57 protein-coding genes and 1 pseudogene (2 of these 58 cut by a window edge) are annotated in these 57671 nt (G+C 26.4%); 48 read left to right on the forward strand and 10 right to left on the reverse strand.

Going from position 1 to position 57671, the window contains the following annotated elements; all coding sequences use genetic code 11:
* The 24 genes from sufB to OMES3154_RS02450 all read left to right on the forward strand — a co-directional run.
* A protein-coding gene (gene sufB / locus OMES3154_RS02335; RefSeq protein WP_156683199.1) for a Fe-S cluster assembly protein SufB crosses the window boundary here: on the forward strand, positions 1 to 253 show its end. 1160 nt of this gene lie to the left of the window's left edge; 253 of the gene's 1413 nt are visible here — the last part of the coding sequence; the start codon falls outside the window, past its left edge; it ends in the stop codon at positions 251 to 253.
* On the forward strand, positions 253 to 1302 hold the full coding sequence (locus tag OMES3154_RS02340) for a SufD family Fe-S cluster assembly protein (protein WP_156683200.1): 1050 nt from the start codon (positions 253 to 255) through the stop codon (positions 1300 to 1302). The genes sufB and OMES3154_RS02340 overlap by 1 nt, the downstream gene beginning before the upstream one ends.
* Before the next feature lies 1 nt (position 1303).
* On the forward strand, positions 1304 to 2500 hold the full coding sequence (locus OMES3154_RS02345; protein WP_331458790.1) for a SufS family cysteine desulfurase: 1197 nt from the start codon (positions 1304 to 1306) through the stop codon (positions 2498 to 2500).
* A complete protein-coding gene (gene sufU, locus OMES3154_RS02350; RefSeq protein ID WP_231679252.1) occupies positions 2493 to 2927 on the forward strand; it encodes a Fe-S cluster assembly sulfur transfer protein SufU in 435 nt (144 codons plus the stop codon). The genes OMES3154_RS02345 and sufU overlap by 8 nt, the downstream gene beginning before the upstream one ends.
* Before the next feature lie 94 nt (positions 2928 to 3021).
* Positions 3022 to 4854, forward strand: coding sequence for a BglG family transcription antiterminator (locus tag OMES3154_RS02355; protein ID WP_156683202.1), 1833 nt, complete (start codon positions 3022 to 3024; stop codon positions 4852 to 4854).
* Positions 4844 to 5176 carry a PTS lactose/cellobiose transporter subunit IIA gene (locus OMES3154_RS02360; RefSeq protein ID WP_156683203.1) on the forward strand — a complete coding sequence of 111 codons (333 nt, stop codon included), beginning with the start codon at positions 4844 to 4846 and terminating at the stop codon, positions 5174 to 5176. Before OMES3154_RS02355 ends, OMES3154_RS02360 begins: the two co-directional genes overlap by 11 nt.
* Before the next feature lies 1 nt (position 5177).
* Entirely contained in the window at positions 5178 to 5483 is a 306-nt protein-coding gene (locus OMES3154_RS02365) for a PTS sugar transporter subunit IIB (protein WP_156683204.1), read from the forward strand.
* A 17-nt stretch (positions 5484 to 5500) separates the two neighbouring features.
* The gene (locus OMES3154_RS02370; protein ID WP_197271467.1) at positions 5501 to 6772 is read left to right on the forward strand and encodes a PTS sugar transporter subunit IIC; all 1272 of its coding nucleotides are present in this window, start codon (positions 5501 to 5503) and stop codon (positions 6770 to 6772) included.
* A gap of 68 nt (positions 6773 to 6840) precedes the next feature.
* A complete protein-coding gene (locus OMES3154_RS02375) occupies positions 6841 to 6984 on the forward strand; it encodes a hypothetical protein (protein WP_156683205.1) in 144 nt (47 codons plus the stop codon).
* Entirely contained in the window at positions 6981 to 7403 is a 423-nt protein-coding gene (locus OMES3154_RS02380; RefSeq protein WP_156683206.1) for a DUF3284 domain-containing protein, read from the forward strand. Before OMES3154_RS02375 ends, OMES3154_RS02380 begins: the two co-directional genes overlap by 4 nt.
* Complete coding sequence (locus tag OMES3154_RS02385; protein ID WP_156683207.1) at positions 7396 to 8775, forward strand: glycoside hydrolase family 1 protein; 1380 nt, start codon at positions 7396 to 7398, stop codon at positions 8773 to 8775. The genes OMES3154_RS02380 and OMES3154_RS02385 overlap by 8 nt, the downstream gene beginning before the upstream one ends.
* Position 8776: 1 nt before the next feature.
* On the forward strand, positions 8777 to 9709 hold the full coding sequence (locus tag OMES3154_RS02390) for a type I phosphomannose isomerase catalytic subunit (RefSeq protein ID WP_156683208.1): 933 nt from the start codon (positions 8777 to 8779) through the stop codon (positions 9707 to 9709).
* A 125-nt stretch (positions 9710 to 9834) separates the two neighbouring features.
* Entirely contained in the window at positions 9835 to 11382 is a 1548-nt protein-coding gene (locus OMES3154_RS02395; protein WP_156683209.1) for a hypothetical protein, read from the forward strand.
* A 237-nt stretch (positions 11383 to 11619) separates the two neighbouring features.
* Positions 11620 to 12153, forward strand: coding sequence for a translation initiation factor IF-3 (infC, locus tag OMES3154_RS02400; protein ID WP_197271468.1), 534 nt, complete (start codon positions 11620 to 11622; stop codon positions 12151 to 12153).
* Between the two features lie 14 nt (positions 12154 to 12167).
* A complete protein-coding gene (gene rpmI, locus OMES3154_RS02405; protein WP_156683210.1) occupies positions 12168 to 12374 on the forward strand; it encodes a 50S ribosomal protein L35 in 207 nt (68 codons plus the stop codon).
* Between the two features lie 11 nt (positions 12375 to 12385).
* Positions 12386 to 12736: a 50S ribosomal protein L20 gene (gene rplT, locus OMES3154_RS02410; protein WP_156683211.1), complete on the forward strand. Its 351-nt coding sequence runs from the start codon at positions 12386 to 12388 to the stop codon at positions 12734 to 12736.
* Between the two features lie 27 nt (positions 12737 to 12763).
* A complete protein-coding gene (locus OMES3154_RS02415) occupies positions 12764 to 13003 on the forward strand; it encodes a type B 50S ribosomal protein L31 (protein WP_156683212.1) in 240 nt (79 codons plus the stop codon).
* 55 nt (positions 13004 to 13058) lie between these two features.
* Positions 13059 to 13682 carry a uracil phosphoribosyltransferase gene (upp, locus tag OMES3154_RS02420; protein WP_156683213.1) on the forward strand — a complete coding sequence of 208 codons (624 nt, stop codon included), beginning with the start codon at positions 13059 to 13061 and terminating at the stop codon, positions 13680 to 13682.
* Between the two features lie 9 nt (positions 13683 to 13691).
* On the forward strand, positions 13692 to 14177 hold the full coding sequence (gene tsaE, locus OMES3154_RS02425; protein WP_156683214.1) for a tRNA (adenosine(37)-N6)-threonylcarbamoyltransferase complex ATPase subunit type 1 TsaE: 486 nt from the start codon (positions 13692 to 13694) through the stop codon (positions 14175 to 14177).
* Positions 14146 to 14823 carry a tRNA (adenosine(37)-N6)-threonylcarbamoyltransferase complex dimerization subunit type 1 TsaB gene (gene tsaB, locus OMES3154_RS02430; RefSeq protein WP_156683215.1) on the forward strand — a complete coding sequence of 226 codons (678 nt, stop codon included), beginning with the start codon at positions 14146 to 14148 and terminating at the stop codon, positions 14821 to 14823. Before tsaE ends, tsaB begins: the two co-directional genes overlap by 32 nt.
* On the forward strand, positions 14810 to 15688 hold the full coding sequence (ftsY, locus tag OMES3154_RS02435) for a signal recognition particle-docking protein FtsY (RefSeq protein WP_156683216.1): 879 nt from the start codon (positions 14810 to 14812) through the stop codon (positions 15686 to 15688). Before tsaB ends, ftsY begins: the two co-directional genes overlap by 14 nt.
* 12 nt (positions 15689 to 15700) lie before the next feature.
* Positions 15701 to 16705: a phosphate acetyltransferase gene (gene pta, locus OMES3154_RS02440; protein WP_156683217.1), complete on the forward strand. Its 1005-nt coding sequence runs from the start codon at positions 15701 to 15703 to the stop codon at positions 16703 to 16705.
* Position 16706: 1 nt separating this feature from the next.
* A complete protein-coding gene (locus OMES3154_RS02445) occupies positions 16707 to 17909 on the forward strand; it encodes an acetate/propionate family kinase (RefSeq protein ID WP_156683218.1) in 1203 nt (400 codons plus the stop codon).
* A 1-nt stretch (position 17910) separates the two neighbouring features.
* On the forward strand, positions 17911 to 18600 hold the full coding sequence (locus OMES3154_RS02450) for a TMEM164 family acyltransferase (RefSeq protein ID WP_156683219.1): 690 nt from the start codon (positions 17911 to 17913) through the stop codon (positions 18598 to 18600).
* A 344-nt stretch (positions 18601 to 18944) separates the two neighbouring features.
* Here the strand turns inward: OMES3154_RS02450 and OMES3154_RS02455 are convergent, their stop codons facing one another.
* From OMES3154_RS02455 to OMES3154_RS02470, 4 genes are all read right to left on the reverse strand, one after another.
* Positions 18945 to 19097, reverse strand: a complete 153-nt coding sequence (locus OMES3154_RS02455; protein ID WP_197271470.1) for an AAA family ATPase — start codon at positions 19095 to 19097, stop codon at positions 18945 to 18947.
* Between the two features lie 11 nt (positions 19098 to 19108).
* A complete protein-coding gene (locus tag OMES3154_RS02460) occupies positions 19109 to 19468 on the reverse strand; it encodes a hypothetical protein (RefSeq protein WP_156683221.1) in 360 nt (119 codons plus the stop codon).
* 360 nt (positions 19469 to 19828) lie between these two features.
* The gene (locus OMES3154_RS02465) at positions 19829 to 20515 is read right to left on the reverse strand and encodes a DDE-type integrase/transposase/recombinase (protein WP_197271539.1); all 687 of its coding nucleotides are present in this window, start codon (positions 20513 to 20515) and stop codon (positions 19829 to 19831) included.
* A 27-nt stretch (positions 20516 to 20542) separates the two neighbouring features.
* A complete protein-coding gene (locus OMES3154_RS02470) occupies positions 20543 to 21340 on the reverse strand; it encodes a hypothetical protein (protein WP_156683223.1) in 798 nt (265 codons plus the stop codon).
* 177 nt (positions 21341 to 21517) lie between these two features.
* Here OMES3154_RS02470 and OMES3154_RS02475 point away from each other — a divergent pair, with 177 nt between their 5' ends.
* Positions 21518 to 23551 carry an OmpA family protein gene (locus OMES3154_RS02475; protein ID WP_156683224.1) on the forward strand — a complete coding sequence of 678 codons (2034 nt, stop codon included), beginning with the start codon at positions 21518 to 21520 and terminating at the stop codon, positions 23549 to 23551.
* A 307-nt stretch (positions 23552 to 23858) separates the two neighbouring features.
* Here the strand turns inward: OMES3154_RS02475 and OMES3154_RS02480 are convergent, their stop codons facing one another.
* Positions 23859 to 25436 (reverse strand): DDE-type integrase/transposase/recombinase, encoded by a 1578-nt coding sequence (locus OMES3154_RS02480; RefSeq protein WP_156683225.1) that lies wholly within the window; start codon positions 25434 to 25436, stop codon positions 23859 to 23861.
* 179 nt (positions 25437 to 25615) lie between these two features.
* Here OMES3154_RS02480 and OMES3154_RS02485 point away from each other — a divergent pair, with 179 nt between their 5' ends.
* Positions 25616 to 26818, forward strand: a complete 1203-nt coding sequence (locus OMES3154_RS02485; protein ID WP_156683226.1) for an MFS transporter — start codon at positions 25616 to 25618, stop codon at positions 26816 to 26818.
* Between the two features lie 9 nt (positions 26819 to 26827).
* Entirely contained in the window at positions 26828 to 28003 is a 1176-nt protein-coding gene (locus OMES3154_RS02490; RefSeq protein WP_156683227.1) for an MFS transporter, read from the forward strand.
* Between the two features lie 332 nt (positions 28004 to 28335).
* Here the strand turns inward: OMES3154_RS02490 and OMES3154_RS02495 are convergent, their stop codons facing one another.
* Together OMES3154_RS02495 and OMES3154_RS02500 are read right to left on the reverse strand one after the other, a co-directional pair.
* A complete protein-coding gene (locus tag OMES3154_RS02495; protein WP_197271539.1) occupies positions 28336 to 29022 on the reverse strand; it encodes a DDE-type integrase/transposase/recombinase in 687 nt (228 codons plus the stop codon).
* A 27-nt stretch (positions 29023 to 29049) separates the two neighbouring features.
* Positions 29050 to 29745 carry a hypothetical protein gene (locus OMES3154_RS02500; RefSeq protein WP_156683228.1) on the reverse strand — a complete coding sequence of 232 codons (696 nt, stop codon included), beginning with the start codon at positions 29743 to 29745 and terminating at the stop codon, positions 29050 to 29052.
* A 130-nt stretch (positions 29746 to 29875) separates the two neighbouring features.
* On the opposite strand from OMES3154_RS02500, the gene OMES3154_RS02505 reads away from it, so the two are divergent.
* Genes OMES3154_RS02505 through OMES3154_RS02520 form a run of 4 tightly spaced genes read left to right on the forward strand, consistent with a single transcriptional unit; the run spans position 29876 to position 33680 of the window.
* The gene (locus OMES3154_RS02505) at positions 29876 to 30613 is read left to right on the forward strand and encodes an HAD family hydrolase (RefSeq protein WP_156683229.1); all 738 of its coding nucleotides are present in this window, start codon (positions 29876 to 29878) and stop codon (positions 30611 to 30613) included.
* Positions 30614 to 32206: an ABC-F family ATP-binding cassette domain-containing protein gene (locus OMES3154_RS02510; protein ID WP_156683230.1), complete on the forward strand. Its 1593-nt coding sequence runs from the start codon at positions 30614 to 30616 to the stop codon at positions 32204 to 32206.
* Entirely contained in the window at positions 32207 to 32932 is a 726-nt protein-coding gene (locus tag OMES3154_RS02515) for a queuosine precursor transporter (RefSeq protein WP_156683231.1), read from the forward strand. It begins immediately after the preceding gene.
* Between the two features lies 1 nt (position 32933).
* On the forward strand, positions 32934 to 33680 hold the full coding sequence (locus tag OMES3154_RS02520; RefSeq protein WP_156683232.1) for an exodeoxyribonuclease III: 747 nt from the start codon (positions 32934 to 32936) through the stop codon (positions 33678 to 33680).
* A gap of 30 nt (positions 33681 to 33710) precedes the next feature.
* On the opposite strand, the gene OMES3154_RS02525 is transcribed toward OMES3154_RS02520, so the two are convergent.
* From OMES3154_RS02525 to OMES3154_RS02535, 3 genes are read right to left on the reverse strand one after another with little or no spacing between them, the layout of a single operon-like run.
* Entirely contained in the window at positions 33711 to 34376 is a 666-nt protein-coding gene (locus OMES3154_RS02525) for a hypothetical protein (RefSeq protein WP_156683233.1), read from the reverse strand.
* A complete protein-coding gene (locus tag OMES3154_RS02530; RefSeq protein WP_156683234.1) occupies positions 34369 to 35076 on the reverse strand; it encodes an ABC transporter ATP-binding protein in 708 nt (235 codons plus the stop codon). The genes OMES3154_RS02525 and OMES3154_RS02530 overlap by 8 nt, the downstream gene beginning before the upstream one ends.
* Complete coding sequence (locus OMES3154_RS02535; protein ID WP_197271472.1) at positions 35076 to 35429, reverse strand: GntR family transcriptional regulator; 354 nt, start codon at positions 35427 to 35429, stop codon at positions 35076 to 35078. Before OMES3154_RS02535 ends, OMES3154_RS02530 begins: the two co-directional genes overlap by 1 nt.
* Before the next feature lie 104 nt (positions 35430 to 35533).
* On the opposite strand from OMES3154_RS02535, the gene OMES3154_RS02540 reads away from it, so the two are divergent.
* The 17 genes and pseudogenes from OMES3154_RS02540 to OMES3154_RS02620 form a co-directional block, all read left to right on the forward strand.
* A complete protein-coding gene (locus OMES3154_RS02540) occupies positions 35534 to 37711 on the forward strand; it encodes a helix-hairpin-helix domain-containing protein (protein ID WP_156683236.1) in 2178 nt (725 codons plus the stop codon).
* A 319-nt stretch (positions 37712 to 38030) separates the two neighbouring features.
* Positions 38031 to 39089, forward strand: a complete 1059-nt coding sequence (locus OMES3154_RS02545; RefSeq protein WP_156683237.1) for a hypothetical protein — start codon at positions 38031 to 38033, stop codon at positions 39087 to 39089.
* A gap of 187 nt (positions 39090 to 39276) precedes the next feature.
* Positions 39277 to 39522: a hypothetical protein gene (locus tag OMES3154_RS02550; protein ID WP_156683238.1), complete on the forward strand. Its 246-nt coding sequence runs from the start codon at positions 39277 to 39279 to the stop codon at positions 39520 to 39522.
* A 93-nt stretch (positions 39523 to 39615) separates the two neighbouring features.
* Positions 39616 to 42423, forward strand: a complete 2808-nt coding sequence (gene ileS, locus OMES3154_RS02555) for an isoleucine--tRNA ligase (RefSeq protein WP_156683948.1) — start codon at positions 39616 to 39618, stop codon at positions 42421 to 42423.
* Positions 42401 to 42892: a signal peptidase II gene (gene lspA, locus OMES3154_RS02560; protein ID WP_156683239.1), complete on the forward strand. Its 492-nt coding sequence runs from the start codon at positions 42401 to 42403 to the stop codon at positions 42890 to 42892. The genes ileS and lspA overlap by 23 nt, the downstream gene beginning before the upstream one ends.
* A gap of 5 nt (positions 42893 to 42897) precedes the next feature.
* Positions 42898 to 43776 carry a glycine--tRNA ligase subunit alpha gene (gene glyQ, locus OMES3154_RS02565; RefSeq protein WP_156683240.1) on the forward strand — a complete coding sequence of 293 codons (879 nt, stop codon included), beginning with the start codon at positions 42898 to 42900 and terminating at the stop codon, positions 43774 to 43776.
* Complete coding sequence (gene glyS / locus OMES3154_RS02570) at positions 43776 to 45752, forward strand: glycine--tRNA ligase subunit beta (protein ID WP_156683241.1); 1977 nt, start codon at positions 43776 to 43778, stop codon at positions 45750 to 45752. The genes glyQ and glyS overlap by 1 nt, the downstream gene beginning before the upstream one ends.
* Before the next feature lie 16 nt (positions 45753 to 45768).
* Positions 45769 to 48930, forward strand: coding sequence for a S8 family serine peptidase (locus OMES3154_RS02575; protein ID WP_156683242.1), 3162 nt, complete (start codon positions 45769 to 45771; stop codon positions 48928 to 48930).
* Between the two features lie 57 nt (positions 48931 to 48987).
* Positions 48988 to 49806: a purine-nucleoside phosphorylase gene (locus OMES3154_RS02580; RefSeq protein WP_156683243.1), complete on the forward strand. Its 819-nt coding sequence runs from the start codon at positions 48988 to 48990 to the stop codon at positions 49804 to 49806.
* 59 nt (positions 49807 to 49865) lie between these two features.
* Positions 49866 to 50910, forward strand: a pseudogene (locus OMES3154_RS06615) (RNA-binding domain-containing protein).
* A 319-nt stretch (positions 50911 to 51229) separates the two neighbouring features.
* Entirely contained in the window at positions 51230 to 52240 is a 1011-nt protein-coding gene (nrdF, locus tag OMES3154_RS02590; protein ID WP_156683244.1) for a class 1b ribonucleoside-diphosphate reductase subunit beta, read from the forward strand.
* A gap of 1 nt (position 52241) precedes the next feature.
* The gene (nrdI, locus tag OMES3154_RS02595) at positions 52242 to 52667 is read left to right on the forward strand and encodes a class Ib ribonucleoside-diphosphate reductase assembly flavoprotein NrdI (protein ID WP_269432409.1); all 426 of its coding nucleotides are present in this window, start codon (positions 52242 to 52244) and stop codon (positions 52665 to 52667) included.
* On the forward strand, positions 52668 to 54830 hold the full coding sequence (gene nrdE, locus OMES3154_RS02600) for a class 1b ribonucleoside-diphosphate reductase subunit alpha (protein ID WP_156683246.1): 2163 nt from the start codon (positions 52668 to 52670) through the stop codon (positions 54828 to 54830).
* A 149-nt stretch (positions 54831 to 54979) separates the two neighbouring features.
* Positions 54980 to 55825, forward strand: a complete 846-nt coding sequence (locus OMES3154_RS02605) for a YitT family protein (RefSeq protein ID WP_156683247.1) — start codon at positions 54980 to 54982, stop codon at positions 55823 to 55825.
* Positions 55826 to 55836: 11 nt separating this feature from the next.
* A complete protein-coding gene (locus OMES3154_RS02610) occupies positions 55837 to 56070 on the forward strand; it encodes a DUF1858 domain-containing protein (protein ID WP_156683248.1) in 234 nt (77 codons plus the stop codon).
* Between the two features lie 38 nt (positions 56071 to 56108).
* Positions 56109 to 57476, forward strand: coding sequence for a phosphoglucosamine mutase (gene glmM / locus OMES3154_RS02615; protein WP_156683249.1), 1368 nt, complete (start codon positions 56109 to 56111; stop codon positions 57474 to 57476).
* Positions 57469 to 57671 carry the start of a class I SAM-dependent DNA methyltransferase gene (locus OMES3154_RS02620; RefSeq protein ID WP_156683250.1) on the forward strand. The gene runs 517 nt beyond the window's last position, so only the first 203 of its 720 coding nucleotides appear in the window; the start codon lies at positions 57469 to 57471; its stop codon lies off the right edge, out of view. The genes glmM and OMES3154_RS02620 overlap by 8 nt, the downstream gene beginning before the upstream one ends.

Here is a 57671-nt window from a genome sequence, read left to right on the forward strand (position 1 = left end):
TATGAGTAAATCTGATACTATACCTACAATAGTAGTTAATACAGATGATATAGATATAGGACACGAAGCAAGTATAGGAAGAATAAGCGATGATGCTATATTTTATCTAATGCAAAGAGGTCTTACAGCAGACGAGGCAAAGGCTATGATAATAAGAGGATTTGTTGAACCTATAACAAAAGAACTTCCATTAGAATATGCAGTAGAGCTTAATAGACTTATAGAAATTGAATTAGAGGGGACAATAGGATAATGAAATATATAGATTTAGAAAAACCATATTTTAAAAGATTAGAATACAAGGTTACAGATACAATTAGTTATAAGGATTTTAATACCTCTAATATTAGCTTACAAAATACAAACGAGAATATATCTTTTGTAGATATAGATTTAAATAGACCAGAAAAATATAGAGGTCTAGGGGAATATTTTGAAATTGAAAATAAAGAATTACTAAACCATTCAATAGGTATAAATATAAAAAAAGAAAATGAAAAAATGATAATATTAAAATATGATTTTGATAAATTAAATGATACCTTAATAAATGGGATAAATATAAATTTAGAAGAAAATGCAAAAGCTAAAATTTTAGTGTATTATTATTCAAAAACAGATGAATCTGCCTTTTACCACAATGGATATATTAAAGTAAATGCAGGTAAAAATTCTAATTTAGAGTTAATAACATTACAAAATTTAAATTCTTTATCTAAAAACTTTACAGAAACAGACTTTTTATTAGACGATAATGCTAATGTAGAATATTATGATTTAGAATTAGGAAGTAGTGTAAACTTAGTTGCATCTAAAACAAGATTATTAGGAGATAATGCAACTATGCTATATATACCTGCATATTTAGTAGATAAAGATAAAAAAGCAGACTTTGAATACTCTTTATTATTCCATGGTAAAAAAGGAAAAGGGGATATAGAAGCAAGAGGTACTACAAAAGATTTTGGTACAAAAGTATTTAGAGGAAATATTTACTTTAATAAAGGCTGCAAAGGTAGTACAGCAAGTGAGGGAGAATTTTCAATCTTATTAGATGATACAATAAAAATTCACGCTATACCAGCTATGTTATGTGATGAAGATGATGTAGTAGGAGCGCATGCAGCTTCAGTTGGTAAAGTTGATGAAGAAAGACTATTTTATCTAATGAGTCGTGGTTTTAGTAAAGTAGATGCTAAAAGAATAATAGTTGAGTCTACATTTAGACCAATTTTTGAAAAAATAGAAGATGAAAAAATTAAAGAAGATATGTTTTTAGAAATTAAGAATAGGATGAATTAAAATGAAAAAAGATTTTCCAATTTTTAAAAATAAAGATATGCACTATTTAGATACAGCAGCAACAAGCCAAAAACCAGATGTAGTTATATCTGATTTAAAAAAATATTATGAAAAATCTAATGCAAATGCAGGTAGAGGTAGTCATGAATTATCTATATTATCAAAATCAATAATAGAAGATACAAGAGAAAAAGTAAAAAAATTTGTAAATGCAAGTTCTAATATGGAACTTGTATTTACTAAAAACTGTACTGAAGCTATAAATTTAGTTGCATATTCTTTTGGTTTAAATTTTTTAGATGAAAATTCAGAAATAATTTTAGCAGTATCAAACCATCATGCAAATATAGTTCCTTGGCAATTTGTATCAGAAAAAACAAAGGCAAAGCTAAAATATATATACTTAGATAGTGAAGGTAATTTGGATATAGATGACTATAAAAAAAAGTTAAATAAAAATACTAAATTAGTAGCCATATCAAGTGTAGTAAATACTACTGGAATAATACAGGATTATGAAACTGTAATAAAATTAGCACATGAAAATAACGCATTAGTATTATTAGATGTATCACAAGGAATTACACATTATAAGCAAGATTTTTCTAAATGGAATGCCGATTTTTATACATTTTCAGGTCATAAAATGTTTAGTAGTTTCGGTGTTGGTGCATTAGTAGCTAAAAAAGAATTATTAGATAAAATGCCACCATTTTTATTAGGTGGAGATATGATAGAATATGTAGAAGAACACAAGACTACATATGCTAGTGTACCTACTAAGTTTGAAGGTGGAACAATGGATACAGCTGCTATAAAAAGTTTAGCTACTGCAATTTCATATATAGAGGAAATTTCATATGAAAAAATAAACGAGATTGAAAAAGATTTAGAAAAAATACTATTAGAAGAATTAGCTAAACTAAAATTTGTTGAAACTTATTATACTAATAATAAAAATAGAGTAGCAGTAGTAGCATTTAATGTTAAAAATGTACATTCTCATGATGTTTCATATATATTAGATCAGTATAAGGTGTTTATAAGATCAGGTAAACACTGTACAGATCCACTACATAAGTTTATGAATATAAATTCAAGCTGTCGTGTAAGTTTTGGAGTGTATAATGAAAAAGAAGATATATATAAACTAATTGAAGGTTTAAAAAAAGTTGGGGAGGTGTTTTCACTTGAATAATATAGAAAAACTTTATCAAAAAACAATAATGGACTATAATAATAGAACGGATTTAAAAAAAGAACTTAAAAATCCTACTATGACATCAAGAGGACATAACCCAAGTTGTGGTGATGATATATTCATATTTTTAGATATAGATGAAGAAAAAAATATAATAAAAGATGCAAGCTTTATAGGTTCAGCTTGTGCTATATCAAGTGCATCAACAGCAATGTTAATAGAAAATATTAAAGGAAAATCTATAGATGAAGTAAAAAAAATATTTGATGACTTTTTTAAGATGATAAAAGTTGAGGAATATGAAGGTGACGAAGAAATATTGCAAGATGCTACCATATTAAAATTTGTAGCTAATATGCCAGCACGTGTGAAATGTGGAACATTAGCTTGGCACACAATATCAGAAATGTTAAAAGAAAAATAAATACTCGAATTAAACTTCCATAATGTTATGGAAGTTTTTGTTATGGAAAAAAACTAAAATCAGGATAAAATATTAAAAGAATGGAAGTGAAGATATGTATGAAGATTTAAAAAAAATATATGACATATTAAAAGATAAAAATTATCATACAGCTAATGAGATTTCAGAAATTTTAAATTTTTCAACTAAGACAATAAGGCATAAGATAAAAGAGCTAAAAGAAATTTTAATTGAGTATAATATAACTGTAGAATCAAAAACAAGTTACGGGTATATTCTAAAAGGAGAATTAGTAGATTTTTCTAAGATAAATACTAAGGAAAATAAAAATAACTTAGATACAGTGAAAAAAAGAATTAGTTTTTTAGCAAATTTACTATTAAATACAAAAGAATATATAAAAATAGAAGAAATTGCTAAAAAAATGTATGTTAGTAGTAAAACAGTTTCAGTTGATTTAAAAAGATTAGAAAATCAAATGAGATTAAATAACATAGAAGTTATTAGAAAACCTTATTATGGAATAAAAATAAAAGCAAGTGAGCAAGATATTAGAAACTATTTAATAGAGATATTTGATGATTTAGAAGTTAAAATTGATTTAGGTAAAAAAATATATTCATATCTAAATGACAAGAGTATAACAATTTCAGATATTTCTTTTGAAAACTTACTAATATCTATATATGTTTCAGTTAATAGAATAAAAAAAGCTCATCATATTGAAAATATTGATGTTAAAAAAGATGAGCTATTTTTAGAAAAAAGAAATGTAATAAAAGATTTACTTAAAAAGTTTTTTAAAGATATTTCTTTTAATGAGTATGATATAGACTACATTACAATAAGATTTTTAACGGCAGTTACACTAAATTATAGTAGTGTTAGAAAAGACATAGATGACATAAACGAAATTATAGAAGACATATTATATTACCTAAATTTAACTTTTCAGATAAATTTATATAATAATGAAATGCTATATAAAAATCTATATACTCATTTATTATCACTAACAATAAGATTAAGATATGATATAGCAACATCTAATCCATTATTAGAGGAAATAAAGTTAAATATGCCGTTTGAGTATAAAATCTCAAAATATGTTGCAAAAATATTGGAAGATAAATATGAAAAAAATATAACGGAAGCTGAAATTGGCTATATAGCTGTAATACTTCATGTTGGAATAGAAACTAATAAGGAAAAAAGTAGTAAAAAGAATATATTAATTGTATGCCCAAGTGGTAGAGGAGTATCAAAATTTTTAATATATACTTATCAAAATCTTTTTTCTGAATACGTTTCAAATGTTTTATCTTGTGGAGTTAATGAATTAAGACACAAAAACTTAGAAAATATTGATGTTGTTTTTAGCTTAGTTGATATAGATTTTAAAATAAAAAGGCCAATATACAAGATAAATGCATTTTTAAATAATGAAGATATTAGTAAGATAAAATCAATACTTAGCTCAAATGAAGAAAAAATAGAAAAAGTTATACCAAAATCTTTATTTACCTACCTAGACGAAAAAAAAGAAAAAGAAGAGATAATAAGACTAATGTGTGATAAATTAGCAAAAATAGAAAATATACCAGATAATATGTTAGAGTTAATTTTAGAGCGTGAAAAGTTAGGTATGACAGAGTTAGGGAATGTAATAGCAATACCACATACTATAAAAGTTTTGAATAATTTAAACTATATAGGTGTAGTTGTTAGTAAAGAAAAAATAAAATGGCAAAATAATATGGTTAATTTAATACTATTTTTATTCTTAGATAATGCTAATAATAACGATTATATATACAGAACTATTACAAAACTAATAGATGATAAAGAGGAAATAGAAAATATTTCTAAAAATAACACATATCAAAAATTTATAAATACAATAAAGGGGAAAATATATGACATATGATGAATTAAGCGAATTTGCTATGGAAATTATAGCAAACTCAGGTATGGCAAGATCATGCTATATTGAAGCAGTTAGATTAGCGAAAAATAAAGAATTTGAAAAAGCTAACGAAAAGATAAAAGAGGGTGAGAAATACTATTTTGAAGCTCATGAAGCTCAAAATAAGTTAATATTTGCAGAAGCTAGCGGTGAGGAAAAGATACAAGTAAATATACTAATAGTGCACGCTCAAGATCATTTAACTATGGCACTTATGACAAAAGATAACTCAAAAGAGTTTATCGAACTATATAAAGCTTTATATGAAAAAGGGGGAAATTAGAATGAAAAAGATTTTATTGATTTGTACAGCAGGAATGAGCACAAGTTTTTTAGTTAATAAAATGAAGTCAGAAGCTTCAAATAAAGGTGTTGATGTAGAAATAGAAGCAATACCTGAAGCTAAGGCAAAAGAATTTGTAGGAAATGTTGATGTTGTTTTATTAGGTCCACAAATACAATATTTATTAAATGACATTAAAGAAATATTCAATGATGGTACACCTGTTGATGTAATAAACATGGTTGACTATGGAACAATGAACGGTAAAAAAGTTCTAGAAGATGCGTTAGAAAAACTAAATAAATAAAAATATAAGGAGGAATTATGAACGGTTTTATGACATGGTTACAAACAAAATTTGTACCAAAAGCTGCAAAAGTATCTAATCAAAGACACTTAGTAGCAATTAGAGATAGCTTTATAGCTATGTTACCAATAACAATGGTAGGTTCAATAGCAGTATTATTAAACTTTACTATAGTACCAAAATTACCAGCTGCAATAGCAACACCAATTAGATCAGTAAATGGTGTAGTATGGTGGGGATCACTTGCAATACTTTCAGTAGTATTCGTTATAGCATTAGGATATAACTTAGCAAAAGCATATGGTGTTGATCCATTAGCAGGAGCTTTAATATCATTTGCATCATTTTTAGTATTTATTCCACAAAGTGCTACAGTTGGAGAAGTTAGTCAATGGGGACTTATAAATATTAATTACTTTGGAGCAAATGGAATTTTCCCTGCAATGGTAATAGGTATGATATCAACAATAATTTATTCTAAACTTATGCTAAATAAGGTTACAATTAAATTACCTGATTCAGTACCACCTGCAGTAAATAAAGCATTTGCATCAATCATACCAGGGATTGTTACTATATATATAGCATCAACTATATCATATCTTGTTTCTACTTATACAGGGCAAGCTTTAAATGATTTAATAGTTAAATATATACAACAACCATTATTAGGATTAAGTCAAGGATTAGTATCAGTAATAATAATTACATTCTTTATTCAATTCTTCTGGTTCTTTGGATTACATGGACACAATGTATTAGCTCCAGTTATAGATGGATTATACATGCCAGCTTTACTAGCAAACGTTGAACATATGGCAAAAGGTGGACTTGTTGAAAATTTACCATACTTATGGACAAGAGGATCATTTGATGCATATATTCAAATGGGTGGATCTGGAATTACAATAGCACTAATAATTTCAATATTAATCTTTAGTAAAAGACGTGATCATAGAACAGTTGCTAAATTAGGATTACCTATGGGTATATTTAATATAAATGAACCAATGATATTTGGAATGCCTATAGTATTAAATCCACTATATATAATACCATTTGTATTAATACCAGTAATTGGTGTAGTAATAGGATATCTTGCAACAGCTGCAGGTATAGTACCTCCAGTTTATGTACAAGTACCTTGGATAACACCTCCAGTACTTATGGCATATCTTGCAACAGGTGGAAGTGTAATGGCTGCATTAGTATCACTTATTAACTTAGTAATAGCATTTATAATATGGACACCATTTGTAATAATAGCAAATAATATAAAAGAAAATTAAGATAATGGGGACCTAGGTCCCCTTTAAAAATATAAAATAAAATGTTAGAATAAAAAAGAGGTGAAATTATGAAATCTTGGGGACTATTTTTTATAACTTTAGGAAGTTTAGGAATAATAACATACCCTATACATATGCAAAAAATCAATTTAGTTATGGCAGCTTTTTTTATTCTAATAGGTATTTATGTATATAGAGGAATGAAAAAATGAAGATAGAATATATATTAAAAGTTAGTGATGTAGAATTATACGATTTTTTTGTTAGTAATCTAAAACTTGATATGAATATTAAAGGCGATTTGTATAAGGGAATGATTATTAAGAAAAAAATTGATAAAAATAGAAAAATTAAAATTGAAGTAGTAGAGCTTGATATGAATAAAAAGTATTCGCTAAAATACGATACTAATAGAGGCATAAATATTGTAAGCTATAACATAGAGAAACTAGATGAGTATAAGACAAAATTAATATATGAGGAAAATTATCAAACAGATTCTGTTTTTAATAAGTCTAATTACTATATCTTAGGAATATTCTATTCTTTCTTTTTTAAAAGATCTAGAAAAAAAATATTTAAAGAAATAGAAAAATATATAATATCTAAAAGAGGTGAAAAAAATGATTAAATTTCCAAAAGACTTTTACTTTGGATCTTCTACAAGTGCTGAACAAAGCGAAGGAAGATTTGAAGGTGATAAAAAAGCATTAACAACTTGGGATAAATTTTATGAAGTAGATAAGTATAAGTTTTATGATTTAATAGGGCCTAGTAAGACAAGTTCTGTTTATAGAAGATATAAAGAAGATATAGACTTATACAAAAAAACAGGACATAGTGCATTTAGAACATCAATTTCATGGGCTAGACTAATTCCTGATGAAAGTGGAATTGTAAATGAAAAAGCAGTTGCTTTTTATAAAGACTATTTCACAAGATTAAAAGAAGAAAATATTGAAGTTATGGTTAATTTATTTCACTTTGACATGCCTTTATACTTAGAAGAAAAATATGGAGGATTTGTAAGTAAAGAAGTTGTGTATAAGTATGTAGAATATGCAAAAACTTGCTTTAGCCTATTTTCTGATATAGTTAAAATTTGGTTTACCTTTAATGAGCCCATTGTAAGTGTTGAGTGTGGATATTTACTACAATATCATTATCCTATGGAAGTAGATGCTAAAAAAGCAACACAAGTTGCATATAACATGCAATTAGCAAGTTCAATGGCAACAAAAGAATTTCATAAAATAGTAAAAGACGGTAAAATAGGAATTATACTAAATTTAACACCAGCATACCCTAGATCAAATAATAAGTATGATATAAAAGCAGCTAATATTGCAGAACTATTTGCAAGTAAATCATTTTTAGATCCAAGCGTTTTAGGTAAGTATCCAGATGAACTTATAAATATATGCAAAAAACATGATATTTTGCCAGAATATACAAATGATGAGTTAGAGATTATAGAAAATAATACAGTAGATATTTTAGGTATAAACTATTATCAACCATTAAGAGTATCAGCTAAAGCTAATATGCCAAATCCTGAAGCAGAATTTATGCCAAGCTACTATTATGACCCATATATTATGCCAGGTAGAAGAATAAATAAATATCGTGGTTGGGAAATATATCCAGAAGGAATATATGATATAGCTATGAATATTAAGAAAAACTATAATAATATTCCATATATAATAAGTGAAAATGGTATGGGTGTAGAAGACGAAAAAAGATTTAAAAAAGATGGTATAATACAAGATGATTATAGAATTGAATTTTTCAAAGAACATTTAGAATACTTACACAAGGGTATTAAAGAAGGAAGTAATTGTTTTGGATATCTAGTTTGGACTGGAATAGATTGTTGGTCATGGCTTAATTCATATAAAAATAGATATGGATTAATCGAATTGGATTTAGAAACTTCTAATAGAATTATTAAAAAATCAGGATACTGGTTTAATGAATTAAATAAGAATAAAGGATTTTAAGATGAGTAATAAGTTAATATTTTTAACACCTTTTATGAGAGAAATAATATGGGGTGGAGATAAGATAAAAAAAGAGTTTATGTATGAAACAAAAAGCGATAAAATAGGAGAAGCCTGGATAGTTAGTGCAAATGAAAATGGTATGAGTTATGTTAAAGATGGAGAGTTTAAAGGTTTAAGCTTAAAAGAACTTTATGAAAAAAACAAAAACCTATTTGGAAACACTACTACAAAAGATTTCCCATTATTAGTTAAGTATATAGATGCTAAAGATGATTTAAGCGTTCAAGTACACCCTGATGATAATTATGCAAGAAAAGTTGAAGGGCCTACATTTAATGGTAAAAGTGAGGCTTGGTATATATTAGAAACAGAAAAAGATACACAAATTGAAATTGGGCATAACGCTAAATCAAAAGAAGAATTAAGAAAATTAGTGGAAGAAAAAAAATGGGACGAGTTACTATCATTTAGAGATGTTAAAAAAGGAGATTTTTTTGATATAGCTCCAGGTACTGTACATGCTATAAAAAAAGGAACTCTTTTATTAGAAGTACAACAAAATAGTGATATTACATATAGATTTTATGATTATGACAGAATGCAAAATGGTAAATTAAGAGAACTTCATATAGATAAAAGTATAGATGTTACAAATTGCCCTCATGTTGAAGATAATAGTACGAGAAAAAAATATGAAGATTATGAACTACTAGTAGATAATCCATATTTTAAAATGAAAAAATATGAAGTAAATGATAAAGTAAGAATAGAAAATACTGAAAACTTTGTAATAATAGCAGTATTAAGTGGAGAAGGTAAAATAAATGAAACTATCATAAAAAAAGGAGATAACTTCATTATTCCATATGGTTATAAAGATATTGAATTTACTGGAAAATTAGAGTTCATGTATATAGTTTCAAATAAGTAAAAAAATGATTGACAAAGTAAAACAAAAGTTGTAAAATCTCTTAAAAATAGAAACACATAAAAACGGTAACATAAAATAAAAAATAAAGGAAAGGAGAGTATGATATATATCATACAAGTAAAATTATGAAAAAATTAAAAAATATAGCATTGATTTTAGCTCTTATGTTCTCAGTAGTTCAAGTGAGTGTGGCGGAGGCGCAAGAAGGCCTCCCTGTAAAAACTGAATGGAAAGAAACTTTAACAAAAAAACAAATAGAAGAATTTAGCAAATTGTATGAAATATCTAAAAAAACTTTTGAGGAATTTGAACCTGATATAAAAGAAACAATAGCTGCAACAAAGAAGCTAAAAGTTTTGTTGGAAAAAATTAAAGGGTATAAGCAAAATGCAATTGATAAATCAAAAGTGAGTGGTTGGGAGCAAGATAAAAATACATTTAATGAAGAATATGCTGAAACAAGTGCTTCTAAAATATTAGAAAAAATTACGGAGTTAGAGACTAAATATGATAATGTTAGAGCATATACTGATTATGAAACAAAAGTTCAAGAAAAAATTGATAAAATCAAGGACATGAATAAAATTTTAGACGAACTAAGAAAAAAATTTATTACTAATGTAGATATTACTGACTTTAAAGACGACAAAAAGACAAATGAAAAATTAAAAGAACTAGATATGCTGATAGAAAAAATTAAGCCGATAGATGAATTGGCAAAAAATATTTATGAGATTGTGGGACATAAAAATTATAATAGCATAGAGGAAAAAAAGAGGGGACGACTAGAGGAATATTTAACTTCCTTAGAAGATATGGGATTACAAAATATTAGAAATGCTAAATATTTAATACCAATAACTGAATTAGTAAAAGAATTAAATGATATACTTGGAATACCAAATAAAGAAAAGAATGATGAACTAAAAGAGGAAACTAAAAAAGTAATAGATGTAGAGGCTATATTAAATGATGCTAAGGTTATATACGTAGATGACATGCAAATTAGTAAGTATTTAGATAAGAATATACATCTTGAATTTTCAGTAAGTCAAGCAGATATTAAGAAGGTAAAAGATGCATACAAAGTGTTTTCTCAATTTGAATTAGCTTATACACAAAATTTACCAAAAGAATTTAAGCTAGGAGCATTTGGTGGATATTCAATATTTGATGGTGCATATTATGCAGGGCTTGTTGGTTCATGGAAGGATTTACAACTAGGTATTAGATATAGAGGTGTAAATTTAAATGAAAAATATACTAATATAGTAGAGGCTAAAGCAAAATATGTACATAAATTTAAAGTATCAGAAATGGTAAATGTTTCTGTATTTGGTAGTGGATTAGTTAGACATAACTTTAAAACAAAATATGATAATAACTTATACTTAAAAGCAAATACAAGTGGACAAGTAAAAGCAGGAGCTAATTTAGGTGTTCTAATTAAAAATGTAGAATTAGATGTAAATAATGATATAGCATGGAATATAAATAATAAAGCAACAATAACAAATGATAAAGTTGAAAAATCAAAAGACTTTTCTAAATTTGTTTACACATTTGGCTTAGGTGCTAAATACAATTTAAAAGGATTTGTAGTATCAGCTTCAGTTAATATTAAATCTAATTTAGATTACAATGCTAGTTTAGGATTAGGTTATAAATTTTAATTAAAAAAAGTGTATGCCAAATAATTTGTTTGGCATACGCTAAAAAAAGTTTGACAAAATACTTGATATAGTGTAAAATTACATTGTATTTGTGAAGAAGAAATTTTGATTTCTCACCTTTCCATTTTAAATGAGTCAGGTTTTATTATAATTGCAAGGCGAAAGCTTAATTTTTTTTGTGATGTAATAATTTGAGAAACAAGATTAATGTCTTGTTTTTTTTAATAGTAATAGGAGGTGTTCTGTATAAAAGCAGTAAACAAGTCTGACAATGTCAGAATAAATGAACAAATAAGATCGAAAGAGGTAAGAGTAATACTAGATGATGGTGAAGCATTAGGTCTTATGAGTATTAAAGAAGCTTTAGAAGTTGCAAATGAAAAGGGATTAGATTTAGTTGAAGTATCACCTAATGCTAAGCCACCAGTTTGTAAGGTAATGAATTATAGTAAATATAAATATGAAAAAGCTAAAAAAGAAAAAGAAAATAAAAAGAAACAAAAAAATGTGGTAATTAAAGAAATAAGAATTAAGCCACATATTGACACTAATGATATGGAAACTAAGAAAAAACAAATAACTAAGTTTTTAGAAAAAGAAAATAAGGTTAAAATTAGTTTAAGATTATCAGGACGTGAGAAGTTACATATAGAATCTGCTATTAAAGTTTTAGATGACATCGCAAGCTATTTTGAAGAAGCAGCGCTTGTTGAGAAAAAATATGGAAAAGAACAAATGCAAAAATATATAATGATAACACCTAAAAAATAAAGGAGGAAACAATTATGCCAAAAATGAAAACACATAAAGGTGCAAAGAAAAGAATTAAAGTAACTGGATCAGGAAAGTTCGCTATTAGACATTCAGGTAAAAGTCATATCTTAACTAAAAAGACTCATAAGAGAAAGAAACACTTAGGTGAAGATTACATACTAAGAGATGGACAAGCTAAAAAAGTTGCAAAACTATTAGTTGTTAGTCAAGGAAGATAGGAGGATAGAATATGGCAAGAGTAAAAACTGGAATAGTTAGAAGAAAAAGACATAAAAAAGTATTAAAAGAAGCTAAAGGATATAAAGGAACAAGAAAAACTAACTTTAAAAAGGCTAATGAAGCAGTTAGAAGAGCAATGGCGTTCTCTACTGAACATAGAAAATTAAAGAAAAGAACAATGAGAGAGTTATGGATAATAAGAATAAATGCTGCATCTAGAGCAAATGGATTATCTTACTCTAAATTCATGAATGGATTAAAGAAATTAGAAATAGAATTAGACAGAAAAGTATTAGCTGATTTAGCAGTTAACAACTCAGTAGAATTTAAAGCATTAGTAGATAAAGTTAAGGCTTTATAATTACGGTATAATAGAAAGGAGCCTAGAATGAAAAAAGGAATACACCCTAACTACAGATTAGTAGTTGTAGAAGACTTAAGTAACGGAGAAAAGTTTTTAACAAAATCAACTAAACAAACAAAAGAAACTACTGTATATGAAGGAGTTGAATACCCAGTAATTAAAGTTGCTATTACTTCAACATCTCACCCATTTTATACAGGTAAATCTAAATTTGTTGATGAAACAGGTAGAGTTGATAAATTTAAGAAAAAATATAATTTATAGTATAATGCAGAGGTTTATTTTTCTCTGCTTTTTTTAAAATATTAAAGGAGGAACTATGCAAATATTTGAATTTAATCACCCGCTAATACAACATAAGCTATCTATTTTAAGAAATGAAAATACAGATACAAAGTTATTTAGAGAAAGTTTAACAGAAATAACATCGCTTATGATTTATGAAGCAACAAAGGATTTAAAATTAAAGCTTATAGAAACTAAAACACCTATTACAATTGCTAAGACAAAGGTTTTAGACGAACCAGTAACTATTGTCCCTATATTAAGAGCAGGTCTTGGTATGGTTGATGCTATGTTAGATGTAATACCAACAGCAAAAGTTGGGCATTTAGGTGTATATAGAGATGAAAAAACATTTAAGCCTCATTATTATTATGCAAAAATGCCTACAAATGTAGCTGAAAGTAAAGTAATAATAACTGATCCAATGTTAGCAACTGGCGGATCTATAATATATACTATAGATTATCTAAAAAAATTAGGTGTTAAAAATATAACAGTAATGTGTATAATAGCTGCACCAGAAGGTATAAAAAATATTGAAGAAAAACATTCAGATATTTCTTTATACGTTGCATCAATTGATGAAAAATTAAATGATCATAAATACATAGTTCCAGGTCTAGGAGACGCAGGAGACAGAATTTTTGGTACAAAATAAGGAAAAAGTATGCTTTTAAATAAAACAGAATTAAGCTTTGAAAAATTTAATGAATTAGTAGAAAATTTTTCAAAAAGAATTTTAGAAAATAAAAAAAATAGTATATGTATTGGCTTAATAGGGGACTTAGGTACTGGTAAAACAGCTTTTTCTAAAAAGCTTTTATCATCATTAGGAGTTACAGAATATGTAAAAAGTCCTACTTTTACTTATTTAATTGAATATAACATAGATGGTATAGACATATACCATTTTGATGTTTACCGTATTTCAAATGAAGATGAGCTATATAACATAGGATTTTATGACTATATAGATAATAATAATTCATTGGTACTAGTAGAGTGGGCTAACTTAATATTAGATGAAATGCCAAAAAATACAATATACTTTGAAATAGAACATAGTAAAGAAAATACAAGAATATATAGTAGCTATATAATTGATAAAGGAGAAAAAATATATGTTGATGTTTACAATTACAAGTTCGACTAAGTTAGCTAGTTTAAGTTTATTTGATGAAAATAATATGTTAGCTAATATAAATGTTAATGTAAGAAAAACACATTCAACTAATATATTAGATGAATTAGAAAAACTTTATGAATGGAGTGATACTAAAATATCAGATACAACTGACGTAATAATTTCAGTAGGGCCAGGTTCTTTTACTGGAGTTAGAATTGCGATGAGTTTAATTAAAGGCTTATTTACATTAGATAAAAGTGTAAATATATATACAGTATCTGATTTAGATGCACTAGTATTTAATAATAGAGATAGAGCTAGTATTATAGTAGCTGGAATTGATTCTAGAAAAGGCAAAATATATGCAAGTGTTACTAAAAATAACGAAAAATTATTAGCTGACGGTGTATATAATATAGATGAAGTAATAGAATATGTAAATAAATATGATGATACCGTCTTATTTACAGGAGATATATATGTAAATTACAGAGAAAAAATAGCTCACAAGAATTTAGTAGTATTAGATGAAACTTGCAGCTATATTGATTCCAAGGTATACTATAATATGTACAAAAAAGGCTTACTAATAAAGGGGAATATAGATAAAATAGTGCCTGATTATTTAGAAAAATCTCAGGCAGAAAAGGAATATAATAATGGCAATTCTTAAAGCAAAAGAAGGTTTTTTTAAAAAATTAAAACATTTTTTTATATCAAAACCAATAGACGATGACTTATATGAAGAATTAGAAGAACTTTTAATAAGTTCTGATATGGGAGTAGAGTTAAGTGTTGAGATTATAGAAGAACTAGAATCTAGAAAATATAAAAATAGTCAAGATGTATATGATGCATTAGAAGAAATTTTAATATCAAAACTAGAAAGCGTTGAAAATAATTTGTTACACATAGAGAAAAACAAGCTTAATATCATATTTGTAATTGGAGTAAATGGAGTAGGAAAAACTACTTCTATTGGAAAGATTGCAAATCAATTAAAAAATGAAGGATATAAGCTTGTATTAGGTGCAGCAGATACATTTCGTGCAGCAGCAATTGATCAATTAAATGAATGGGCAAATAGAGTAAATTGTAAAATGATTAGCCATAATAAAGGGACAGACCCTGCAGCTGTTGTATATGATACAATATCATATGCTACAAAAGAAAATGTAGATATAGCTATAATTGATACGGCAGGAAGATTACAAAATAAGAAAAATCTTATGGAAGAATTAAGAAAAATTAGTAGTATTATTGAGGAAAAAGCAAAAGATGCAAATAAGGAAACTTTACTTGTAATTGATGCTACTACTGGACAAAATGGGTTAAATCAAGCTAAAATATTTAATGAGATAACAAAAATTGATGGAATTATTTTAACTAAGTATGATGGTACAGCAAAAGGTGGAATAATTTTCCCAATTATATCTGAACTAAAAAAACCTATAAAATATATAGGTGTAGGGGAAGGTATAAATGATTTAAAACCTTTTTGTGCAAAATCATTTGTTAAAGAAATTTTTGAAAAATAGGAGTGGATTGAAGTGTCTAGAGATTTAATTAAAGAATTTAAACAAGAGTTATTAAAAAATGTAAAAAAAGTAGTTTTACCAGAAACACAAGATGAAAGAGTATTAAGAGCAGCTGCTCAAATACAAAAAGAAAAGTTTGCAAAGGTAATTTTAGTAGGTAATGTTGATAAAATAACTAAAGATGCAAATAAGTTTGGAATAGATATTAGTGAAGCTGAAATAATAGATCCTATGACTTATGAAAAAACAGAAGAATTTGCACAAATTTTTGCAAAAATGAGAGAGAAAAAAGGTTTAACTTATGAAAAGGCATTAGAAATAATGAGAACAGATGAAAGATATTTTGGAGCTATGTTAGTTAAACAAGGTATAGCTAGTGGAATGGTAGCTGGTAGTATATCACCAACAGCTTGGGTATTAAGAGCAGCTATACAAGTAATAGGACCAAAACCAGGACTTAAAACAGTATCAAGTTCATTCATTATGATTCTAAAAAATGAGGATTTAGGTGAAAATGGTGTAATGGTATTCTCTGATTCAGCAGTTATACCAGACCCAACTCCAGAACAATTAGCTGATATTGCAATAGAAGCAGTTAATAAGGCTAAAACAATAGCTAAGATAAAAGAACCAAAAGTTGCTTTATTAAGTTATTCAACTAAAGGTAGTGCTGGAGGAATGTGTGTAGATAAAATTACAGAAGCAAAAAGAATTCTAGATGAAAGACAAGTAGATTTCCTTTATGATGGAGAATTACAATTAGACGCTGCAATAGTTCCAAGTGTAGCTGAGTTAAAAGCAAAAGACTCAAAAGTAGCAGGATCAGCTAATGTACTTATCTTCCCTAACCTAAGTGCTGGTAATATTGGGTATAAATTAGTTCAAAGATTTGCAGGAGCAACTGCACTAGGACCATTTATTCAAGGATTAGCAAAACCAGTTCATGATTTATCTCGTGGATGTAGTGTAGAAGATATAGTATCAATAGTAGCAGTTACTGCAATAGAAGGAGAATAGAATGAAAATATTAGTTATAAATAGTGGAAGTTCATCATTAAAATTTGAAGTGATAGATACATCTACAAAACAAACATTAGTAAATGGTATATGTGAACGTATAGGAATATCAGATCAATTATTTACATATAAGAACAAGGTTAATTCTTATGTTGAAAAAGAAACAAAAGTTAGTATGCCTACACATAAAGATGCAATAGATCATTTATTAAAAGTATTAACAGATGAAAAAATTGGTGTAATAAAAAGCATAGAAGAATTAGATGCAATAGGACATAGAGTAGTTCAAGGTGGAGAATACTTTGATGATGCTGTAATAGTAGATGAAGATGTAATAGCTAAAATTGAAGAATTAGCAAGTTTAGCACCACTTCATAATCCTGCAAATGTTATGGGTATAAAATTAATGAGAGAGTTATTACCAAATACTCCAAATGTAGCAGTATTTGACACAGCTTTCCATAGAACTATGCCAGATTACGCATTTAGATATCCTTTACCTCATGAAGACTATAAAAAGTATAAGGTAAGAAAATATGGAGCACATGGAACAAGTCATAAATATGTAAGTTCTTATGTAAAAGATTTATTAAATAAAGAAGATAGTAAAATAATAGTGTGTCATTTAGGAAATGGAGCTAGTATATCAGCAGTAAGAGATGGAAAAGTTGTAGATACTTCAATGGGCTTAACTCCATTAGGTGGTATAATGATGGGAACTCGTTGTGGTGATATGGATCCAGCAGTTGCGTTATACTTAATGCAAAAAAGAGAATTAACTGCTTCTGAGATGGATACAAGATTAAATAAGACATCTGGATTAAAAGCAATATTTGAAAAAAGTTCAGACTTTAGAGATATCTTAAAGGGTATGGAAGAAAATGACGAAAAAGCTTTCTTAGCATTTAATATGTTCTGTTACAGAGTCAGAAACTTTATAGGTTCATACATATTAGCATTAAATGGTATTGATGCTATCGTATTTACTGGTGGAATAGGTGAAAATGTTGCTAAGGTAAGAAGAAAAGTTTGTGAAAACTTAGAATTCTTAGGAATAAAAATGGATACTGAAAAAAATGAAATAAGAGTAGATGGAACAGCTGATTATACAGCAGCTGACTCAAAAGTTAAAATATTAAAAGTTGAAACTAAAGAAGAATTAATGATAGCCCTTGATACAGAAAGATTAGTTAAGGGGGAATAACTTGGAAAAAGTATACTATATGGCGAGCTTTAACTCAAATCATATAAATTCTATGTTAACAGCTTGGATTATAACACTATTTCTATTAGTTTTAGCAATAGTATTTAACAAAAGAAAATATGCTACATTCTTAGGATATTTTATACTGTTATCAAAAATAGCTGATATAGTAATAAGAGTATTTTTAGAAAAAATTAAGGTAGATGGAGTGTATTCGCAAGCAGTGGATGCACTACCATTTCACATGTGTAATATATTAATAATATTATCTGGTATTTATTTAATAACAAAGAATAAATATTTATACGGTATAATTGTAACTTGGATTTTTGCTCCAATATTAGTTATGTTCATACCATCTAATTTTACATATATAACATGGTATTATCCAATAGTATTTTATCTAACACATACTATGATAATAATGACAGCAATATACGGTTTTGTATATTTTAAACAAAGACTATCTTTTAAAATGTATTTAGTATCAGTTGTTGTATTGTTATTAGCATTTACAAACGCATATTTTGTAAATAATAAGTTGAAAACAAACTTTTTCTTTACACATGATTATGTAATGCCGGTAATATCAAAATACTTATCATTAAAAGTATATAGAATAGCATATATTATAGCAAATATAATAGGAGTAACAGCTACATATTCATTAGCAAGAAAATTAAGAAAATAACACAGCTACTTAGTTGTGTTTTTTTAATTCTAATACTAAAAAAGTGTTAAGGTCTATTTGATATAGCTTTAAGCTTTTGATATAACATAGTTTTAAAATAATAATGTAGTTGTGAAAAGGTAATTTATGAATATTAATTTAGAATTAAAACAAATGAAATAAAAAAAGAAGTTATTGCTTTTGCTATCTATAAGGGATTCGATAAAACCTGATGTTAAAGTTAATATAGAAAATGTAGATGTTAAGAGGTACAATGCGACCTTATTTCATTGCAGAAAATACTGAATTTTTAGTAAGTTCTGTAACTCCAGCTAATACTGCAAAATGTAAATTTCTATTCCCTTTTAATGCTCTACCAAAAATGTTCTATAAAATGAAATAACTTTATCAATATCTTCATGATTTAACATTTCTAAAACAAAGCTATCATATTCATCTATTAAAACAATAGGTTCTATTTTGTAGGTATAATAGTATAAGTCTATGAAATATGACAATAGATCTTGAACTATATTAGCTGTTGGTTCATCTTTTTAATATCTAATAATTCTTTTTTTGTAATATCATCTATATTAGAGTTTAATAAAAAACTACGAATTTCCCTCCTGAAAATCTTTACAACACTTCTTAGCATAGAATTAAAATCAGTAACACTAGGATTTTTAAAATCCAAATATATGATAGGTCTTGTGATTAGTACAACTTCTTTTTCTCTAATTCCATTCTTATCTATTAACTCATCAATTATCATTGTTTTATCTATATAGAAAGTGTCATTATAAATCTTTTGTATATGCATACCAGTTTTAAAACTTATATCTATCACCCTAACTAATTCCTCTCTACCATATTTTAATATATTATACAATAAAAATTTTTTTAGTCATATATATTTATTGTGTATACCTTTTATTGTATTTTGGTAAAACAATAATTATTTTTCTTTATAAAAATTAAGTATATAATTTAAAAAAATGTTTGTTTAAATTTATTGCTATTTTTTTTTTGACAAATTTGTTAATCGATGTAAAATATAAAGCAAGATAGAATTTTTTAATTAAGGGGTAATGGAAAGTAGTGAATGAAAAAATCATGAAAATTTACGAAAGAAAGCCCATTACAAAAAAAATATTTACTTAAATCTAAATAGAGTAACAATTTAGAAAAAAGTAAATACTACAAAAAGACCAATTTTCAAATTGGGAATAGGACAATTAAAATAAAATATTTAAGAACTTAATTTAAGTCTAATATGGTCAAAAACTAAAGCATATCTAGAAGGCATATTTAGATTACTGATATTAGTTTTAATATCTAAAAAATCTAGGCTATTTCTAAACTCACCGTTTTTACGACGCATATAGTTAAAGTAGAACATCCAAAGTTCAAAGGAATGTCTAGCACCACTGATATTGAAATATCCAGTTGTGATACGGTAAGATTCTTTGTAAACTCTATTAAGTCTTTCAATTTTTTGTTTAGCAATACGAGTTTTACTATCTTCACCATCATGTATTTCTAAACCTTTAACAGCTGTATGGCGAATGGTAATTCCTAACTCTTTTTGAATAAATTGAAGAGCCATAGGATAAGCAGTAAATTTATCAGACATAACAAAAAGTTCTTTTGGTTTTTCTTTGTATTTTTCAATAAGTTTAAGAAAAACAACAGCACAAGCATTAAAATCTCTTTTTTCATAGATATGGTAAGATACTATGTTTTCATATTTTAAATCATATAATATCCAAACATAATGCTTTTTACCTTTGATTTTGATATAAGTTTCATCGCCAACTATTTGATTAGAAATATTGTTTGTAGGCATTTGGTTAATAGAATAAATCAAAGAAGAAGCCATTTTACAGTAGGTATTAACTGTTGTATGTGTAATATCTATACCATATAAATCTTTAATAGCAGCTGCTGTATCTCTATTAGAAAGTTAAAAGATTTTAGAATTAAAATTTCTAAATATAAAATTTCTTTTAGGTATATCAGTTTTACTAGAATCAATAAATTTAAAAACATCATTTATTGAAGTTTTAATATCACGATAAATATACGAGATTTTATCTTGATTCTTTAATGAACCGTGAGTTTTAATGATTTCTTCTTTAGCTTTAATTCTAAAAGGGCATTTTTTGTTTTTACAACAATATACATCGAATGCAGACCTAGATACTCTAAAACTAAGAGTTTTATAGCAGTAAGGACACGCAAAAACTAGGTTTTGGTCATCTGATAAATCAGATATTTTAATCTTTTGAGATTCGCTAAAGATAAAAGTTTTAAGACATAACTTACATCTTTTTTGAGTTTTGGTATGTAAATAGTGCCATTCTTTAGTAGAAGAACAGTTAGGACATATTTGGTCAGGATTAGGGAAATTAGGCTTTAAATAAGCCTTAGAATGCTTAAATTTACCATTAGCAAGTATCTCTTTGTAATTAAGAGATGGAGTGCTAACAATAGGAGTTTTAATAGCTTCTTTATCAACTTTAAAGTATTCGTAAACAGGAGATCTAGAAGTTTCATCAGTAGGTTCAACATAAGTACCATTTAATTTTTTAATTTGATTAGATAATTTAATAGATGTTACTTTATCTTCTAGTTCTTTAATAAGATTTGTTTTATGCATAACAATATCTTTTAATGAATTAATTTGATTATTTAGATTTAAAATAATATTTGAATAAATAAGTTCTTGAATATTGTTAGTAAAATTTACTCTAATTGACACGTGATATCACCCTTTCTTGGTTGTTTTTAGCGATTCAATTATACAGGAAAATGGGAGGTATAACAATTTTTTTTAAAAGTGGTATAACCCAATGAAATCAATATATAAATTAAAATATATACATATAAAAAGTACTGTATACTTTACAGTACCTTTTAAAAAAAAGAGGTGGAAGTTATGAAACAAAAAAATTTTTTATTTTATTTTATTGCTATTTTATTTGCAGTACAACAAATAGGATATAGCAAAAATTTAGAAAACAAGGCAACTGGAATAAGTGCTTTACTTATTAATGGAGAGGATATAGAGAACACTGAAAAAGAATTTAAAAGTGAAGCTACAGGTGCTGGAAGTGTTGCAGTTGGTTCTTATAATAAAGCAACAGCAAAAAATGCTTCAGCACTAGGTTATTTTAATAAAGCAACAGCAAAAAGTTCAAGTGCTGTTGGTAGTGTCAATACAGTAGCAAAGAAATTCTCTACTGCAGTGGGTGCATTTAATATTGTTGAAGGAATAAAGAGTCAAACAGTTGGGTATCTTAATTATAGTAGTGGTTATGGTAGTATAGTTTATGGAAATCAAAATAATAGAGAATTCAAAAAAAATTACGGAATTAATGGAGAAATTAAAACTGGTGATTTTAGTATGGCTTTTGGTATAGGTAATAATAATGCTGGTGAAGACTCTTTAACATTAGGTCATGGAAATTATGCTATGGGATTTAAATCTTTAGCAATAGGGTACAGCTCAATTTCTGAAGGTCAGGGTAGTACAGTAATAGGAGAAAGAGCATATATTTTGGAAGATACAAATGATGCAATAGCCTTTGGGAATTACTCAAAGACAGCTGTGAATGATGGCGTAGCAATTGGAAGTTATTCATTAGCAGAAACAGATAAGAATACATATGGATATAATCCTAAATTAGGAAGAGTAATGAATGATTCAGATTTATCCCAAAAAGGAGAATATGAAAAAAAATATAAAGCAGAGAAAAATGCAAAAAATGATAGTGATAAGGCAGCTATAGCTGCAGAGAAAAAATTATTAGAATATAAAACTGAAAAATGGACGACTAAAGAAGAAGGGGAAAAAATTATTGGTGAATATGTAAAGTTAAATAATGAGGCTTTAGAAAAAATAAAAATTTGGAAAAAAGATAGAAAAGAATTAAGTGATGTAAGCGGGCCTTGGAAATCTACAGCTGGTGCATTTTCAGTTGGTAATTCTGAACTTGGAATAATACGTCAAATTACAGGAGTTTCAGCAGGTACAAAACTTACTGATGCAGTTAATTTGGCTCAACTTAAAGCTTGGAGTCCAACTTTCTATAATAATGGTAGAGCAAGTAATGGGAATTTATCAGGTGATGAAATTACAGGACTTGATGATTTTGGTAAACTTGGAATATATTTTGGTGAGGGGTTAAAAGCTGAAAATGTAGGAAAAGGCTTATTAATAAGTCTAGATGAGAATTCAGGTCGTATAAGTAAAAAAAATATTGATGATAGTGTAAAAAAACTTTCATCAGGGATAGCAAGTTCTTATGCTATTGCAACAATACCTCAAGTTACTTATGATAGGTTGTTTAGTATAGGGGCAGGAACAGGTTTATATAATGGAAAAGGTGCTTTTGCTATAGGGATATCAGGTCAAAATAGGGATAGAAACTTTGTATATAAGGCTAGTGTTTCAATTGGAGAAAAAGCTAATATTGGAATAGCTGCAGGTATTAATTTATCATTAGGTAAAATAAAAAAAGAAGAAACTAAAGTAGTTGAAGTAGTAAAAGAAAATCCAATTAATAATAAACTTATTGAAAGAATAGAAGCGCTAGAAAAAGAAGTTTTAAAACTTAAAGAAAAAGAAAGTATAAGTTATACAATAGATAACTTTGTTTTAGATAGTGATAAAATAACAGGAGAACAAACTGTAAAGTTAAAAGAAATTGTAGAAGTAGTTAATAGTAAATTTACTAATAAGACAATTGTAATAATAGGATATACAGATATTAGACATAATGAAGAGTATAATTTAGATTTGGGTATGAGAAGAGCAAGAGAAGCTAAAAAAGCCTTGATTGAATTAGGACTATCAAATGATGTTAATATTATACTAAAATCTTATGGATATAATGAAAGAGTTGAAGGAGACTATGGAAAACAAAGAAGAGTTGAAATTTTAATAAATGATATTAATTCGTATAGATAATTATTTGATAGAGAGAGTCTATAATTTTAAAAATAAAGATTATAGGCTTTTTTTAGTTTTTTTTGTTAAAATAACTAAAAAAAAAATAAATTTTTTATTGATAAAATTCTTTTTCGGCATATAACATATTGAAAACTATTTTGGTAATGGAAAGTAGTGAATGAAAAAATTATGAAAATTTACGAAAGAAAGCCCATTACAAAAAAAATATTTACTTAAATCTAAATAGATTAACAATTTAGAAAAAAGTAAATACTACAAAAAGACAAATTTTCAAATTGGGAATAGTACAATTAAAATAAAATATTTAAGAACTTAATTTAAGTCTAATATGGTCAAAAACTAAAGCATATCTAGAAGGCATATTTAGATTACTGATATTAGTTTTAATATCTAAAAAATCTAGGCTATTTCTAAACTCACCGTTTTTACGACGCATATAGTTAAAGTAGAACATCCAAAGTTCAAAGGAATGTCTAGCACCACTGATATTGAAATATCCAGTTGTGATACGGTAAGATTCTTTGTAAACTCTATTAAGTCTTTCAATTTTTTGTTTAGCAATACGAGTTTTACTATCTTCACCATCATGTATTTCTAAACCTTTAACAGCTGTATGGCGAATGGTAATTCCTAACTCTTTTTGAATAAATTGAAGAGCCATAGGATAAGCAGTAAATTTATCAGACATAACAAAAAGTTCTTTTGGTTTTTCTTTGTATTTTTCAATAAGTTTAAGAAAAACAACAGCACAAGCATTAAAATCTCTTTTTTCAGAGATATGGTAAGATACTATGTTTTCATATTTTAAATCATATAATATCCAAACATAATGCTTTTTACCTTTGATTTTGATATAAGTTTCATCACCAACAATTTGATTAGAAATATTGTTTGTAGGCATTTGGTTAATAGAATAAATCAAAGAAGAAGCCATTTTACAGTAGGTATTAACTGTTTTATGTGTAATATCTATACCATATAAATCTTTCATAGCAGCTGCTGTATCTCTATTAGAAAGTTTTAGATTAACTTTAAAGTAAATTACTTTAGAAAAGATTTTAGAATTAAAATTTCTAAATATAAAATTTCTTTTAGGTATATCAGTTTTACTAGAATCAATAAATTTAAAAACATCATTTATTGAAGTTTTAATATCACGATAAATATACGAGATTTTATCTTGATTCTTTAATGAACCGTGAGTTTTAATGATTTCTTCTTTAGCTTTAATTCTAAAAGGGCATTTTTTGTTTTTACAACAATATACATCGAATGCAGACCTAGATACTCTAAAACTAAGAGTTTTATAGCAGTAAGGACACGCAAAAACTAGGTTTTGGTCATCTGATAAATCAGATATTTTAATCTTTTGAGATTCGCTAAAGATAAAAGTTTTAAGACATAACTTACATCTTTTTTGAGTTTTGGTATGTAAATAGTGCCATTCTTTAGTAGAAGAACAGTTAGGACATATTTGGTCAGGATTAGGGAAATTAGGCTTTAAATAAGCCTTAGAATGCTTAAATTTACCATTAGCAAGTATCTCTTTGTAATTAAGAGATGGAGTGCTAACAATAGGAGTTTTAATAGCTTCTTTATCAACTTTAAAGTATTCGTAAACAGGAGATCTAGAAGTTTCATCAGTAGGTTCAACATAAGTACCATTTAGTTTTTTAATTTGATTAGATAATTCTTTATTTTTTCTTTTTTGATAATTTAAAGATTTTTTAATAGATGTTACTTTATCTTCTAGTTCTTTAATAAGATTTGTTTTATGCATAACAATATCTTTTAATGAATTAATTTGATTATTTAGATTTAAAATAGAATTTGAATAAATAAGGTCTTGAATATTGTTAGTAAAATTTGCTATAATTGACACGTGATATCACCCTTTCTTGGTTGTGTTTTGCGATTCAATTATACAGGAAAATGGGAGGTATCACAATTTTTTTTGAAAAAAAGTGATATAGCCCAATAAAATCAATATATAAATTAAAATATATAAATAAAAAAGGACTGTATAGTTTACAGTACCCTATATAAAAAAGGAGACGAACAATGGAATTTTTAAATAAAAATTATATCTTATTATTACTAAGTCAGTTACTTAATACATTTTCAGGTTTATTTTTTAATGTTGTAATAATTATCTTAGTATATAATAAGACAAATTCTGTAAGTAATTCAACGCTTGTTCTTATTATAACTACCATAGCTGCAATAATTAGTGGAATATTTAATAGTTTTTATATAGATGATATTTCGTACAAAAAAATAATGTTTTTTGCAAATTTAATTAATGGAATTTCATTACTCTTATTTATGTTATTTATAAAATATAACGGTATAAATTTAATGTATATATATTTATTAACCTTTATTTTAAGTTTTGTTAATGGAGCATATAGTCCTAGTAGATTAGCAACAGTAGCACTTATAGTAAAAAAAGATTTATTAGTTAAAGCAAATGGTATTTTTGTTTCTATAATTCAAATAATGCAAACTACCGGTTGGATTATTGCCTTTCCAATAACAGATTTATTAGGAGTAGATTATTCCATATTATTTGTATCTATTTGCTATATTCTATCATCTTTTTCTATTTTAGGGATGAATATGCAAAAGAGTAAAAATATAAATAAGAAAAATGTATTTAGTATAAAAAAAATAACTGATGGAATAGAACCGTTTTTTGAACATAAACTTCTAAAATCAATTACTATTATGGATATTATAGAAAATTTTGCAAATGTAATATGGATGCCAACATTTTTATTAGCTTTTACAACAAAAATTTTAAATGCTAGTGAAAATTGGTGGGGTTATCAAGGGTCAGCATTTTTTTTAGGTTTAATATTAGGAGGAATATTAGTATCTAAATATTCTTATATAGTAGATAATTCTACAAGAAAATCTCTTATTTATTCATCATTTTTAGTATTTTGTATAACTTTAGTATATGTATTCAATAAAAATGTTTATTATGCTACTTTTTTATCTTTTTTAATAGGAATACCAGCTCAACTTAGAAATGTTTTACAAGAAAGCCTAATTCAAAAATCAACAGATAGTAAAGTAATAGCAAGAGTATTTTCTTTTAGAGACATTTTATTACAGGTGACTTACTTAATTTCTCTTTTTATAGCTAGTAGAATAGCAGATAAATATGGGATTAAGAGTGTATTTATTTATGGAACAATAGTATATTTAATTACAACTTTGTTCGCAACTATATCGCCAAGTATAAGAAAATATAGGTAAGGAGAAGAAATGAAAGAAAAATTAAATAAAAATATTTATAGAAACTATATTTTTTGGTTTTTAATAAATTTTAGTTTAACTCATGCTGTTTGGGTTTTATATTTAACATCAAAAGGTTTTTCTTTGTTTCAAATAGGAATAATGGAAACAATATATCATATAACATCGTTTACTATGGAGATCCCAACAGGAGCTATTGCTGATATATATGGAAGAAAAACATCAAGAACTTTAGGAAGAGTATTAAATTTAGTAAGCTTACTTTTAATGTTATTTAGTAATAATATTTTAGTTATAGCTATAAGTTTTGTTTTTAGTGCATTAGGTAATAACTTAGAATCAGGAGCTGGAGAAGCTTTAGTCTATGATAGTTTAAAAGAATTAAAAAAAGAAGCAGAGTATATTAAAATACAATCAAATAGTGAAATGATACTGCAAGTTACAAGAGCAGTATCGCTACTATTAGGAGGGTATTTGGCAAATATTTCATATAATTTAACTTATAAAATAGCAGCATTTGTAACCTTAATATCAATTTTACAGAGTATGACATTTACAGAACCTAGTATAGGAAAAGTAGATAGAGAAATTAACATCTATAAAACTTTTAAAAAGCAATTTATAGATAGTGTTAGTGTAGTTAAAAATGATACAAGAATTAGCGTAATAATAATTTGTATAGAATTAGTTGCCTCATTTGCAATAACAAGTTTTTACTATAGTCAAAATCTGCTAAAATTTGAAGGATATAATAATTTCGAAATAGGAATAGTTCTAGCAGCTATAGGCGTTTTAACAGGTATTTTAGTAGTATTTACATCTAAATTAGAAGAAAAATTTGGAATAAGAAATTTATTATTATTCTTACCATTTATAAATGTAATAGGATTTATTCTAATATCTATAAGTAGTCTAACAATTTTAGGAATGTTTATAGTAAATATTAATGAAAGCGCAATGTTTGTAGTATCGAGTAATTACTTAAATACACTAATACCTAGTAAGCAAAGAGCAACTGTTCTATCTTTTCAAAGTATGTTTTTTAGTTTAGCAATGATTATATTTTTCCCAGTAGTAGGAAAAATTGGAGATATATTTAGCTTAAATATTTCATATCAATTCTTAGCATTAGTAGCATTTGTAATACAAATACTATTTATTAATTTAATAAAGAAAAAAATTTAAAATAGTTGTACATGAAGAAGGCAAGGTAAAACTTGTTTTTTTTTATATATTTAAAAAGTATATGATATATTTTAAACTAAAATTTATAAATATTTTAGAATCAAATTTCCTTAATTATTTGGAAAAAGTTGTAATGGAAAAAATTTAAAATGAAGATACAATTATATCGGTAATGGAAAGTAGTGAATGAAAAAATCATGAAAATTTACGAAAGAAAGCCCAATACAAAAAAATATTTACTTAAATCTAAATAGATTAACAATTTAGAAAAAAGTAAATACTACAAAAAGACCAATTTTCAAATTGGGAATAGGACAATTAAAATAAAATATTTAAGAACTTAATTTAAGTCTAATATGGTCAAAAACTAAAGCATATCTAGAAGGCATATTTAGATTACTGATATTAGTTTTAATATCTAAAAAATCTAGGCTATTTCTAAACTCACCGTTTTTACGACGCATATAGTTAAAGTAGAACATCCAAAGTTCAAAGGAATGTCTAGCACCACTGATATTGAAATATCCAGTTGTGATACGGTAAGATTCTTTGTAAACTCTATTAAGTCTTTCAATTTTTTGTTTAGCAATACGAGTTTTACTATCTTCACCATCATGTATTTCTAAACCTTTAACAGCTGTATGGCGAATGGTAATTCCTAACTCTTTTTGAATAAATTGAAGAGCCATAGGATAAGCAGTAAATTTATCAGACATAACAAAAAGTTCTTTTGGTTTTTCTTTGTATTTTTCAATAAGTTTAAGAAAAACAACAGCACAAGCATTAAAATCTCTTTTTTCATAGATATGGTAAGATACTATGTTTTCATATTTTAAATCATATAATATCCAAACATAATGCTTTTTACCTTTGATTTTGATATAAGTTTCATCGCCAACTATTTGATTAGAAATATTGTTTGTAGGCATTTGGTTAATAGAATAAATCAAAGAAGAAGCCATTTTACAGTAGGTATTAACTGTTGTATGTGTAATATCTATACCATATAAATCTTTAATAGCAGCTGCTGTATCTCTATTAGAAAGTTAAAAGATTTTAGAATTAAAATTTCTAAATATAAAATTTCTTTTAGGTATATCAGTTTTACTAGAATCAATAAATTTAAAAACATCATTTATTGAAGTTTTAATATCACGATAAATATACGAGATTTTATCTTGATTCTTTAATGAACCGTGAGTTTTAATGATTTCTTCTTTAGCTTTAATTCTAAAAGGGCATTTTTTGTTTTTACAACAATATACATCGAATGCAGACCTAGATACTCTAAAACTAAGAGTTTTATAGCAGTAAGGACACGCAAAAACTAGGTTTTGGTCATCTGATAAATCAGATATTTTAATCTTTTGAGATTCGCTAAAGATAAAAGTTTTAAGACATAACTTACATCTTTTTTGAGTTTTGGTATGTAAATAGTGCCATTCTTTAGTAGAAGAACAGTTAGGACATATTTGGTCAGGATTAGGGAAATTAGGCTTTAAATAAGCCTTAGAATGCTTAAATTTACCATTAGCAAGTATCTCTTTGTAATTAAGAGATGGAGTGCTAACAATAGGAGTTTTAATAGCTTCTTTATCAACTTTAAAGTATTCGTAAACAGGAGATCTAGAAGTTTCATCAGTAGGTTCAACATAAGTACCATTTAATTTTTTAATTTGATTAGATAATTTAATAGATGTTACTTTATCTTCTAGTTCTTTAATAAGATTTGTTTTATGCATAACAATATCTTTTAATGAATTAATTTGATTATTTAGATTTAAAATAATATTTGAATAAATAAGTACAGGTATGCATTTCCACCCTTTATTTTTACCACCATATATGCTAAAATATTTTGAGGTGATTTTTATGGCGAATATTGCTGCGTTTTTTGATATAGATGGAACAATTTTTAGAAATTCATTACTTATTGAACATTTTAAAATGTTAATTACATATAAGTTCATAAAATATGAAGCATTTAGTGGCTCAGTCGAAGAAAAATTTAATAAATGGGCTAAAAGAGAAGGTGACTATGATGATTATCTAGAACCACTTACAAAGCATTATGTAAATGGATTAATGGAATTAGATGAGGCAGATGTAAACTATGTAGCTCAAAGAGTAATTGATTTAAAATGGGAAAATCAGTATAGATATGCTAAAAAAATGCTTAAGTTTCATAAAGACAGAAATGATAAAATTGTCATAATATCAGGGAGTCCTGACTTTTTAGTCTCAAAAATGGCAGAAAAATTAGGAATAGAATATTTTTATGCTAGTGAATATGTAGTAGAAAATAATAAATATACTGGCGAAGTTATTCCTATGTGGGATAGTAAAAGTAAACAAGAAGCAATTAAAAATTTCTGTGAAAAATACGATATAGATTTAAGTAATTCATATGCTTATGGTGACACAAAAGGAGACTACTCTATGTTTAAATTAGTAGGGCATCCTATTGCATTAAATCCTGCTAAAAATTTAATTGATAAAATAGTAGAAGATAAGGATTTAATGGAAAAAATACAAATTAAAGTAGAAAGAAAAAATGTCATATACACCTTAAAAGCAAGTGAATTAGAATATAATAAAGGAGAGGATTAGATGATACAAACAAGTAATTTATCAGTACAGTTTGGAGGTAGAAAATTATTTGAAGATGTAAATGTTAAGTTTACAAGTGGTAATTGCTACGGAATAATAGGTGCAAACGGTGCTGGGAAATCAACATTTCTAAAAGTTCTAACTAAAGAAATAGAATCAACTACTGGTGAAGTAATTATTGATAAGAAAAAAAGATTATCTTTTTTAAAACAAAACCACTTTGCTCATGAAAATGATGTAGTTTTAGATGTTGTAATAATGGGGCATAAAAGACTTTATGAAGTAATTAAAGAAAGAGAAACTCTATATGCTAAATCAGAATTTACTGAAGAAGATGGAATGTTAGCAGCTGAATTAGAAGGTGAATTTGCTGAATTAGATGGTTGGGACGCTGAAACTAATGCTGAAAAAATATTATTAGGTTTAGGAATAGAAGTAGAAAAACATACAAAACTAATGAGTGATTTAATAGAAGCAGACAAGGTTAAGGTTTTATTAGCTCAAGCTTTATTTGGGAATCCAGATATCTTACTATTAGACGAGCCCACAAATGGACTTGATTTAAATGCCACAACTTGGCTTGAAAATTTTTTAATGGATTTAGAAGATACAACAGTATTAGTAGTATCACATGATAGACACTTTTTAAATAAGGTGTGTACACATATAGCAGATATTGATTATGGTAAGATTAAAATTTATGTAGGAAACTATAATTTCTGGTATGAATCAAGTCAACTGATGCAAGAATTAATGAGAAACCAAAATAAAAAAATAGAGCAAAAAAGAAAAGAGTTACAAGACTTTATAGCTAGATTTAGTGCAAATGCAAGTAAATCAAAACAAGCAACAAGTAGAAAAAAACAATTAGAAAAATTACAATTAGAAGATTTAGAAGTATCTAATAGAAAATATCCTTGGATAGACTTTAAACCAGACAGAGAAGCAGGGAATAACTTATTATCTGTTTCTAATATATCTAAAACTATAAATGGTAAAAAAGTATTAAATGATGTTAGTTTTACTATAAACACAAATGATAAGGTAATATTTATTAGTGAAAACGACTTAGCTATAACAACGCTATTTAAAATTTTAAGTGGTGAGTTAGAGCCTGATTCAGGGTCATATACATTTGGAGTAACAACTAGTACTTCATATTTTCCAAAAGATAATTCTGAATACTTTGAAGGAGTTGACTTAAATTTAATTGATTGGTTAAGACAATATTCAAAAGATGAACATGAAGAATACATACGTTCATATTTAGGAAGAATGCTATTTTCAGGAGAAGAAGCTAAGAAAATGGCAAATGTTTTAAGTGGTGGAGAAAAAGTTAGATGTATGTTATCTAAGATGATGTTAAGTGGAGCTAATGTATTAATTATGGATAATCCAACAGATCATTTGGATCTAGAGTCAATAACATCACTAAATAAGGCATTAATGAGATTTAATGGAACAATTCTATTTACAACAAAAGATCATGAGTTTAATGAAACAGTGTCTAATAAAATAATAGATATTAAAGAAGACAGAGTAATAGAAAAATTATCTACATACGATGAGTACATTTTTGGGGAGGATAAATAGATGAAAGATATATTTTTTAGAAATGAGTTTATTTGGTTAGCATATGTATTAGTGAACTACATATTTATATTATTAGCATACAAAAGATGGGGGAAATTAGGACTTATGATATTTGTTCCATTGTCAGTAGTAATAGCAAATATTCAAGTTAATAAACTAATAGTGTTATTTGGAATAGAAGCAACTATGGGGAATATAGCATATGCAAGTATATCAACAATAGAAGATATATTATCAGAAAACTATGGTAAAAAATATGCTAAAACGGTAGTTTCTATTGGATTTGTAACAATGATATTTACAACTTTAGTTATGAATATTGCAATTTTAATGAATCCTGCAAGTTTTGATACAATACAACCAGCATTAAAAGCATTATTTACACCATTATTTAGACTTACTATAGCTTCACTTACAGCTTATGTTGCATCAACATACTTAGATATTTATTTATACCAAGCTATAAGAAAAGTATTTCCTAGTTTTAAAAACATATGGATAAGAAACAACCTAAGTACATTTTTAAGTCAATTATTAGATAGTATAGTATTTACAACTATTGCATTTTTAGGTGTATTTGACATGAGTACTTTAATTCAAATAGTTATATCAACTTACTTAATTAAGGTAATAGTTTCTGTTTTAGATACTCCATTTGTATATATAGCAGCATGGTGGAAAAAACAAGGTAAAATAAGAGAAATAGACGAAATACAGGAGGGATAGTATGAAATTAATATCCTGGAATGTAAATGGATTAAGAGCTGTAATGAAAAAAGGATTTGAAGATTTTTTAAATGAACAAGATCCAGATATAATAGGGTTACAAGAAATTAAGTTAAGTGAGGGTCAACTAGATTTTAATCCTGAGGGCTACCATATGTACTATAACTATGCTGAAAAAAAAGGTTATTCAGGAACAGCAGTATTTAGTAAAATTAAGCCAATAAATGTAAGTTATGGGATAGGTATTCCTGAACATGATACTGAAGGTAGAGTAATATGTTTAGAGTTTGAAAACTTTTACTTTATAACGGTATATACACCAAACTCTAAAGCTGAACTTGAAAGATTAGACTATAGACAAGTATGGGAAGATGAATTTAGAAAGTATTTACTAGATTTAAAAGAAAAAAAAGAAGTAATAGTTTGTGGAGATTTAAATGTAGCTCATAATGAGATAGATCTTAAAAATCCTAAAACTAATACAAGAAGTGCTGGATTTACAATTGAAGAAAGAAATAAGTTTACTAAACTTTTAGAAAGTGGATTTGTAGATACATTTAGATATATGTATCCTGAGAAAATAAAGTATTCTTGGTGGTCTTATAGAGCAAATGCTAGAGCTAGAAATACAGGCTGGAGAATAGACTATTTTGTAGTAAGTCCAAATTTAGTAAAAGAAATTAAAAATGCTGATATATTAGATCAAGTATTAGGGTCTGATCATGCACCAGTATTATTAGAAATATAGATGAAAAATAAGTGGCTTTTGCCACTTATTTTACATAGTAAATTTTTTATCAAACACTTTAGATATTAAGTAAATTGCAACTACAGCACATATATCTAATGATATCGCTATAATATTAAGTATTGAAAATATATTTTCAAAACTAGCAAAATTTACAATTAGACTAGTGTAAAAATATGTAAATATTGATAAACATATAGCTGTTAAAATATATGTTAATAATTTTGAATTAAATAATATCTTAAATATTATTATAAATACATACCCAATTGTCATGTATATAAAGATATTTGATACAAAGACAAATAGGGATAATAGATTATTAACATTAATATTTATTGGATATCTATAGTAAACTAAATCTATAATTACTGGTATAGAACTATTAACTATTAAAAATGATACACCTAGTAATATTTTACTGACTATAATATTTATCGGTTTTATTGGGAGAGTGAATATAAAATAGCCTTGAGTAGTAAATAAATCCTTAATAAATATATTTGAAAGTACAATAATAAATAACGAAAAAGTTGTTAATGCTAATATAAGTAAAAGTAGATAATGAATACCCATAAAAGAAGTATATATACGGTATAAGTTCAACATATAAAATGTTTGTAAAACTAGTAAAACTTGTTCAAGTACCATTAGTGGTAAGTTTTTCTTTAGGATGTAATTAAAATATCTAAACATTTTTTATACCTCCAAATTCTTTTATATATAAATCTTCAACTGAAATACTATCATCTAAACGAATCGATTCTACATCATATTTATTAGATAATTTACCGTCTTTAATAAATACAACTTGGTCAAATATTTGTTCAATATCTTTTATTAAATGTGTAGTTATTATTACAGATGATTTTTCGTCTATATTTTCAATTATTAAGTTTAATATTTGTTTTCTAGTTATTACATCAACCCCAGCTATTGGTTCATCTAGTATATATAGTTTAGCAACTCTACTTAAAATTAGTATTAAATTTAGTTTTTCTATCATACCTTTAGATAAGTTTTTAATTTTTGCATTTTTATCTATTTCAAGTTCTAATAAAAGCTTATTTGCTTTTTCTTCATTAAAGTTATCTTTATAAAAATACTTAAATTGTTCTATTGCAGAGCTAACTTTTATTGAATCATCTAAAAAATTAACATCTGGTAAATAGCTAATATCCTTATTTGATAATATTGATATATCTTTACCATCTAATTTTATTTCACCGGAATTATAACTATTTAAGTGAACTAGTATTTTCATAAGGCTTGTTTTACCACTACCATTAGGACCTAGTAAGCCAAGTATTACACCTTCTTCTAATTCTAGCTTAACATTATCTAGTATCTGTTTTGATTTTATCTTTTTATTAAGATTTTTAATTTCTAATAACATTATTCATACTCCTTTTCTATGAGTTCAATTATTTCATCTTTAGTAAACCCAGCTACACTCATGTCTTTTATAAAGTTTTTAATAGAAGTTTTTACTTTTTCTTTTTTTAGGCTAGATATTTTTTTACTATCCTCAGTTAAGAAATACCCGATACCCCTTCTATTTTCAATAATACCTAGTAACTCTAATTCCTTTAGGCATTTCATTGCAGTATTTTGATTTATAGTGTATTTTACAGCTAAATCTCTAATACTTATCATCTTTTCTCCTGCTACATACTTTTTTTTAATTATGTCATCTATAATCTCATCTACTATTTGAATATATATAGGACTTTTATTATTAAATTCCAAATTAATCAACCCCTTATACTGTTATAGTTGCATAGTACAGCAAATTATGGAAATTGTCAAGTATTTATGATATAATCTAGAAAATACAATTTTAGGAGGACAAAGTGGAACATAACTATATATTCCTATCGAGTGAGTTAGGTCTTGAAAAATCACAAATTGAAAATACATATAACTTGTATAAAGAAGGTGCAACCATAGCTTTTATTGCACGTTATAGAAAAGAGTTAACAAAAGGACTTGATGAGGATACAATAAGAAATATTATAGATAGATTAAACTATCTAGAAAACTTAGATAAAAGAAAAGAAGAAGTAATTAGATTAATAGAAGAGCAAGGGAAACTAACAGAAGAACTAAAAAAAGATATAGAAAGTTCAACAGTATTACAAAGGGTAGAAGATCTATACTTGCCATACAAAAAAAAGAAAAAAACTAAAGCAGATATAGCAAAAGAACAAGGATTAGAAGAATTATCTAAAAAAATATTAGAAGGTATAACAAAAGATGAATTAGAAATACTAGCTAAAGACTTTATTACAGACTTAGTAGTAGACCAAAAAGATGCAATAGAAAAAGCCTCGCTAATAATAGCTCAAGATATATCTGAGGATATTAAGGTAAGAGAATACTTAAGAGAACAAATTTTAGAAAAAGCTAATATATCAGCAAGTTTAATTGAGAAAAATAAGCAGTTAGATGAGAATTTAGTGTATAAAGACTACTACGAATTTACTAGCTCAATTAAAAATGTTAAAACACATAATGTACTAGCTCTAAACCGTGCTGAAAAAGAAAAGATATTAAAAGTTAGTATATCTTTTGATGATATAACACAAGATAAGGTATATAAGAATATATTAAATAAGACATTTAAGAAAAAAGATAAATCACAAGAAGAACTTTATCTAAGTATAGTAGTAGACGCATACACAAGACTTTTATTCCCATCAATAGAAAATGAAGTTAGAAATATATTAACTACTAATTCAGATGAAGATGCTATAAAAGTATTTAGTAAAAACTTAGAATCATTATTATTACAACCACCTTTATACAAAAAAACTATACTAGGTTTAGATCCTGGTATTAGAACAGGTTGTAAGTTAGCAATAATTTCAAGTGAAGGTTTTTATGTAGCTTCAGATGTAATATACCCAGTTGATTATGCACACAGTGAAAAACAATTAGAATTATCTAGAAAAAAATTAAAAGAGTATATACAAAAGTATAAGGTAGATATAATAGCTATAGGGAATGGTACAGCTTCAAGAGAAACTGAAAAGTTTGTAGCAGAAAATATTAAAGGATTAGATGTTAAATATGTAATAGTAAATGAAGCAGGAGCTTCTGTATACTCAGCATCAAAATTAGCAGCAGAAGAGTTTCCAAAATTAGATGTAACAGTTCGAGGTACAATTTCAATAGCTAGAAGAATACAAGATCCATTATCAGAATTAGTTAAAATAGATCCAAAATCAATTGGTGTTGGAATGTATCAACATGATGTTAATCAAAAAGAATTAAATAATAGCCTAGAAGAAACAATAGTAAAAATTGTAAATAGAGTTGGAGTAAATTTAAATACAGCATCATATGCTCTACTTAGTTTTGTATCTGGAGTTAAGAAAAATATTGCTAAAAATATAGTGGATTATAGAAAAGAAAATGGAGACTTTAAAGATAGACAGTCCTTATTAAAAGTAAAAGGACTAGGAGCAAAAGCATATGAACAAATGGCTGGATTTATTGTAATACCAGAATCTAAAAATCCATTTGATAATACAATAATTCACCCAGAATCATATGAACTAGCACAAAAAATACTTGAATTAGTTTCTGAAAGTAAGGAAAGTCTATATAGTGATTATAAGGCAGTAAGAGAAAAATTAAGTAAATTAAAAGAAAAAGATGTAATAGAAAAAATGAAAAAAGATTATGGTGTAGAAACTATAAAAGATGTATATAATGCACTTTTATTAGATAGAAGAGACCCAAGAGATAGCTACCCACAACCAATGTTAAAATCAGATATATTAAATATAGAGGATTTAAAAGAAGGTATGGAACTAGAAGCAGTTGTTAGAAATGTAGCTAAATTTGGAGCATTTGTAGATATTGGTCTAAAAAATGATGCCATGATACACATATCTGAACTATCAGATAAATTTGTAAAAGATCCAAGCGATATATTAAGCGTAGGAGATATTATTAAAGTTAGAGTACTTAACATAGACAAAGAAAGAAAAAGAGTAGCTCTTAGTAGAAAGAATATGAAGTAAAAAGAACTAACTTAAAAATTAATGAAAAATAAAAAATTCACATATTGGAACAATTGTTGGAACAAGAAAAAAAAATTAAAATTTAAAATTTTAAAAAAATTAAAGTTTTATCCCTAAATTTACTATATTTTGTTAGTGGTATACACCAAAAATTACAACAAATAAAAAAAATAATCAAAATAATAATTTTAAGATAGAATTTTTTTTACTTTATTAGTGATTTTTTTATAAAAAAAATTTGATTTTTGCTTTATTTTGTGATATAAATATACTGAAGTTTACGAATAGTAAATATATTATAATTATGGTGGAGAAAATTATGAAAAAGACAATTTTATTATCATCATTAATCGCAGCAACTACATTATTTGCTAATGGTTTTGATGTTAAAGCTGGAGCAGAATACTCTTATGCTACATTAAATGGAAAAAGAGCTCACGTTGTTGGAATGTTCGTTGAAGGTGAATACAGTCACGAAGTATACCAAATTAACGATAAATTAGCTGTAGAAGTTGCAGGAGGAGCAGATTTAGGTGTTAAATTTGGTAGAATTACATTAGATAATAAAGAATTTGTAACTATAGCAGAAAATAATGCTAAGTTATTAAAGAATTTCTATGAAGCAAATAAAGATAAGGAAAAAGCTGCAGTAAAGGCAGAATTAGATAAAAAAGAAAATGCGGCTGTTAAAAAATTAGTTAAAAAATTATTAGGAGCTGAGGAAGATAAATATACTATTGAAAATATTAAAAAAGAAGCTGATAAAGAACCAGCTAAATATAAAGGTGACAAAAATCAAAGCGTTTTTGTATTCTCTGCTGACGCATTTGCATTACCAAAACTTGTTTATACTATAAACCAAGATATAAAAGTATCTGGTGGAGTTAAATTAGGATTAGGTTATGAAATGGAAAGATTTTTTGGAAAAGAAATTTCTGATCTTAAAGTTGACGTTAGAGAAAAATTAACAACTAAATATAAAGTAGAAGATGCTAAAAAAGACGAAGAAAAAACTAGAAAAGATGCTGCTGATGAATTAAATAAATTAAATGAAGCTTACCTTGTAGATAAAAATAAAAAATTAGATAAAGATGATTTTGAAGTAGAAGATATAGACGGTGACCAAGCTCATAAAAATCTAGTGTTAAAAGATACAGTACTTAGTGGAAATGCAGCTAAATTAAATCAAGAAATGCCATTCAAACTTGAAGCAGTTACTACACACAGCTTAAGAGTTCCATTTGCAGCTGTAATAGGTGTTAACTACAAGAATATCTTAGGAACAGTTGAATTTGGTGGAGTTTACAAATACGGATTCAAAGGTGCTAAGAGTGGTGTAGATGCAACAGTTAAATTAGGTGCAGGTTACGCATTTTAATAGAATAAATATTTTCTAAAATATGTATAATAAATTAAAGAGGCTATATGGCCTCTTTTTTTGGTATGTTTACTATCTAATAAGGTATAATTTAACTAGGAGGAAATGTGGAGAGAAATAAGGAACTAATAGTAAAAGGTAAAACAACACCTATTTTTGGTATTGAGAGTTAACAGTAATTAAGCTTATGAGTAGTAAAACAAATAGAACTCACTTTTACAATATATACGATTCTCACATAGATTTAGTATTTATGTATTATCCATATAATTATAAGGCAAAAAATCAAACACTAATTGCAGTATTTAAGTTACTAAAAGTTTATGGTGAAACTTTGGATAATAAGGACAAGGGTAAAAATTTATTACACAAGTTATTGTTAGAAAATAGGATTAAATTTTTAGAAGTAAATGAGTATGGTATAGTTAATTAAGTATCACAATCTGCAAATTTCTTATTACATAATTCTTTGATTTGTGGTAAAATATATACAAAAAAGTATAAAAAAGAAAGGGCATATAAGAATATGAGAAAAATTGATTATGCAAAAACACTTAATCTACCAAATACGAGCTTTAAAATGAAAGCAAACCTTCCACAAAAAGAAGGCTTAATGTTAAGAGATTGGGAGAAGAATAAAATATATCAAAAAAGTATAGAAGATACAACTAAACCTGTATTTTTCTTACATGATGGACCGCCATACGCAAATGGAGATATACATATAGGGCATTCTATAAACAAAATATTAAAGGATATAATATTAAAATATAAAAGGCTAAGAGGCTTTTATGCACCATATATACCAGGTTGGGATACACATGGATTACCTATTGAATGGAAAATAATAGAGCAAAAAGGTGATAAAATAGCTAATATGTCAGCCATAGAACTACGTCAAGAATGTAAAAAATATGCATTAAAAGAAGTAGAAAAACAAAAGAAAGACTTTATAAGACTTGGTGTATTAGGAGATTTTGCTAATCCATATATTACATTAAATAAAGAATTTGAAGCTGAAGAATTACAAGTATTCAAAGAAATATATGAAAATGGATATATATATAAAGGCTTAAAACCAGTTTATTGGTCACCAACAACTGAAACAGCACTAGCAGAAGCAGAAATAGAATATAAAGATGTTACATCGTCTACTATTTATGTTAAAATGGATTTAGTAGAAGATGCTTTATCTAAATTAGATATCGATTCTGCTTCTATAATAATATGGACAACAACTCCATGGACATTACCAGCTAACTTAGGAATAGCATTAAATAAAGACTTAGAATATGGAGTATATGAAACTAATAAAGGAAACATGATAGTTGCTACTAGCTTAAGTAATACTGCATTTTCTAAAATGAACTTAGAATTTAAGTTAATAAAAACATTTAAAGGTGATTTACTAGAAAATACTCATTATAATCATCCATTATTTGATAGACAAGGTTTAGTAATATTAGCGGATCACGTTACAGATGAAGCAGGTACAGGTTGTGTACATACTGCACCAGGACACGGGGTAGATGACTTTATAGCAGGAAACAAATATAATTTAGGTGTGTTAAGTCCAGTAGATGATAAAGGACATCTAACTTATGAAGCAGGTAAATATGAAGGATTATTCTATTTAAAAGCTAATAAAGTAATAATAGAAGATTTAGAAAACAGTGGATATTTATTAAATATGACTGAAATTAAACACTCATATCCTCATGACTGGAGAAGTAAAAAACCAGTAATATTTAGAGCAACAGAACAATGGTTTATAAACATAGCTGAAAGTGATATAAGAGAAAATGCCCTAGAAGCATTAAAATCTGTTAAGTTCTATCCAGATTGGGGAAGAAATAGAATAAATTCAATGATGGAAAATAGACCAGATTGGACAATTTCTCGTCAAAGAGTTTGGGGAGTACCTATTCCAATTTTCTATAACAAACAAAATGAAGTTGTATATTACCCAGAAATAATGGATAGAGTTATAGAACTTGTAAAAAAAGAAGGAACTGATATTTGGTTTAAATATAGTGCAAGTGAAATTATAGGACAAGAATTACTAGATAAATATAACTTAAATGGTGAAGAATTAAGAAAAGAAAAAAGTATATTAGATGTATGGTTTGATTCAGGTGTAACTCATAGAGCAGTAGTTAAAACTCGTGGATTTGATAGACCAGTAGATCTATACTTAGAAGGATCTGACCAACATAGAGGATGGTTCCAATCATCATTATTAACATCTATAGCATCAACAAAAGATGCGCCATATAAAAAGATATTAACTCATGGATTTGTTAATGATGCTACAGGTAGAAAAATGAGTAAATCAATAGGAAATGTAATTGTTCCAAATGAAGTTATAGAAAAATATGGAGCAGATATATTAAGACTTTGGGCATCATCAGTTGATTATCGTGAAGATGTTAGATTATCATCTAATATATTAGATAGAATGTCAGATTCATATAGAAAAATTAGAAATACAAGTAGATACTTACTAGGAAATATTTATGACTTTGATTATGAAAAAGATAAAGTAAATTATGAAGATATGCTAGAAATTGATAAATGGGCATTAAATAAACTAGAAAGATTAAAAATAAAAGTAGAAAAACTTTATGAATCATATGAGTTTTATAGTTTATTCCAAGAAATATTAAATTTCTGTATTATAGATATGTCATCATTTTATTTAGATATAATAAAAGATAGATTATACTGTGATTATAGAGCATCTGTTGAAAGAAGATCAGCACAAACTGTAATGAGTGAAGTTCTAAAAGTATTAGTTAGAATAATATCTCCAGTTTTATCATTTACTGCAGAAGAAATCTGGGCTAAATTACCAGAAAATATGAAAGATACAGAAAGTGTACATTTAAGTAAGTGGATAGAAATAGATGAAAAATATGTAGATGATAAATTAGAGAAAAAATGGCAAAAATTACATACATTAAGAAAAGAAGTAAATAAAAAAATAGAAGAAAAAAGAAATGAAAAAGAAATAGGATTATCACTTGATGCAAAAGTATTACTTAACATTAAAAATTCTGAATTTGAATTTGTAAAAGAATATAACGAATTAGAAATTTCTGATATTCTATTAGTATCTCAAGTTGAATTTGTAGATGAAGTATTAGAAGAAACAGAAATTGAAAATATATCTGTTAAGATAGTAAGAGCATTAGGTGAAAAATGTGAAAGATGCTGGAAATATAGCGAAAAAACAGGAGATCCTATTTATGGACAGGTTACACCAAGAGATGCTATGGTACTAAAAATTATGGATGAAAATGGTGAACTAGATGACAAGTATAAAGAAGAATAGTATTTCAATTTATATAATATTTATTACTTTACTAGTATGTATAGATCAATTAACAAAACAAGCTATATATAATTTATCAAATGGAAGACTTTTATACTCAAAATCAATAATAGGGGATTTTTTTAGAATTACATATATAGAAAATCATGGTGGTATTTTTGGACTTGCACAAGGTCATATAATATGGTTTACAATAATAAGTACTGCAATGATAATATATATCTATTTAACAGAGCTTAAAAACTTTAGAAGCTATAGTATGATAAATAAAATAGCAGTGAGCTTTATAATCTCAGGAGCTATTGGAAATATGTTAGATAGATATATTCGTGGTTATGTTATAGATATGCTAGATTTTAGAGCAATTTGGTCTTTTATATTCAATGTAGCTGATGTATATATAAATATAGGAATATATATTTTAATTATTGCATATATTTTAAAATATCTTAAAGAAAAAAAGGGGTAAATGAAATGACTTTTCAAAAGATAATTCAAACATTACAAAAATATTGGGAAGAAAAAGGAGCGCTTTTATCAAATCCATATGATGTTGAAACAGGAGCAGGTACATTTAATCCTGATACATTTTTAATGTCATTAGGACCTGAACCATTTAAGGTTTGTTATGTAGAACCTTCTAGAAGACCAAAAGATGGTAGATATGGAGAAAATCCAAATAGAGTATATCAACATCACCAATTTCAAGTAATAATGAAACCATCACCAGATAATATACAAGAACTTTATTTAAAGAGTTTAGAAGCACTAGGAATAAACCTAGAAGAACATGATATTAGATTTGTCGAAGATAACTGGGAATCACCAACATTAGGAGCTTGGGGTCTTGGTTGGGAAGTATGGTTAGATGGAATGGAAATAACACAATTTACATATTTCCAACAAGTAGGAGGACTTGAGGTTGAAATAACACCAGCGGAAATTACATACGGACTTGAAAGAATAGCATTATACTTACAAAATAAAGATGATATATATGATCTTGATTGGTCTGAAACTGTGAAATACGGTGATAGAAGAAAACAATATGAATATGAAATGAGTAAATACAGCTTTGAAGTTAGTGACAGTGAAATGAACTTTAAACTATTTGATATGTATGAAAAAGAAGCGAATAACTGTATAAATCATAAATTAGTATTACCAGCATATGACTATGTATTAAAATGTTCTCATACATTTAATAACTTAGATGCTAGAGGTAGTATTAGTACAACAGAGCGTATGTCATACATTTTAAGAGTAAGAGATTTAGCTAAAAAATGTGCAGAGTTATTTGTTAAAAACAGAGAAGAATTAGGATATCCATTACTTAAAAAGGAGGCTAAATAATGAAACTATTATTTGAGCTTGGGGTAGAAGAATTACCTTCAAGATATATTAAAAAATCAGAAGAAGCATTATTAAATAATGTAGTAGAAGCCTTAGAAAAAAATAGAGTAGAAGTTTTTAATAAAAAATCATTTAGTACACCTAGAAGATTATCATTTATAATCGAATTATCAGATGTAAAAAAAGGTTTAAATGAAAAAAAACTAGGACCAAGTGTTAGTGCAGCATTTAAAGATGGTGTTGCTACAAAAGCATTACTAGGATTTTTAAAATCTAATAACTTAGATGAAAATGATTACAAAGTAGTAAATACTGAAAAAGGTGAATATATACAAATTACTAAATTTGAAAAAGAAAGTTCATCAAAAGATATATTAGCTGAAATAATAAAAGAAGCAGTTTTAAAATTAGAATTTGAAAAAAGTATGAAATGGGGATCATCTAGTTTTAGATTTGTAAGACCTATAAAATGGATATTAGCTTTAGTTGATAATAAGGTTTTAGATATTGAAATTTCTAATGTGAAATCATCGAATTTAACAAGAGGGCTTCGTGTATTTGCTAGTCAAGAAATAGTGATTGATGATATAGATTCTTATGAAAAAATATTATTAGATAACTATGTAGTTGCAAATAGAGATAAAAGACAAGAAATGATATTAAATAATCTTCCAGAAAATACAGAAGTAGATAAAGCCTTATTAGAAGAAGTTACAGATTTAGTAGAATATCCGCATATAATAATAGGGGAATTTAATAAAAAATATTTAGATTTACCAGAAGATTTAATTACAATAACAATGAAAACTCATCAAAGATATTTCCCAATTAGATTAGAAAATAAAAAACTGTCTAATAAATTTGTTGTTGTAAGAAACGCTCCAACTTATTCAGAACAAGTTAAAAAAGGAAATGAGAAGGTAATTGAACCAAGATTATCGGATTCTAAATTTTTCTTTGATGAAGATTTAAAACTAGATTTGGATAAATGTGTAGATAAATTAAAAGAAGTAATGTTCCAAAAAGACATGGGAACAATCTATGAAAAGATGTTAAGATCTAAAAAAATTGCTAGCAAATTAAATGCAGATGAAAATATTTTAAGAGCTATACATCTAATGAAGTTTGATTTAGTATCAAATGTAATAAATGAAAAAGAATTTACATCATTACAAGGTATGATGGGATCTATTTATGCAGAGCACAAAGGTGAAAATGAAATAGTTTCAAAAGCAATTTTTGAACACTATATGCCAAGATTCCAAGCAGATAGCCTGCCTAGTAATTATGAATCAAGTATAGTTGCAATTTCAGATAAATTAGATACAGCAATGGGTGCATTTTGTGTAGGTTTAAAACCAACAAGTTCAAAAGATCCATATGCAATAAAAAGAGCTATGCAAGGTATTGCATACATTGCATTAAATATTAAATTAGATAAGTCATATATAGATTTAAGTGAAATTGCATATGATATATTTAGTGAAGATAAAAAAGTCTTATACCCTAAGGCAAAAGAAGAGTTTATAGCTTTCTTTAAATCTAGAATAGAAGCTAGTTTAGCTGAAAAATACAGTCGTGATTTAATTTCTTATGTAATAAATATAGAAACTAACTTTAAAAACATGGTAGAAAAATTAGATAAACTAGAAATTTTATCTAAAACATCAGATTTTTCTGATTTAGTAAATCTATTAAAAAGAATGAAAAATATGGTTAAAGAAAATGATAGTAAAGAGCTTAACATAAGTTTAATAGAAGACATTAACGAAAAAAATATGCTAGAGTTAATAGAAAAATTAAATAAAAAAGAAGACTTTTCTAATACTGTAGATATTTTAGTAGAGAATAAGAATGTAATAAATGATTTCTTTGATAATGTAATGATAAATACAGATGATGAAAAAATTACAAACAATAGATACGCTATTTTAAATAATATCCTAGAGGATATAAAGGGAATAATTGAGATATAGAAAAGGGAAAAGTAGTATGAAAAGAATAGGAATAATAATATATACTGTAATATTTATTATTTCTTGTAGTAGTACAGAGATAAGTACAGTAACTAATTTCCATAGTAATAGCAATAGTAGTACTACCTACACAAATAGAGAAATAAAATGGAAACATAAAGAAGAAAAAGCAGTAGAGAATGCAGATAAGGATTATAAGAATCCATATAAAAATCATACTTTCTATAATGTAGATATTACTTCAGAATATGTTGATGGAAAAGAAAGCAAAATAAAAGAAGATAATACATCACAATTCATATATTCACCAAGTACAAATGATGTGTATATATATGAAGCGGTATTTGAAAGTGATTATCGTGAGATAATTGATAAAAGTCAAGAAAAGATGGGTAAATTTGATATAAAAGAAATTATAGAAAATAAAAAAACTAGTTCAAAGTCTAGTGTGGATAATATTGAAACTATAAGAGCCCCTTTTCACGCAAGACATGTTTATTTTAATTTTTCTAATAATAATATAGCTAGTCCATATTATTCTAGTAAAAACGACAATACCAAAACTAGTGTTTCTGGATTATACTCAATTACAAATAACGGGAATTCTTTATACAGTAGAGTTGGAATAATAAATATGAGTTTTACTGATGGTAGAATAGACTACTCTATTTTAAATAAATATAATAAATATAAAAATCAATATTTATATAATGAAAAAAATAAAATCATAAATAGATATATGTCTAATTTAGTATTTGATAAAAAATATAAGAATAATCTTCAATTGAAAATATTTGCATTAGGTAATACATATCCTGATGATTTAACTCCACAACATATGATAACTAGTATATACTCAATAATGAGTCCTGAAATGCAAAAAATGAGTAGAAGTGAGGTAATAGTTACTAAAGCAGCAATTTCTTATGATGTAGTGAATGATAAAAAAAATGCAAAATACTATACTCCATTATTTGATGATAAAAAGACTCTTTTACCTTCTCCAAATAGAATTATTTATGAAGTTGATGATAAAAAATATTATGCTCAAGACTTTTCAAATCAAATGGATAGTCAAGTAATATATTTAAGGTCAAATACAATTGCAGCTAGTCCTTTAATCTTTATAGAGAAAGACATTTATAGTATAGCAGGTGTAGAATGTGAAAATAGCAAAGGACTTTGCGACTATATTAACCAATATGATATAGGCTCAAGCTTTGCAGCCCCAAAAGTAACAAGAGTTGCATATGAGATAAAGAAAAAGTATCCATTTTTAACATATCATCAAGTAAAACAAGTAATTTTAACTACTGCTAAAAGAGATAAAACAGGCTATTTAAGCAATAATGTAGGTTGGGGTATACTTGACTATGCCAAGGCAATAAATGGACCTAGTAACTTTAATGCTGGACTTATTGATGAACAAAAATTTTTCTTAGGAATGCCAGATAGAATATTTGATAAAGAAGGTAATAGATACTTTTATGTAGATATACCAAGTGGAGAATATACATTTTCAAATGACATAACAACAGGTTTAGCTGGAGATGCATATAGTAGTGAAGTTGAAGAGTTTTATGTTGGAAAAGATGAAAAAGAAGGTAAAAAGCTTCAAATACCTAAAGTATTAGATAGTGAAAAATTATTTTATAGAAATTACCAAAAAGCAGGTCTTAGAAAAGATGGTAATGGTACTTTAATATTAACAGGACTACAAGATTATGATACAAAAACACAAGTATTAGGTGGTAAATTAATACTTAAAAATGACTCTAGATCAAAATACGAAGTATTTCCAGAATCTATTTTAGAAATAGATAAAGAAAATATAAATATAGTAAATGGGATAAAAAGTACTGGTACAGTAGATTTTAAAACTAATACAAATGTATCACAATACTTATCAAAAGGGAAAACAATATTGCATACAGGTAAGATTGTAAATGCAAATTTATTTAAAACTGATGGTAAAATACAGGTAAATAAAGCTGATATTAGCTTAGAAGAGTTAAAAAATGGGTTTAATTTAGTTAAATCAAAAAACATTTCAATTTCTAAGTTAGAAAATACATTTTTAAAACCAGTTATTAATAATAATTCACTATATGGTGTTATAGATACAAAAAATAAGAAACTAGCAGAATTAAGTGAAAGTGAATTAAGAAATATACCAAGTTATAGTATAAATGAAGGGAGATTTTTTTCACAGTTTGATAAGATAGTTAAAGAAGAAAATCCAAAAGCATTGAGTTTAGCAAGTAATATAATAAATATTAAAAGTGACAAGAAAGAGATTTTCTCGCCAATATACAATGATTATGTAAGTAGTATATTTGAAATAAAAGATGACATAAGTTCAAATGTTGAATTAAATGACTTATCAGGTATGATAAAAGATAATAAAGTATCGTTTAGATATTTAATAGCAAATAATATATTTGAAGGAGATAAATACACTAAGTTTAGCTCACTTACAAATGGAGTATATCTAGATTATAGTAAGAAGTTACCAAACCTTATCATTAATCCATATTTAGCATACTACTATTCTAAATATGAATTTAAAGGTGATACAGATATAAATTCTAAAAACTACAAATTAGGATTAATGCTAAATATGTATTTAAATAAAGCAATAATTTCAAATAATTTAGGATTTAGCATAATAGATACTAACTTAAAAAGAAGATTAGATGAAGAAATTTTAAAAGTTAGAAATATTTCATATATGATATCGGATAAAATTAAGTTAGCGTATAACTTTGAAATTGGTAAATTTAATATAAAACCATTTGTTGGATACAATTTAGATTTGCTTAAATTAAGTGATGTAAAAGAAGAATCAAAACTTGGATTAAATTTAGTTAATAATAAATTAATAAAGCATAGTTTAGAAATAGGAGTTAATTCAAGTTATAGGGTAAATAGCACATTTAATTTAAATACGGGAATATCATATATAGAGTATATAAATAATGATGTTAAATTGAATGTTAATTTATTAGGAATGAATGAAAATATTCAATTTGTAGGTAGAGATATATTAAAAAGAAACTTAAAATTTAATTTTGGATTTGAAAAAGAATTGATAAAAAAATTAAGGTTTAAAATTGATAATGAGTTTGATACAAATAAAAAATATAGATTAAATCTAGAAGTGAATTATAGTTTTTAAAATTGAGGCTAATATAGATTAAGATATATTAGCCTTAATTAGTATAAAGGAGGTAAAATGTTTTACAACAGAGTTTTAGAAAGTAAAGAGTATATAAGAAATATAATAAAAGAGGAAAAAATTGACTTAGCAATAATATTAGGAAGTGGTCTTGGTAAAATTACAGATATTTTTGAAAATAAGGTAGTTATACCATATAAAGATATACCGGGCTTTCCACAAATTACAGTTAAAGGTCATGAAGGTAATTTAGTTTTTGGTAATATTGGAAATAAAAAAGTTATGGCAGTTTCTGGTAGATTTCACTACTATGAAGGATTTACTATGAAAGAAGTTGCGTATCCAGTATTTTTAATGAAATTATTGGATATTAAAACTATGATAGTAAGTAATGCTTGTGGAGGAATAAACCCTAATTTTAAACCAGGAGATATTATGATAATAACTGACTTTATAAACTCAATATCAAATAATCCTTTAATTGGTGCAAATGATGAGAGATTTGGAGTAAGATTTCCAGATATGAGTGAGCCTTTTTCTAATGAATTGATAGAAAAAACAGAGTTAGAAGGTAAAAAATTAGGATTAGATTTAAAAAAAGGTGTTTATACATTTTTCCAAGGACCTTACTATGAAACAAAGGCAGAAATTAGAATGTATAAGCTACTAGGAAGTGATGCAATTGGAATGTCAACAGTACCAGAAGTAATAGCTTCAAATTATTTAGGAATTAAAACTGTAGGTTTATCTTGTATTACAAACATGGCAACTGGCTTAAGAGATGGAAAACACTCTCATGAAGAAGTCTTAGAAATCGCTAAAAAGACAAGTGAAAATTTATGTAAGCTTGTAGAAAATTTAGTTATGTCTATGTAGAAAAAAGTGTATTATAGTGGTATAATTTTAATATATAAAATAAATAAAGGTGGTGAAAAATGACTATAGAGGAAATAAAAAAGATAATAAAAAATGGAGAAAAGATAGATGTCGAATTTAAAGAATCTAAAAATTCTTTAACAAAAGATATATTTGATACAGTTTGTTCTTTTAATAATAGAAATGGTGGTCATATTTTACTTGGAGTAAATGATAAAAAAGATATAGTTGGTATAAGTGATGATAAAATAGATAAAATTATCAAAGATTTTACAACATCTATCAATAATTCAGAAAAAATTTATCCTCCACTTTATTTAGTTCCAGAAGTCTTAGAAATTGATGGAAAAAAATAATTTATATAAGAGTACCTGAAGGCTATCAAGTTGAAATATTTGATAGAACATAAACATAAAACAGATGCGATATTTAGAGTTGAAAATAAGGATAGGTATGATGATAGAGATGTTGTAATAGCTAATTTTATTGATAGTTATTATAGGCTAATATTATTTGGACAAAAACATTTAAATGATTTATTTGTTTTAGACGGTATTTTAAATATAAATGCAAGAGATCAAATATTAAGAGAAATTATATCAAATACACTAGCTCATAGAGATTATTCTAGTGGTTATCCAGCAAAAATGATAATAGATGATGAAAAAATTTGAACCATTTCCTAAAAATCCAGCTATTTCAAAAGTGTTTAGAGAAATAGGACTTGCTGATGAACTAGGTTCAGGTATGAGAAACACATATAAATATACTAGGTTATATTCTGGTGTTGATCCATTATTTGAGGAGGGAAATATATTTAGAACTATTATTCCTTTAAAGAAAATAGCGACTAAAAAAGTTGGTGTGGTTTCAGAAAAAATTAATGTCGCTCAACCTGTCGCTCAACCTGTCGCTCAAAATAAGCTTGTAATTATAGAGCATATAAAAGAAAAGATAAGAGAAAATAATAAAATAACAAGAAAAGAAATGGCAAATAGTATAGGTGTAAGTGTGAAGAGTATTGAAAGAGCTATTAAAGAAATAGATAATCTAAAGTATATTGGTAGTGGTAAAAATGGTTATTGGGAACTTAAAGAGAATTAAATATAGGGCTAGTTTTTGTAAAGACTAGCTTTTTACTTTATTTGGTTAAAATACACTTTTTGATAAGCTTTTAAAAAATTCAAAGTATATAAGTGCTTGTTGTAAGTAAAATACTAAATACTGTGTGCCTTTTTAAATTTCACACTAAATATTGTGTTTTGTTTCATAATTTGAAATAAAATCCTATTTATATACCAATCTAAATAAAATTTTAATGGGTTTATTAGCTTTATAACTTATTGAAATTTTTTTTATTTCACATTTTATCTGGTATATAAGATAATATTAGTGTAAGAATTAAAGAAATGAGGAAGATATTATGTCAAACTATTATAATAATTCAGTTTCGCCTTTAGAATATGCTATAAGTAAGACAAAGCTAAATATGAGGTCAGTTAACTGGAATAAAATTGATGATGAAAAAGACTTAGAGGTTTGGAATAGAGCAGTACAAAACTTTTGGTTACCAGAAAAAATACCAGTATCAAATGACTTATCATCATGGAATACTTTAGATGAAAAATGGCAACAGTTAATAACTAGAACATTTACAGGACTAACTTTATTAGACACAATTCAAGCTACAATAGGAGATTTAGCTCAAGTACCTAACTCTCAAACCGATCATGAACAGGTTATATACGCAAACTTTTCTTTTATGGTTGCAGTACATGCAAGATCATATGGAACTATATTTTCAACACTTTGTTCATCTAGTCAAATTGAAGAGGCACATGAGTGGGTAGTATCAAATGAAGCACTTCAAAAAAGAGCTAAATTTTTAATACCATACTATACGGGAGATGACCCTTTAAAATCTAAAGTAGCAGCAGCACTAATGCCTGGATTTTTACTATATGGAGGATTTTACCTACCATTTTATTTATCATCAAGAGCAAAATTACCTAATACATCAGATATAGTAAGATTAATATTAAGAGATAAGGTTATCCATAATTATTACAGTGGATACAAATACCAAAGAAAAGTTGAAAAATTATCTGTAGAAAAACAAAAGGAAATGAAAGATTTTGTATTTGATACTCTATATACTCTAATAGAACTTGAAAAAGACTATTTAAATGAACTGTATGGTGAATTTGGGCTAGCAGAAGATGCTATAAAATTTAGTATATATAACGCGGGGAAATTTTTACAAAATTTAGGTTATGATAGTCCTTTTACAGAAGAAGAAACTATGATAAAACCAGAAGTATTTGCACAATTATCTGCAAGAGCAGATGAAAATCACGACTTTTTCTCAGGTAATGGTTCTTCATATATAATGGGAGTAAATGAAGAAACAGAAGATGAGGACTGGGAGTTTTAGTATGGATAAAAAACCAAAAGCTGAGATAAATATTGTGTATTTTTCATCAAAATCTAATAATACACATAGATTTATAGAAAAACTAAAATTTAAAAATGTTAAAAGAATACCAGTAGATTTAAATGAAAAATTAAGTGTAACTGAAAATTATGTATTGATAATTCCAACATATAGCGGAGGAAATGGGGATACAAAGGGTGCAGTTGTAAAGCAAGTTATACAGTTTTTAAATGATGAGAATAATAGAAAAAAATGTTGTGGAGTAATAGCAAGTGGAAATACTAATTTTGGTGATACTTATTGTTTAGCGGGCTTAATTATTTCAAAAAAATTAAATATACCACTTTTATATCAATTTGAACTACTAGGCAACTCTAGTGACGTTAAAAATGTAGAAAATATATTAGAAAAACTTTGGGAGAAATAAATGGAAGAAAATTCAAAAATATCAAAAGAGTTAGAAATGCAAAGTAAATATCTAGCACTTAATGCAACATCTAAATTATTAGTATGTGGTAAAACTGATTATACCGCAGATAAAAAAGCAGCAATAGAATATATGAATGTACATGTAATACCTAATACAAAAGTATTTAATAGTGTAAAAGAAAGAATAGATTATTTAGTTGAAAATAACTATTATGAAAAAGAATTGATTGAAAAATTTAAAATAGAAGAAATTGAAAAGTTACATGAAATAGCTTATTCATATAATCATAAATTTCCTACTTTAATGGGGGCTATGAAATTCTATAACTCATATTGTCTAACAAGTTTTGATAAAAAAACATACTTAGAAGACTATGAACAAAGAGTAGTTGCTAACGCAATTTTATTATCAAATGGTGATTTTACATTTGCAAAAAATTTAGTTCATTTACTTATGAAAAAAGTATTTCAACCAGCAACACCTACTTTTTTAAATGCTTTAAAGAAAAATCGTGGGGAATATGTTTCTTGTTATTTATTAAGAACTGAAGATAATATGGAATCAATAGCAAGATCAATTTCAACATCTCTTCAATTATCAAAAAGAGGTGGAGGAGTTTCAGTATGTCTTACTAATTTAAGAGAATATGGTTCTAGCATAAAAGGAATTAAAAATGTAGCAACAGGAGTAATTCCAGTTATGAAGTTATTAGAAGATACATTTTCTTATGCCAATCAACTAGGTCAAAGACAAGGAGCAGGTGCAGTTTACCTAAACGTACATCACCCTGATATATTAAGATTTTTAGATACAAAAAGAGAAAATGCAGATGAAAAAATTAGAATAAAATCATTATCACTAGGTGTTGTAATTCCAGATATTACATTTTTACTAGCTAAAGAAAATAAGGAGATGGCTCTATTTTCACCGCAAGATATAGAGAAAGAATATAACTTAGCTATGTCTGATATATCAATTACTGAAGAATACGATAATTTAATTAAAAATGATAAAATAAAAAAAACATATATAAATGCAAGAAAACTATTTCAAACAATAGCAGAACTACATTTTGAATCAGGATATCCATACATTTTATTTGATGATACAGTAAATAGAAATAATGCGCACCCTAACGGAAGAATAGTTATGTCAAATTTATGTTCTGAAATTGCTCAAGTAAATACTAAAAGTACCTATGAAGAAGATTTATCTTTTTTAGAAATTGGACAAGATGTATCATGTAACCTAGGTTCTATAAATATATCCGAAATGATGTTAGATGGTGAAAATTTTGGAGAAAATATATATAACTCAATAAAAGCACTAGATTTTGTATCAAGAAATGCAAATTTAAAATCAGCTAAAAGTATAGAAAATGGTAATAATAAAAATCATGCATTAGGTTTAGGTGCTATGAATCTACATGGATTTTTAGCAACAAACAAGATATTTTATGATAGTCCTGAAGCATTAGATTTTACAAATATATATTTCTATATTCAAACATATTATGCATTTTTAGCCTCAAATAAGCTAGCTATTGAGAACAAAAAAAGTTTTGAAAACTTTTCTATTAGTCGTTTTGCAAATGGAGAGTATTTTGACAAATATACTAAGTGTGAAGAAAATTTATACACAGCTAAAACTAAAAAAGTAAAAGAAATATTTGAAAAATATAAGGTGAAAATACCAACACAGAAAATGTGGATAGAATTAAGTAAAAATATTGTAAAATATGGTCTTGCTAATTCACACTTACAAGCTGTAGCACCAACTGGTTCTATTAGTTATTTATCATCTTGTACACCAAGTCTTCAGCCAGTTGTATCACCTGTTGAAGTTAGAAAAGAAGGAAAACTAGGTAGAATATATGTTCCAGCATATAAATTGGATGATGATAACTTAGTATATTATGAAAAAGGAGCTTATGAGCTAGGTCCAAACCCTATTATAGACATAGTAGCAGAAGCTCAAAAGCATGTGGATCAAGCAATATCATTAACCTTATTTATGACAGATACAGCCACTACAAGAGATTTGAATAAGGCATATATAAGGGCATTTTCTAAAAAATGTGCCTCAATATATTATGTAAGAATAAGACAAGATGTTTTAAAAGGGTCTGAATCATTAGAGTGTCAGGCTTGTATGATATAAAAATAATAAAAGATGGGAAAATAAATAAAATTAATTTCCCATTTTTTTTAAATAATAAGGTATAATACTAGTGAGAGTCTAAAAAACTACTAGAACTTTTTTAATAAAAATTGTATAATTATATAAAAATTACAGATAGGAAATATACGATGAAAAAAAGAATGACAATAGATATAATATTAATATTTGCATCAGCACTACTTCAATCATATCTGATTGAAATAGTTGTAAAACACGCTAATTTAGTACCGATGGGATTTACTGGTTTATCAGTTTTAATACAGACAATATTTGCAAAGTTTAACATACATGTATCACTATCACTATTGCTAGTTTTATTAAATGCACCAGTTGCAATATTTTGTGCAAAACACATTAGTAAAAAGTTTACATTTCTATCAATTTTACAAATTTTACTAGTAGCATTTTTCTTAAAGATATTTAAGTTTACACCAATATCAAATAATGTATTTTTAGAAGTAGTTATTGGTTCGTTCATATATGGATTCTCTTCAGTTTTTGCATTAAAAGGAGAAGGATCAACAGGAGGTACAGACTTTATAGCCTTATATGTTTCTGAAAAAACAGGGAAAACTATATGGGGACATATTTTTATATTTAATGCAATAATAATCCTATTATTTGGATATAATGTAGGTTGGGAAGCAGCTGGATATTCAATAATATTTCAGTATATAATAACTATAACGATATCTAAATTCTATCTAAGATATGCTCGTCTAACTTTACAAATTATCACAAAAAAAGGTGATGAGGTATCAAAAGCATATATAAATGCAGTAGTACATGGAATGACAAAAACAAATGCAAAAGGATGCTATACACAAACTGATATTGATGTTTTATACACTGTAATATCAACTTATGAATTAAAAACAATAGTAAGTCTAATAAAACAAGTAGATCCAAATGCAATAATAAATGTAATAAAAACAGAAGAATTTTATGGTAACTTTATATTACCTACAATGTAAGAGGAGTAAAAATGAAAGAATACGTAAATGCAGAAATGAATATAATGGAAGCTGTTGAAGAATATCCAATAATAATGGAAGTTTTAATGAGATATGGCTTAGGTTGTGGTGGTTGTATCATATCTTCAGCTGAAACACTTTATGAAGGTATAGCAATACATGGATTAGATCCAGACATAATAATTGAAGAAATAAATATGATAATAGAAATGGAAGAAGAAGAAAATAAAAATGAGTCGAACTAGTTTTCTTCCATTTTTTTAATATACAAGGAGAGATAAATATGGCTAGAAAATATTTTGGTACAGATGGAATAAGAGGGGTTGCTAATAAGGATTTAAGTATAGACTTAGTTACAAATTTAGGATTAGCATTAGGATACTATTTAAAAACTATTATTAAAGAAGAAAGAAAACCAAGAGTTGTTCTTGGAACAGACACAAGAATATCTGGATATATGATAAGATCAGCACTATCAGCAGGGCTTACAGCAATGGGCGTTAACATTGATTTTGTTGGAGTTATTCCAACACCAGGAGTTAGTTTTTTAACAAGATATAAAGATGTTGATTTAGGAATTATGATATCAGCATCACATAATCCAATAACTGATAATGGAATAAAAATATTTAGTAAAGATGGATATAAACTAGAGGATTGTATAGAAGAAGAAATAGAAAAAATTATGGAAAATAAAGAACTTTTATACTCTAATTTAGCAGAAGCTTCTAAGTTAGGTAGATTTTCATTCAGTGAAGAAGATATAAACGCATACAGAAGATTTTTAAGAAATACAACAAAAACTAGTTTTAAAGGAAAAAAAATAGTAATAGATGCAGCAAATGGAGCTAGCTACCGTGTTGCAGCTAAAGTTTTTCAAAGCTTAGGTGCTGAAATTATAGCTATAAATAATATACCGAATGGTAAAAACATAAATGTAAATTGTGGATCAACTCACCCAGAATTATTACAAGAAATGGTAAAACTATATAAAGCGGATTTAGGACTTGCATACGATGGAGATGCTGATAGATTAATAGCAGTTGATGAGCTTGGAAATATTGTAAATGGGGACTTAGTAATAGCAATAATAGCTCTTAATATGAAAAAAAGAGGTACTCTTAATAATAATACAGTTGTTACTACTGTAATGAGCAATTTAGGATTTGAAAAATATTTAAATGATAATGGTATAAGATTAGTAAGAGCAAATGTCGGAGATAGATATGTTCTAGAAAAAATGAGACAACAATCTCTTAATTTAGGTGGAGAACAATCAGGACATGTAATAATACTAGACCATAATACAACTGGAGATGGAGTTTTATCAAGCATACAATTAGTAAGTAGTATTATAGAATCAGGTAAAAAATTAAGTGAGCTTGTATCTGATATTACATTATGGCCGCAAAGATTAGAAAATATAAAGGTAAGTAAGGAATTTAAAAATACTTGGAAGAAAAATTCTAAAATACAAGATGAAATAGATTTAGCTACTAAGAAATTAGCAAATAATGGTAGAATACTAATAAGAGAATCAGGTACAGAAAATTTAATAAGAGTTATGATAGAAGCAAATGATGAAAAATTGATTGATGAAATAATGGAGAGTATTTGCCAATTAGTAGAAAAGGAATCTAAAAATGCATAAAAATTTTTCAAAGATATATGATGAGTTTACAAAGTATGTCGACTATAAAGGTTGGTATATGTTTTTAAAAAGATATATAAAAAAAGATGGAAAAGTTTTAGATATAGGTTGTGGTACAGGTAGTTTACTTCAGTATTTCTATAACAATGGATACAAGGTAGTTGGTCTTGATATATCAGAAGATATGATAGAAGT

It is taken from the genome of Oceanivirga miroungae (assembly GCF_902505095.1).
GTDB classification, from domain to species: domain Bacteria; phylum Fusobacteriota; class Fusobacteriia; order Fusobacteriales; family Leptotrichiaceae; genus Oceanivirga; species Oceanivirga miroungae.

Bases quoted from the DNA above. Each gene is read 5' to 3' on its own strand.
- OMES3154_RS02340 (WP_156683200.1), top strand. From the start codon at position 253: ATGAAATATATAGATTTAGAAAAACCATATTTTAAAAGATTAGAATAC.
- OMES3154_RS02345 (WP_331458790.1), top strand. From the start codon at position 1,304: ATGAAAAAAGATTTTCCAATTTTTAAAAATAAAGATATGCACTATTTA.
- OMES3154_RS02355 (WP_156683202.1), top strand. From the start codon at position 3,022: ATGTATGAAGATTTAAAAAAAATATATGACATATTAAAAGATAAAAAT.
- OMES3154_RS02360 (WP_156683203.1), top strand. From the start codon at position 4,844: ATGACATATGATGAATTAAGCGAATTTGCTATGGAAATTATAGCAAAC.
- OMES3154_RS02365 (WP_156683204.1), top strand. From the start codon at position 5,178: ATGAAAAAGATTTTATTGATTTGTACAGCAGGAATGAGCACAAGTTTT.
- OMES3154_RS02370 (WP_197271467.1), top strand. From the start codon at position 5,501: ATGAACGGTTTTATGACATGGTTACAAACAAAATTTGTACCAAAAGCT.
- OMES3154_RS02375 (WP_156683205.1), top strand. From the start codon at position 6,841: ATGAAATCTTGGGGACTATTTTTTATAACTTTAGGAAGTTTAGGAATA.
- OMES3154_RS02380 (WP_156683206.1), top strand. From the start codon at position 6,981: ATGAAGATAGAATATATATTAAAAGTTAGTGATGTAGAATTATACGAT.
- OMES3154_RS02385 (WP_156683207.1), top strand. From the start codon at position 7,396: ATGATTAAATTTCCAAAAGACTTTTACTTTGGATCTTCTACAAGTGCT.
- OMES3154_RS02390 (WP_156683208.1), top strand. From the start codon at position 8,777: ATGAGTAATAAGTTAATATTTTTAACACCTTTTATGAGAGAAATAATA.
- OMES3154_RS02395 (WP_156683209.1), top strand. From the start codon at position 9,835: ATGAAAAAATTAAAAAATATAGCATTGATTTTAGCTCTTATGTTCTCA.
- rpmI (WP_156683210.1), top strand. From the start codon at position 12,168: ATGCCAAAAATGAAAACACATAAAGGTGCAAAGAAAAGAATTAAAGTA.
- rplT (WP_156683211.1), top strand. From the start codon at position 12,386: ATGGCAAGAGTAAAAACTGGAATAGTTAGAAGAAAAAGACATAAAAAA.
- OMES3154_RS02415 (WP_156683212.1), top strand. From the start codon at position 12,764: ATGAAAAAAGGAATACACCCTAACTACAGATTAGTAGTTGTAGAAGAC.
- upp (WP_156683213.1), top strand. From the start codon at position 13,059: ATGCAAATATTTGAATTTAATCACCCGCTAATACAACATAAGCTATCT.
- tsaE (WP_156683214.1), top strand. From the start codon at position 13,692: ATGCTTTTAAATAAAACAGAATTAAGCTTTGAAAAATTTAATGAATTA.
- tsaB (WP_156683215.1), top strand. From the start codon at position 14,146: ATGTTGATGTTTACAATTACAAGTTCGACTAAGTTAGCTAGTTTAAGT.
- ftsY (WP_156683216.1), top strand. From the start codon at position 14,810: ATGGCAATTCTTAAAGCAAAAGAAGGTTTTTTTAAAAAATTAAAACAT.
- OMES3154_RS02445 (WP_156683218.1), top strand. From the start codon at position 16,707: ATGAAAATATTAGTTATAAATAGTGGAAGTTCATCATTAAAATTTGAA.
- OMES3154_RS02475 (WP_156683224.1), top strand. From the start codon at position 21,518: ATGAAACAAAAAAATTTTTTATTTTATTTTATTGCTATTTTATTTGCA.
- OMES3154_RS02485 (WP_156683226.1), top strand. From the start codon at position 25,616: ATGGAATTTTTAAATAAAAATTATATCTTATTATTACTAAGTCAGTTA.
- OMES3154_RS02490 (WP_156683227.1), top strand. From the start codon at position 26,828: ATGAAAGAAAAATTAAATAAAAATATTTATAGAAACTATATTTTTTGG.
- OMES3154_RS02500 (WP_156683228.1), bottom strand. From the start codon at position 29,745: ATGCATAAAACAAATCTTATTAAAGAACTAGAAGATAAAGTAACATCT.
- OMES3154_RS02505 (WP_156683229.1), top strand. From the start codon at position 29,876: ATGGCGAATATTGCTGCGTTTTTTGATATAGATGGAACAATTTTTAGA.
- OMES3154_RS02510 (WP_156683230.1), top strand. From the start codon at position 30,614: ATGATACAAACAAGTAATTTATCAGTACAGTTTGGAGGTAGAAAATTA.
- OMES3154_RS02515 (WP_156683231.1), top strand. From the start codon at position 32,207: ATGAAAGATATATTTTTTAGAAATGAGTTTATTTGGTTAGCATATGTA.
- OMES3154_RS02520 (WP_156683232.1), top strand. From the start codon at position 32,934: ATGAAATTAATATCCTGGAATGTAAATGGATTAAGAGCTGTAATGAAA.
- OMES3154_RS02525 (WP_156683233.1), bottom strand. From the start codon at position 34,376: ATGTTTAGATATTTTAATTACATCCTAAAGAAAAACTTACCACTAATG.
- OMES3154_RS02530 (WP_156683234.1), bottom strand. From the start codon at position 35,076: ATGTTATTAGAAATTAAAAATCTTAATAAAAAGATAAAATCAAAACAG.
- OMES3154_RS02545 (WP_156683237.1), top strand. From the start codon at position 38,031: ATGAAAAAGACAATTTTATTATCATCATTAATCGCAGCAACTACATTA.
- OMES3154_RS02550 (WP_156683238.1), top strand. From the start codon at position 39,277: ATGAGTAGTAAAACAAATAGAACTCACTTTTACAATATATACGATTCT.
- ileS (WP_156683948.1), top strand. From the start codon at position 39,616: ATGAGAAAAATTGATTATGCAAAAACACTTAATCTACCAAATACGAGC.
- lspA (WP_156683239.1), top strand. From the start codon at position 42,401: ATGACAAGTATAAAGAAGAATAGTATTTCAATTTATATAATATTTATT.
- glyQ (WP_156683240.1), top strand. From the start codon at position 42,898: ATGACTTTTCAAAAGATAATTCAAACATTACAAAAATATTGGGAAGAA.
- glyS (WP_156683241.1), top strand. From the start codon at position 43,776: ATGAAACTATTATTTGAGCTTGGGGTAGAAGAATTACCTTCAAGATAT.
- OMES3154_RS02575 (WP_156683242.1), top strand. From the start codon at position 45,769: ATGAAAAGAATAGGAATAATAATATATACTGTAATATTTATTATTTCT.
- OMES3154_RS02580 (WP_156683243.1), top strand. From the start codon at position 48,988: ATGTTTTACAACAGAGTTTTAGAAAGTAAAGAGTATATAAGAAATATA.
- nrdF (WP_156683244.1), top strand. From the start codon at position 51,230: ATGTCAAACTATTATAATAATTCAGTTTCGCCTTTAGAATATGCTATA.
- nrdI (WP_269432409.1), top strand. From the start codon at position 52,242: ATGGATAAAAAACCAAAAGCTGAGATAAATATTGTGTATTTTTCATCA.
- nrdE (WP_156683246.1), top strand. From the start codon at position 52,668: ATGGAAGAAAATTCAAAAATATCAAAAGAGTTAGAAATGCAAAGTAAA.
- OMES3154_RS02605 (WP_156683247.1), top strand. From the start codon at position 54,980: ATGAAAAAAAGAATGACAATAGATATAATATTAATATTTGCATCAGCA.
- OMES3154_RS02610 (WP_156683248.1), top strand. From the start codon at position 55,837: ATGAAAGAATACGTAAATGCAGAAATGAATATAATGGAAGCTGTTGAA.
- glmM (WP_156683249.1), top strand. From the start codon at position 56,109: ATGGCTAGAAAATATTTTGGTACAGATGGAATAAGAGGGGTTGCTAAT.